Annotated in this window: 51 protein-coding genes and 1 riboswitch (2 of these 52 running past the window's edge); of the genes, 29 read left to right on the top strand and 22 right to left on the bottom strand. The window is 69.6% G+C overall.

The features are described 5' to 3' along the window. Nucleotides 1–764: the final stretch of a cation:proton antiporter domain-containing protein gene (locus tag ACG00Y_RS23115; RefSeq protein ID WP_394482992.1), read on the top strand. 898 nt of this gene lie to the left of the window's left edge; only the last 764 of its 1,662 coding nucleotides appear in the window; its start codon lies beyond the left edge, outside the window; its stop codon occupies nucleotides 762–764. 29 nt (nucleotides 765–793) lie between these two features. Here the strand turns inward: ACG00Y_RS23115 and ACG00Y_RS23110 are convergent, their stop codons facing one another. Next, on the bottom strand, nucleotides 794–1,750 hold the full coding sequence (locus tag ACG00Y_RS23110; protein ID WP_394482990.1) for a LysR substrate-binding domain-containing protein: 957 nt from the start codon (nucleotides 1,748–1,750) through the stop codon (nucleotides 794–796). A 102-nt stretch (nucleotides 1,751–1,852) separates the two neighbouring features. Between ACG00Y_RS23110 and ACG00Y_RS23105 the strand changes: the two genes are divergently transcribed. Further along, the gene (locus ACG00Y_RS23105; RefSeq protein ID WP_394482988.1) at nucleotides 1,853–2,149 is read left to right on the top strand and encodes a DUF2917 domain-containing protein; all 297 of its coding nucleotides are present in this window, start codon (nucleotides 1,853–1,855) and stop codon (nucleotides 2,147–2,149) included. On the opposite strand, the gene ACG00Y_RS23100 is transcribed toward ACG00Y_RS23105, so the two are convergent. After that, nucleotides 2,099–2,521 carry a TfoX/Sxy family protein gene (locus ACG00Y_RS23100; protein ID WP_394482986.1) on the bottom strand — a complete coding sequence of 141 codons (423 nt, stop codon included), beginning with the start codon at nucleotides 2,519–2,521 and terminating at the stop codon, nucleotides 2,099–2,101. The genes ACG00Y_RS23105 and ACG00Y_RS23100 overlap by 51 nt on opposite strands. A gap of 24 nt (nucleotides 2,522–2,545) precedes the next feature. On the opposite strand from ACG00Y_RS23100, the gene ACG00Y_RS23095 reads away from it, so the two are divergent. Continuing rightward, complete coding sequence (locus ACG00Y_RS23095) at nucleotides 2,546–3,115, top strand: 5-formyltetrahydrofolate cyclo-ligase (protein WP_394482984.1); 570 nt, start codon at nucleotides 2,546–2,548, stop codon at nucleotides 3,113–3,115. Nucleotides 3,116–3,445: 330 nt separating this feature from the next. Here ACG00Y_RS23095 and ACG00Y_RS23090 read toward each other — a convergent pair whose 3' ends face one another. Together ACG00Y_RS23090 and ACG00Y_RS23085 are read right to left on the bottom strand one after the other, a co-directional pair. Continuing rightward, complete coding sequence (locus tag ACG00Y_RS23090; RefSeq protein ID WP_394482982.1) at nucleotides 3,446–3,697, bottom strand: hypothetical protein; 252 nt, start codon at nucleotides 3,695–3,697, stop codon at nucleotides 3,446–3,448. Between the two features lie 85 nt (nucleotides 3,698–3,782). After that, nucleotides 3,783–4,844, bottom strand: a complete 1,062-nt coding sequence (locus ACG00Y_RS23085; protein ID WP_394482980.1) for a hypothetical protein — start codon at nucleotides 4,842–4,844, stop codon at nucleotides 3,783–3,785. A gap of 93 nt (nucleotides 4,845–4,937) precedes the next feature. On the opposite strand from ACG00Y_RS23085, the gene ACG00Y_RS23080 reads away from it, so the two are divergent. The 3 genes from ACG00Y_RS23080 to ACG00Y_RS23070 are packed head-to-tail and all read left to right on the top strand — an operon-like array spanning nucleotide 4,938 to nucleotide 7,561. Continuing rightward, complete coding sequence (locus ACG00Y_RS23080; protein WP_394482978.1) at nucleotides 4,938–5,186, top strand: DUF1161 domain-containing protein; 249 nt, start codon at nucleotides 4,938–4,940, stop codon at nucleotides 5,184–5,186. Between the two features lie 9 nt (nucleotides 5,187–5,195). Next, a complete protein-coding gene (gene pepQ, locus ACG00Y_RS23075; protein ID WP_394482977.1) occupies nucleotides 5,196–6,512 on the top strand; it encodes a Xaa-Pro dipeptidase in 1,317 nt (438 codons plus the stop codon). Next, complete coding sequence (locus ACG00Y_RS23070; protein ID WP_394482975.1) at nucleotides 6,512–7,561, top strand: hypothetical protein; 1,050 nt, start codon at nucleotides 6,512–6,514, stop codon at nucleotides 7,559–7,561. The genes pepQ and ACG00Y_RS23070 overlap by 1 nt, the downstream gene beginning before the upstream one ends. Here ACG00Y_RS23070 and ACG00Y_RS23065 read toward each other — a convergent pair. From ACG00Y_RS23065 to ACG00Y_RS23055, 3 genes are all read right to left on the bottom strand, one after another. After that, entirely contained in the window at nucleotides 7,558–9,804 is a 2,247-nt protein-coding gene (locus tag ACG00Y_RS23065; protein WP_394482974.1) for a WD40/YVTN/BNR-like repeat-containing protein, read from the bottom strand. The two genes, ACG00Y_RS23070 and ACG00Y_RS23065, sit on opposite strands and share 4 nt — an antisense overlap. A 109-nt stretch (nucleotides 9,805–9,913) precedes the next feature. Then, nucleotides 9,914–10,537 carry a general secretion pathway protein GspB gene (locus ACG00Y_RS23060; protein WP_394482973.1) on the bottom strand — a complete coding sequence of 208 codons (624 nt, stop codon included), beginning with the start codon at nucleotides 10,535–10,537 and terminating at the stop codon, nucleotides 9,914–9,916. A gap of 6 nt (nucleotides 10,538–10,543) precedes the next feature. Then, a complete protein-coding gene (locus ACG00Y_RS23055; protein ID WP_394482971.1) occupies nucleotides 10,544–12,193 on the bottom strand; it encodes an ExeA family protein in 1,650 nt (549 codons plus the stop codon). Nucleotides 12,194–12,340: 147 nt separating this feature from the next. On the opposite strand from ACG00Y_RS23055, the gene ACG00Y_RS23050 reads away from it, so the two are divergent. Further along, nucleotides 12,341–13,600, top strand: a complete 1,260-nt coding sequence (locus tag ACG00Y_RS23050; protein WP_394482969.1) for a putative Na+/H+ antiporter — start codon at nucleotides 12,341–12,343, stop codon at nucleotides 13,598–13,600. Here ACG00Y_RS23050 and ACG00Y_RS23045 read toward each other — a convergent pair. From ACG00Y_RS23045 to ACG00Y_RS23010, 8 genes are all read right to left on the bottom strand, one after another. Next, nucleotides 13,597–14,061 carry a low molecular weight protein-tyrosine-phosphatase gene (locus ACG00Y_RS23045; RefSeq protein WP_394482967.1) on the bottom strand — a complete coding sequence of 155 codons (465 nt, stop codon included), beginning with the start codon at nucleotides 14,059–14,061 and terminating at the stop codon, nucleotides 13,597–13,599. The two genes, ACG00Y_RS23050 and ACG00Y_RS23045, sit on opposite strands and share 4 nt — an antisense overlap. Before the next feature lie 20 nt (nucleotides 14,062–14,081). Continuing rightward, nucleotides 14,082–16,382, bottom strand: a complete 2,301-nt coding sequence (locus ACG00Y_RS23040) for a TonB-dependent receptor plug domain-containing protein (protein WP_394482965.1) — start codon at nucleotides 16,380–16,382, stop codon at nucleotides 14,082–14,084. A gap of 88 nt (nucleotides 16,383–16,470) precedes the next feature. After that, nucleotides 16,471–17,085, bottom strand: a complete 615-nt coding sequence (locus ACG00Y_RS23035) for an OmpW/AlkL family protein (RefSeq protein WP_394482963.1) — start codon at nucleotides 17,083–17,085, stop codon at nucleotides 16,471–16,473. A 128-nt stretch (nucleotides 17,086–17,213) separates the two neighbouring features. Beyond that, nucleotides 17,214–18,053: a methylenetetrahydrofolate reductase [NAD(P)H] gene (gene metF / locus ACG00Y_RS23030; protein WP_394482961.1), complete on the bottom strand. Its 840-nt coding sequence runs from the start codon at nucleotides 18,051–18,053 to the stop codon at nucleotides 17,214–17,216. Further along, nucleotides 18,050–18,796 carry a TlyA family RNA methyltransferase gene (locus tag ACG00Y_RS23025; RefSeq protein ID WP_394482959.1) on the bottom strand — a complete coding sequence of 249 codons (747 nt, stop codon included), beginning with the start codon at nucleotides 18,794–18,796 and terminating at the stop codon, nucleotides 18,050–18,052. Before ACG00Y_RS23025 ends, metF begins: the two co-directional genes overlap by 4 nt. A gap of 7 nt (nucleotides 18,797–18,803) precedes the next feature. Continuing rightward, nucleotides 18,804–20,216: an adenosylhomocysteinase gene (gene ahcY / locus ACG00Y_RS23020; protein WP_394482957.1), complete on the bottom strand. Its 1,413-nt coding sequence runs from the start codon at nucleotides 20,214–20,216 to the stop codon at nucleotides 18,804–18,806. Between the two features lie 73 nt (nucleotides 20,217–20,289). Next, nucleotides 20,290–20,369: riboswitch (S-adenosyl-L-homocysteine riboswitch) on the bottom strand. Nucleotides 20,370–20,460: 91 nt separating this feature from the next. Then, nucleotides 20,461–20,811 carry an RNA recognition motif domain-containing protein gene (locus tag ACG00Y_RS23015; RefSeq protein ID WP_394482955.1) on the bottom strand — a complete coding sequence of 117 codons (351 nt, stop codon included), beginning with the start codon at nucleotides 20,809–20,811 and terminating at the stop codon, nucleotides 20,461–20,463. Nucleotides 20,812–21,045: 234 nt separating this feature from the next. After that, nucleotides 21,046–22,146, bottom strand: coding sequence for a DNA glycosylase AlkZ-like family protein (locus ACG00Y_RS23010; protein ID WP_394482953.1), 1,101 nt, complete (start codon nucleotides 22,144–22,146; stop codon nucleotides 21,046–21,048). Nucleotides 22,147–22,272: 126 nt separating this feature from the next. Between ACG00Y_RS23010 and yajC the strand changes: the two genes are divergently transcribed. The 4 genes from yajC (at nucleotide 22,273) to ACG00Y_RS22990 (ending at nucleotide 28,138) form a co-directional block, all read left to right on the top strand. Further along, nucleotides 22,273–22,596, top strand: coding sequence for a preprotein translocase subunit YajC (gene yajC, locus ACG00Y_RS23005; protein WP_394483043.1), 324 nt, complete (start codon nucleotides 22,273–22,275; stop codon nucleotides 22,594–22,596). A gap of 82 nt (nucleotides 22,597–22,678) precedes the next feature. Beyond that, complete coding sequence (secD, locus tag ACG00Y_RS23000; protein WP_394482951.1) at nucleotides 22,679–24,580, top strand: protein translocase subunit SecD; 1,902 nt, start codon at nucleotides 22,679–22,681, stop codon at nucleotides 24,578–24,580. Between the two features lie 9 nt (nucleotides 24,581–24,589). Beyond that, the gene (gene secF, locus ACG00Y_RS22995; protein ID WP_394482949.1) at nucleotides 24,590–25,624 is read left to right on the top strand and encodes a protein translocase subunit SecF; all 1,035 of its coding nucleotides are present in this window, start codon (nucleotides 24,590–24,592) and stop codon (nucleotides 25,622–25,624) included. A gap of 48 nt (nucleotides 25,625–25,672) precedes the next feature. Next, entirely contained in the window at nucleotides 25,673–28,138 is a 2,466-nt protein-coding gene (locus ACG00Y_RS22990) for a DUF1631 family protein (protein WP_394482947.1), read from the top strand. A 42-nt stretch (nucleotides 28,139–28,180) separates the two neighbouring features. Here the strand turns inward: ACG00Y_RS22990 and ACG00Y_RS22985 are convergent, their stop codons facing one another. The 3 genes from ACG00Y_RS22985 to ACG00Y_RS22975 form a co-directional block, all read right to left on the bottom strand. Next, nucleotides 28,181–28,633: a Smg family protein gene (locus ACG00Y_RS22985; RefSeq protein WP_394482945.1), complete on the bottom strand. Its 453-nt coding sequence runs from the start codon at nucleotides 28,631–28,633 to the stop codon at nucleotides 28,181–28,183. Nucleotides 28,634–28,746: 113 nt separating this feature from the next. Continuing rightward, the gene (gene dprA / locus ACG00Y_RS22980; protein WP_394482944.1) at nucleotides 28,747–29,841 is read right to left on the bottom strand and encodes a DNA-processing protein DprA; all 1,095 of its coding nucleotides are present in this window, start codon (nucleotides 29,839–29,841) and stop codon (nucleotides 28,747–28,749) included. After that, nucleotides 29,841–30,998, bottom strand: a complete 1,158-nt coding sequence (locus ACG00Y_RS22975) for a LysM peptidoglycan-binding domain-containing protein (RefSeq protein ID WP_394482942.1) — start codon at nucleotides 30,996–30,998, stop codon at nucleotides 29,841–29,843. The genes dprA and ACG00Y_RS22975 overlap by 1 nt, the downstream gene beginning before the upstream one ends. Before the next feature lie 116 nt (nucleotides 30,999–31,114). On the opposite strand from ACG00Y_RS22975, the gene def reads away from it, so the two are divergent. From def to ACG00Y_RS22920, 11 genes are all read left to right on the top strand, one after another. Continuing rightward, complete coding sequence (gene def / locus ACG00Y_RS22970; protein WP_394482940.1) at nucleotides 31,115–31,651, top strand: peptide deformylase; 537 nt, start codon at nucleotides 31,115–31,117, stop codon at nucleotides 31,649–31,651. Continuing rightward, complete coding sequence (gene fmt / locus ACG00Y_RS22965; RefSeq protein ID WP_394482938.1) at nucleotides 31,651–32,583, top strand: methionyl-tRNA formyltransferase; 933 nt, start codon at nucleotides 31,651–31,653, stop codon at nucleotides 32,581–32,583. The genes def and fmt overlap by 1 nt, the downstream gene beginning before the upstream one ends. 57 nt (nucleotides 32,584–32,640) lie before the next feature. Continuing rightward, nucleotides 32,641–33,486 (top strand): zinc metalloprotease HtpX, encoded by an 846-nt coding sequence (gene htpX / locus ACG00Y_RS22960; RefSeq protein ID WP_394482936.1) that lies wholly within the window; start codon nucleotides 32,641–32,643, stop codon nucleotides 33,484–33,486. A gap of 36 nt (nucleotides 33,487–33,522) precedes the next feature. Continuing rightward, a complete protein-coding gene (locus tag ACG00Y_RS22955) occupies nucleotides 33,523–33,897 on the top strand; it encodes a hypothetical protein (protein WP_394482935.1) in 375 nt (124 codons plus the stop codon). A 116-nt stretch (nucleotides 33,898–34,013) separates the two neighbouring features. Further along, a complete protein-coding gene (locus tag ACG00Y_RS22950) occupies nucleotides 34,014–34,766 on the top strand; it encodes a head GIN domain-containing protein (protein ID WP_394482933.1) in 753 nt (250 codons plus the stop codon). A 25-nt stretch (nucleotides 34,767–34,791) separates the two neighbouring features. Further along, on the top strand, nucleotides 34,792–35,508 hold the full coding sequence (locus ACG00Y_RS22945; RefSeq protein ID WP_394482931.1) for an AzlC family ABC transporter permease: 717 nt from the start codon (nucleotides 34,792–34,794) through the stop codon (nucleotides 35,506–35,508). Beyond that, a complete protein-coding gene (locus ACG00Y_RS22940) occupies nucleotides 35,505–35,834 on the top strand; it encodes an AzlD domain-containing protein (protein WP_394482929.1) in 330 nt (109 codons plus the stop codon). Before ACG00Y_RS22945 ends, ACG00Y_RS22940 begins: the two co-directional genes overlap by 4 nt. A gap of 61 nt (nucleotides 35,835–35,895) precedes the next feature. Continuing rightward, nucleotides 35,896–37,089, top strand: coding sequence for a phosphoglycerate kinase (locus ACG00Y_RS22935; protein ID WP_394482927.1), 1,194 nt, complete (start codon nucleotides 35,896–35,898; stop codon nucleotides 37,087–37,089). 93 nt (nucleotides 37,090–37,182) lie between these two features. Continuing rightward, nucleotides 37,183–38,322 carry a Fic family protein gene (locus tag ACG00Y_RS22930; protein ID WP_394482925.1) on the top strand — a complete coding sequence of 380 codons (1,140 nt, stop codon included), beginning with the start codon at nucleotides 37,183–37,185 and terminating at the stop codon, nucleotides 38,320–38,322. 124 nt (nucleotides 38,323–38,446) lie between these two features. Continuing rightward, nucleotides 38,447–39,700: a GGDEF domain-containing protein gene (locus tag ACG00Y_RS22925; RefSeq protein WP_394482923.1), complete on the top strand. Its 1,254-nt coding sequence runs from the start codon at nucleotides 38,447–38,449 to the stop codon at nucleotides 39,698–39,700. 76 nt (nucleotides 39,701–39,776) lie between these two features. Further along, nucleotides 39,777–42,104, top strand: coding sequence for an NADP-dependent malic enzyme (locus ACG00Y_RS22920; protein WP_394482921.1), 2,328 nt, complete (start codon nucleotides 39,777–39,779; stop codon nucleotides 42,102–42,104). Here the strand turns inward: ACG00Y_RS22920 and ACG00Y_RS22915 are convergent. Then, nucleotides 42,046–42,978, bottom strand: coding sequence for a DMT family transporter (locus tag ACG00Y_RS22915; protein WP_394482920.1), 933 nt, complete (start codon nucleotides 42,976–42,978; stop codon nucleotides 42,046–42,048). The two genes, ACG00Y_RS22920 and ACG00Y_RS22915, sit on opposite strands and share 59 nt — an antisense overlap. Before the next feature lie 20 nt (nucleotides 42,979–42,998). Here ACG00Y_RS22915 and ACG00Y_RS22910 point away from each other — a divergent pair, with 20 nt between their 5' ends. From ACG00Y_RS22910 to pyk, 3 genes are all read left to right on the top strand, one after another. After that, nucleotides 42,999–43,592, top strand: coding sequence for a helix-turn-helix domain-containing protein (locus ACG00Y_RS22910; RefSeq protein WP_394482918.1), 594 nt, complete (start codon nucleotides 42,999–43,001; stop codon nucleotides 43,590–43,592). A 16-nt stretch (nucleotides 43,593–43,608) separates the two neighbouring features. Then, nucleotides 43,609–44,088 (top strand): GNAT family N-acetyltransferase, encoded by a 480-nt coding sequence (locus ACG00Y_RS22905; RefSeq protein ID WP_394482916.1) that lies wholly within the window; start codon nucleotides 43,609–43,611, stop codon nucleotides 44,086–44,088. Nucleotides 44,089–44,172: 84 nt separating this feature from the next. Continuing rightward, nucleotides 44,173–45,603: a pyruvate kinase gene (gene pyk / locus ACG00Y_RS22900; protein ID WP_394482914.1), complete on the top strand. Its 1,431-nt coding sequence runs from the start codon at nucleotides 44,173–44,175 to the stop codon at nucleotides 45,601–45,603. Nucleotides 45,604–45,738: 135 nt separating this feature from the next. Here the strand turns inward: pyk and ACG00Y_RS22895 are convergent, their stop codons facing one another. Further along, nucleotides 45,739–46,161, bottom strand: coding sequence for a Cd(II)/Pb(II)-responsive transcriptional regulator (locus ACG00Y_RS22895; RefSeq protein WP_394482913.1), 423 nt, complete (start codon nucleotides 46,159–46,161; stop codon nucleotides 45,739–45,741). A 74-nt stretch (nucleotides 46,162–46,235) separates the two neighbouring features. On the opposite strand from ACG00Y_RS22895, the gene ACG00Y_RS22890 reads away from it, so the two are divergent. Beyond that, a complete protein-coding gene (locus tag ACG00Y_RS22890; protein ID WP_394482911.1) occupies nucleotides 46,236–46,862 on the top strand; it encodes a cation efflux transmembrane domain-containing protein in 627 nt (208 codons plus the stop codon). A gap of 96 nt (nucleotides 46,863–46,958) precedes the next feature. Beyond that, nucleotides 46,959–47,717 carry a substrate-binding periplasmic protein gene (locus ACG00Y_RS22885; RefSeq protein ID WP_394482909.1) on the top strand — a complete coding sequence of 253 codons (759 nt, stop codon included), beginning with the start codon at nucleotides 46,959–46,961 and terminating at the stop codon, nucleotides 47,715–47,717. 4 nt (nucleotides 47,718–47,721) lie between these two features. Here ACG00Y_RS22885 and ACG00Y_RS22880 read toward each other — a convergent pair whose 3' ends face one another. After that, on the bottom strand, nucleotides 47,722–48,249 hold the full coding sequence (locus ACG00Y_RS22880) for an ECF-type sigma factor (RefSeq protein ID WP_394482908.1): 528 nt from the start codon (nucleotides 48,247–48,249) through the stop codon (nucleotides 47,722–47,724). 92 nt (nucleotides 48,250–48,341) lie between these two features. On the opposite strand from ACG00Y_RS22880, the gene ACG00Y_RS22875 reads away from it, so the two are divergent. Next, the gene (locus tag ACG00Y_RS22875; protein ID WP_394482907.1) at nucleotides 48,342–49,379 is read left to right on the top strand and encodes a hypothetical protein; all 1,038 of its coding nucleotides are present in this window, start codon (nucleotides 48,342–48,344) and stop codon (nucleotides 49,377–49,379) included. Nucleotides 49,380–49,398: 19 nt separating this feature from the next. Then, nucleotides 49,399–52,020: a serine/threonine-protein kinase gene (locus ACG00Y_RS22870; RefSeq protein ID WP_394482905.1), complete on the top strand. Its 2,622-nt coding sequence runs from the start codon at nucleotides 49,399–49,401 to the stop codon at nucleotides 52,018–52,020. A gap of 1 nt (nucleotide 52,021) precedes the next feature. Here the strand turns inward: ACG00Y_RS22870 and cphA are convergent, their stop codons facing one another. After that, nucleotides 52,022–54,488, bottom strand: partial view of a cyanophycin synthetase gene (cphA, locus tag ACG00Y_RS22865; RefSeq protein ID WP_394482903.1) — the 3' portion only. It continues 95 nt past the right edge of the window; 2,467 of the gene's 2,562 nt are visible here — the last part of the coding sequence; its start codon lies off the right edge, out of view; its stop codon occupies nucleotides 52,022–52,024.

Raw genomic sequence — 54,488 nt, 5'->3', positions numbered from 1 at the left:
AGCCGCTGGCCGTGCTGGCCACGGTGGCCGTCATCCTGGTCGGCAAGACGGTGGCGGCCGGCGCGCTGGTGCTGCTGCTGCGCTACCCGCTGTCCACGGCGCTGACGGTGGCCGTCAGCCTGGCGCAGATCGGCGAGTTCAGCTTCATCCTGCTCGGCCTGGGGGCCAGCCTCAAGCTCGTGCCACCTGAGGCGACCAGCCTGGTCGTGGCCGGCGCCATCGTCTCCATCGCGCTGAACCCTCTGCTGTTCGCGGGCGTGGAGCCGTTGCGGCGCTGGGTGCTGAACCGCTCCCGCTGGGCGCGCAAGCTGGAGGCGCGCGACGACCCACTGGCCGAACTGCCGGCCGACACGCCGCAGAGCGCGCTGGCGGGGCAGATCGTGCTGGTGGGCCACGGCTCGCTCGGCGCCGCGTTGCGTGCCGAACTGGGCGGCCGCCCCATCGTCGTCATCGACCGTGACCGCGACGTCGTCGAGAAGCTGCGCGCCTCCGGCCTGGCCGCCGTGCTGGGCGACGCGGCCGAGGCGATGACGCTGGTGCAGGCCCACATCGCCAACGCCGCCTGGCTGCTCATCGCGCTGCCCGACGTGCGCCAGGTGCCGGCCGTGCTGGCGCTGGCGCTGGAGCTCAACCCCAAGCTGCGCAGCGCGGTGCTGGCGCACACGGACGAAGAGGCGCAGTGGCTGCGCGACGTGGGTGTCAGCCATGTGTTGCGCTCGCAGCAGGCCCTGGCGGAGGCGTTTGCGCGGGTCGTGGCGGCTTAGGCGCTCCCGACCCAAAGCCCGACAGCCTCCTACACCCCCGCCAGCTGGTCCCGCGTGATCGCCGCCTGTTCGCGCACCCAGTCCGCAAAGGCCTGCACCTCCGGCCGCGTGGCGGCGGCGGGGGACGGCACCAGCCAGTAGGCATAGGGGCTGGTCAGCCGGCCGGCGGCGCCGAAGGGCTCCACCAGTTCAGCGCGCTGCAGGTGCTCGTGCACCAGCGGCAGCCGCGCCAGCGCCACGCCCTGGCCGGCCAGCGCGGCCTGGATCTGCTGGTAGGTGAAGTTGAAATACATCCAGCGCAGCGGCTGCAGGTCGTGCTCCTGCTGCCGGGTCAGCCAGTGCCGCCATGACAGGAACTCGGCGCTGGGCCGGGCGTCGTCCTCCTCGGTCAGCGCGTGGGCGGCCAGGTCGCCCGGGTGACGCAGCGCCGGCAGCCGGCCGCTGCGCGTGGACTCGGCATACCAGGGGCTGACCACGGGCGACACGGTCTCCTCGAACATCAGCTCGGCCGGCGCCGCGAGCGTGTCGCCGGCGATGTAGCGCAGCGCCAGGTCATGCTCGCCGTCCTCCATGTCGACCAGCCCGTCAGCGGCGGAGACGCGGATGTCGATGTCCGGGTGGTGCTTCTGGAACTCGCACAGCCGCGGGATCAGCCACAGCGACGCGAACGAGGCGAAGGTGGTCACGTTGACGACGCGCCGGCCGCGCGTGCGGCGGATCTGGCGCACGGTCTGGTCCAGGCGCGACAGCACGGCCACCGCCGTGGGCAGCAGCACGGCGCCCTCGCCGGACAGCTCGACCTTGCGCGTGCCGCGCAGGAATAGCACGCAGCCGATCTCCTCCTCCAGCGACTGGATCTGCCGGCTGATGGCCGACTGCGTCAGGCTTAGTTCCTCGGCGGCGGCGCGGAAGGAGAGCAGCCGCGCGACCGCCTCGAAGGCGCGCAGGGGGCCGATGGACAGCGGCCTCTGCCGCAGTGGCTGCATGGGCTGATTCATGCGCGGATGGTATCAATCCGCGCTGCGTAGTCATTGGACCGCCCTGGGGTGCCTAAGCAGAATCCCTGACATCAACCCAGGAGAGACATCATGAGTGATGCGCAATCTGTATGGCACCTGGCCGGCGGCCGGGCCCTGACGCTGGCTGGTGCGGCCGAGGCGCGCCGCCTGTCCGTGGCCCGTGGCCGCGTCTGGCTGACGCTGTCCGGCACCACCGACGCGCCGGCCGAGGACAAGTGGCTGGAGGCCGGCGAGGCGCTGGCCCTGGCGCCGGGCCAGACGGCCGTGCTGGAAGGCTGGCCGGCCGCCGAGTTCGAGCTGCTGGTGCCGCCGACCTCAGCCGCCGCGAGCCGCGGCTTTCTTGGCCGGCGCTTTCTTGGCCGCTGAGCGCTTTTTGGCGGCCGGCTGCTTTGCCTTGACGTTCGCCTTGGCGTTGGCGGCGCGCAAGGCCGCCTCCAAGGCGAGCCGTGCCCAGGGCAGCATCAACGGCGCTGATTCCAGCGCCTCTTCGGGCGGCTGGAAGTAGCTCATGACAACGCGCTCGCCGTCCTTGGTCTGGAAGGCGAAGGGCCGGCAGCCGGCGGCGATGAAACGCTCGCGCGTCGTGTCGTCCGCCTTCAGGAAGAACTGGCCATCGGCGATCAGCGCCATGAACAGGCCGTCGACGTAGAAGCCCCGGCCGCCGAACATCGCGCGCGTGCGCACCGGGCCGAGCGGCGACAGCAGTTCGACGCAGAGATCGGTGAATGGTTCGGACATGCGGGCAACTGTAAGCTCGCGCCCATGGATGCCAACGACCGCGCCGCCATCCGGCACAAGCTGATCGAACAACGCCTGGCCCTGCCGAACCGGCTGGACCTGGCAGCGGAACTGCAGGAGGTGTTGAGCGTCTGGCTGCTGCGCCGGCGCGAGACCACCATCGGCGCCTACTGGCCCATCAAGGGCAAGTTCGACCCGCTGCCCGCCCTCTACCGCTGGGGCGAGAGCCAGCCCCACCGCCGCATCGGCCTGCCGGTGGTGGACAAGGTCCACGGCACGCTGCGCTTTCACGTCTGGTACCCCGGCTGCCCGATGGAGGAAGACGCCTTCCACATCCCCAAGCCCAAGGGCACCGAGGAGTTCAAGCCGCAGCTGATGCTGGTGCCCTGCCTGGGCTTCGGCCCGGCGGGCCTGCGGCTGGGCTATGGCGGCGGCTTCATGGACAAGACGCTGGCCGAGATGGACCCGCGGCCGGCGGCGGTGGGCATCGGCTATGCGCATGGGTTCTTGCCGTTACTCAAGCCGAGTCAGTTGGACATGCCGCTGGATGCGATGTTGACGGAGGAGGGGGTGGTGTGGGATCGGGAAGGGTGATGGGCGCTGCCGTTGGTTTGGTTGCTCTTGCGGAGGGCTGTTGCGACTCGCTGCATTGCCGGGAGTCCGTCCCGGCGGCCGGGTAACTTTCTTCTGCGGGGCCAGAAGAAAGTCACCAAAGAAGAGGCCCTGAACCGCACACCAGCACCACTTGGATGAGCTGCGCCGTGCAACAGCCAAAGGGTGGGCGGGCAGACGCGAACCGCTGCGCTCTCGCTGCTGTCCCTGTCACCAGGACCATCCATCGTGCCTTCACGCCGCTTAACGCGCGGCTGCACGCCGTGCTCACGAGGAATGCGAACACAGCGTCGCTCGGGCGACGCACGCGGGCTATGCGGAAGGGGGTGCGCGTTCCCGAAGCAGCCGATCAAGCAGCCATACGCATCTGCCGCCCAGCGCCACGCCCAGCAGCGCCATGTAGAAGATCATGGTCAGCATGAACTCCTGGCCGGCTTGTGAGGCCCAGGCGGTGTAGCCGGTCAGGCGCATCAGCAACTGACCGCAGGTGATGAAGAGCGGTATGAACCACCATGCGGCGAAAAAACCGAGGTGGTGTGCAGGGGAGCGTGCTTTGTCTGTCATGCGGCGACGTCCGGTGAAGGCCCACCACTATGCCAACGACGGCGCATCGTCGGTCGGGTGAAGATGCATCGGGCCACCTCGCAGGCTAGAACGCGCCGCGTTCGGGGTCGCCGCGCCAAAGCAGCGGGTCCGGCGCCCAGCGCGCATCGCCCGGCTGCTCCAGCAGGGCGGCTGCAAGGTCGCCGAGCCGCACGCCAAGTTGCTCTTCGGCGGCTGCGCTGCCGCCGTCGGCCATGTCGGCCGCGAGCACGAAGGGGCGGAACCGCGCCCAGTCGGCGGCGAGTTGCGAGACCAGGATGCGCGCCAGGTCATAGGACAGCTCGTTGCCTTCGTCCGCCCGCAGGAAGGACTTGCCCGACCAGAACTCCTGGATCTCGGCCGCCCCCCAGAACTGCTGGTGGCGGGCGTGCATCTGCTGCGGGCTGGGCCGGCTGCCGAAGGTGTTGGGCGGCGGCGGGCACAGCCGCTGCTCGGTATTGACGGCCAGGCCCTCGTTCAGCCAGGCGGGAATGGGCAGATGGCTGAGGCAGCTGTGTGTCAGCTCGTGGGCGATGACGGGCTCGATGGCGCGCAGGTCGGCCTTGACGGTGGCGAAGTGCGCGCAGCCCGCGTTGATGAAGACGCCGCCGCTGCCGGCGAACTCGCCCGCGTCGGGGTAGTAGTGGGCCAGGTAGCGGTAGTAGGCCTCGTCGTCGTCGAAGACGATGAGGATCTCCTGCTCATGGGCCTGGACGGACCGGGCCATGCCGTCGAGCACGCGCACGATGCGCTGCAGGGTCTTGTCGACGAAGCCGATCGTGGCGTCGGCCACATGGTCGTCCAGGCTGGACAGCAGCACGATCTGGCCGCGTTGGGCCAGCCGGTAGCGCGGCCCGAGCGCTGCGCCAAGATGCTGCAGCCACGCGATCTCGCAGGACGCCCAGGCCTGCGCCTGTGCGTTCTCATCGACGATGCCCGAGACCCACGCATGGACGGCGTCCCAGTCGAGCACCGGCAGGCCGTTCGCGTCGATCAGGTTCGCGACGATGTCGAACTCGGGCGCGCCCGCTGCGGCCACCCGTGACGCCGGTGCGGGCCGGGGCGCCGTGTCGATGGGCGCGCCTGCATCAGGTTGCCGGGTCACGAGCGAGCGAAGGAGCTTCAGCATGGGCGTTGGGGCAGGTCCGCGTGAGAAGGCGTCGGCCGGACTATGGCAGCACGCTGCCGGACAATGCCGGCTTCACTGCCACAAGCAAATCTCATGTCCACCAAGCCCACCTTGCTGCTGCTCTCGGCCACCGCCATCCTGCTGACCCAGACCGCCCACGCCGCCCCCAAGCCCTGCGAGGAACTCAAGGCCGAGATCGCGGCCAAGCTCGACGAAAAGGGTGTCAAGGGCTACGAAATCACCGCCGTCGAGAACGACAAGGTCGCTGAAAAAGGCGATGGGGCCAAGATCATCGGCAGCTGCGACGGCGGCACGAAGAAGCTGACCTACCTGCGCAAGTGAGGTGACGGCATGAGCCTGTATCTGGACCACCTCGCCGCGCTGCAGCGCCAGGCCGAGTCCGCGCTGGAGCGCACCGGCTTCGACATGCTGCTGATCGCATCCGGCATCGAGAAGTTCGCCTTCCTCGACGACCGCCCCTATCTCTTCCAGCCCAACCCGCACTTCAAGCACTGGCTGCCGCTGACGAAGCACCCGCATTGCTGGCTGGCCGTGCGGCCGGGCAAGAAGCCGCGCGTCGTCTACTTCCAGCCCGACGACTACTGGCATGTGCCGCCCAGCGCGCCGAGCGGCGAGTGGGTGGACGCGGTCGAGCTGATCGTCATCCGCGAGCCCGAGACCGCAGCCCAGGCGCTGGCCGACCTTGTGACGTCGCGCACGGCCATCCTCGGCGAGGCGGACGCGGCACTGCCCGGGCTCACACCCAACAACCCCGAACTGCTGCTGAACCTGCTGCACTGGGCGCGCGGCGTGAAGACGCCCTATGAGCTGGAGCAGATGCGCGCCGCTCAGCGCCGCGCGGTGCCGGCGCATCGCGCGGCGCGCCAGGCCTTCATGGCCGGCGCCAGCGAGGCCGAGATCCACCGCGCCTACCTCGCCGCCAGCGGCCACACGGACCGCGACCTGCCCTACGGCAACATCGTCGGCCTCAACGAGCATGCGGCGGTGCTGCACTACCAGTACCAGGACGCCAGCCCGCCGGCTGAAGTGCGCAGCTTCCTCATCGATGCTGGCGCTGAAGTGAACGGTTATGCCAGCGACATCACACGCACCTGGGCCGCACGGGGCCATGACGAGTTCGCGGCGCTGATCGCGGCGATGGAGGTCGAGCAGCTGGGCCTGGTGGACGAGGTGCGCGAGGGCGTGGACTACCGCGACATCCACCTCAGCGCCCACCGCCGCATCGCCCGCGTGCTGCGCCGCGCCGGCATCGTCGCCATGGACGAGGAGGCCATGGTGGAAGAGGGCGTTACCAAGCCCTTCTTCCCGCATGGCATCGGTCATTTGCTGGGCCTGCAGGTGCACGACGTGGGCGGCTTCATGGCGGCCGAGGACGGCAGCGTTGCGGACAAGCCAGAGGGCCACCGCTACCTGCGCCTGACGCGCCCGCTGCAGGCCGGCATGGTGGTGACCATCGAGCCGGGCCTGTACTTCATCCCGATGCTGCTGCGCGAGCTGCGCGCGTCCAAGCATGCCGCGCAGGTGGACTGGGCGGTGGTCGAGCGACTGTCGCGTTATGGCGGCATCCGCATCGAGGACGACGTGGCCTGCCGGGCGGCGGGTGAGGCGCCGGAGAACCTGACGCGGGACGCCTTCGCGAGCGCGTGATGTCTGCTGCGGCGGCTCTGCTGGCCAGCGCACTCGCGCTGCCCGCCGCCAGCGCGCCGCCGCCCGACGCTCGCCTCGGCCGTGTCGAGGTCCAGGGCGAGGCCGCCACGGCGCGGGAGAAGAAGACGCTGGCCCAGCTGTTCAAGGCCGAGGCGCTGTTCCTGAAGCACCGCGCGCTGGCGCCGACTGCGCCGCTGACGTTCAAGGTCTACGCGCGCACGCAGGCCGAGTCGACCGAGCGCCTATCGCTTGGCCTCGCGACGCCGGCCGGCCGAGAGCCCGTGGCGCTGGATGAGCAGGACCGCTTCGTCATCGACCCGACCTGGCGGCGGCTGGACGCTTCAACCGAGCTGCGCAGCCGGCTAGCCGACGGCCGCGTCACCTGGCGGCCGGACATCCGCACGCCCGGCGTGCCCGACGGCGAACGCCGCCTGGGCGACCTGCGGCTGCAATGCCGCGTCGGCTTCGGCAGCGGCGTGGCACGCGGCGCCACCGGCTTCGGCTGGCTGCGGTCGTTCGTCATCGACGACTGCGAGGACCGCGACTGGAGCCCCAGCAACTTCGTCGACCGACCCGTCTTCGCCGTAACGCTGGTGCACGGCGAGCGGCGACTGACGCTGAGCGCGCGTCTGCTGCACGGCTTGCGCGACGACGGCGGCGCGGATTACGACTGGGGCTATTCGCTGCGCGAGCGCATGTTCCGCCTGCCCATCGGCGACACGAGCTGGCCCGACGACACGCGCGTCGTCTTCGAGAGCATGGACGATCCACCCGCGCCGCCAGCACCCGGCTTGCTGGCGCTGGACGACGACTGGGTGTGCGCCGCGCTGGCCCTCGCGCCGGGCGCGACGCCGGCCGAGCTGGCGCTGTGGCTGGGCGCGGCCAGCGACGACCTCCGCTTCGAGTCGGGCCGGCGGCTGCAGCGCCGTCTGCGCGAGGTCAAGGCGCCGGGCGGGCCGGTGCAGCTGGAGCTGGTCAGCGTGTTCGACGCGGCCGACCGGCTGCAGAAATCGTCGCTGCGGCGTCTGGAGCCGCCTCCGCGCCGTTAGGGTTTCGGGTCCCCGTACTGCACACCCCGCCCATGCGTGCCCACGTAGACGCGGCCGAACACTTTCGGGTCGCCGCTGACATGCAGGATCAGGCCCCACTGGTGGGCGTCGTCGTTGATGCGGCGCCAGCTTGCCGCGCCGTCGGTGGAGCGGTAGACGCCGTGCTTGCCGGCGACCGTGCCGACGAGGTACAGCGCCGGTTCCTTGGCCCCGGGCGCCGCACGGCCAAAGCCGAAGGCGTGGATCTCGGTGACGGCCGGCTGGCGCTTGAATGCCTGGCCATCACCGGCGCGGTACAGGCCGTGGAAGGCCGCCAGCCACAGGTCGCCGGTGCGCCCGGGGGTGGCGTAGAGGCGGTCCTGGCCGCCCCGGTCGTCGCCGCGGTTGCTGTGGTTGTGGCTGCCGGGCGCGACGCGCTTGACCGGGCCGTCGGGCAAAGTAATCGGGCGGGCACTGAAGGTCAGGCCGGCGTCGCTGCTCGCATACAGCTTGTCGTCGAACAGCGCCATCGCGTGGAAGCGCTTGGGGTTCACGCGGTCGGCGATGACGCGGGTGCCGGCTGGCAGGCCCTTCACGGGCGTCCAGGTGTCGCCGCGGTCATGGCTGACGTGGGGCTGCTGGCCTTTCGGCGTCCACACCCAGGCCTTGCCGTCGGCGGACACGGCGATGAAGCCGTCGCTGGATTTGGGATCGGGCGCGCTGCCCGCGTTGTGCCAGGTCTTGCCGCCGTCCAGCGAATAGCCCAGGTTGCTGCCGGTGCGTGCCTTGCCGATGCGCACGATGACCTCGGGCGCGAGTTCCGCGCCGGTCACGTCGTGCGTGTTGCCGAAGAAGGGCGGCTTGGGATTGCCGGGGGCGGGCGTGTCCAGGTCGGTGTGCACGAAGCCCGAGTAGTCGCCGATGGCCGTCACCAGCGGCACGCCCTTCGTCGGGCTGTGCAGCGCCAGTGCCACGGTCTCCTCGATGCCGCGGCTCATGACCTGCCAGCGGGTCGGCTCGCCCTTGTCGGCGGCCGTCAGGTTCAGCGTCTCCCAGCCGCCGTAGCCGGTGGTGAACAGTGCGTGGTCGGGGTTGGCCGGGTTGATCTTGACGTCGTAGAGCCAGTGCAGGTGCGTGTCGGCCACGTAGGGCGCGGCGCTGGCGTCGAACTTGGCGGCCTTGAACAGCGGCTGCCAGGTCGTGCCGCCATCGACGCTGCGGAACAGCTCGTCCCCGGCGCCTCGCCCGGCCGTGCTGGCGAGCAGGCGCTGCGGGTTCGCCGAGTCCACCGTGACGGTGGCATAACCGAACGCATCAGCGGCAGACGGGCGGGCCGGCGTGATGTCGGCCCAAGCCTGCGCGGCCACGTCGTAGCGCCAGACCGAGCCGTCCTTCATGCGGTGCGGGCCGGGGTCGCTGGCGAAGGCGACGTAGAGCTTGCCGTCGCTCGCCAGCGCGGCGCGCATGGGGCGATGCTGCGTCGGCGCGCCGGGCACGGGCGCCCAGGTTGCACCGGCATCGCGGCTGACCCACAGGCCGGGCCGGCCGACGACCGAGACGCCCGCGTAGATCGTGCGGCTGGGCTGGCCGCGCGTGCCGCTGCTCGGGTCGAACAGCACGAAGTTGATCGTCGCCTTGCCGTCACTGCCGCCCCAGCTGGGCGGCGGGCCGTCGGAGGCGTCGCGCTGCCAGGCCGAGTCGGGGAAGGCGTCGACGCGCTGGAAGCTGGCGGCGGCATCGCCGCTGCGCCACAGGCCGGCGAGCCGGCTGCCGAGGTAGAGCACGCGGCCGTCGTTCGGGTCCACCGCCAGGCGCTCGCCATTGCCGCGCCCGCCCTCGTTGCCGCCCAGCCTGAAGGGCAGTTCGGTGCGCTGGAACGTCTTGCCGCGATCCTTGGAGCGCAGCAGCGCACCGTTGGGCACGGCCGGGTTGGTGTAGGTGCCGCAGGCCAGATACAGCGCGTCCGGGTTGTTCGGGTCGACGGCCAGGCTCTCGACGCCCATCAGGTTCACGTCGGCGAGCGGTAGCCAGTCCAGCAGCGGCTGCCAGGGGCCGGTGGCGGTGTCGCGGCGGTAGGCGCCGCCCATGTCGGTGCGGGCATAGGTGAGGCCCGGCACGGCGGGCTGGAAGGCAAAGCCGTCGACGAAGCCGCCGCCGACGATGGCGACCTCGCGCCAGCGGTAGGGCGCGTCCTTGGGTGGAGCGGCCTGAGCCGTGGCGCCAGCAAGCAGCAGCGCGCCCAGCAGGGGTTTGATGGCGTTCATGTCTCCGGCACTGTCTCGTTTTTGGTGCCGGAATCGTAATTTGTTCGGCGAGCGAACAAATACGGTTTACCCCTGGAAACCAGCTGTGACTGCCGCGCGCGAGCGGGCGCTATACGGGGAGCCGGTAGCGCTGGCCCTTGAAGCGCAGCACCAGCTCGCGCGCGCCGATCTGCTCCAGCACGAGGTCGGCACCCAGCTTGGCGCCTTCGCGCAGCACCTCGCCGTTGACGATGACGAAGCGGCTGGCCGGGTCGTCCGAATAGACCGAGCCGCTGATGGCCAGCTTGGGCAGCTCGCGGCGCGTGCTCTCGGGCAGGTCGGCCAGCCGGGGGATGGGGGCTTCGGCCACCGCTGCTGGTGGAGCGACCACCGCAGCCGGTGGCGGTGCGGGCGGCAGGTAGGGCGAGGCTTCTGACGCGGCAGGTTGCGGCAGCGGCGTGCTGACTGGCGTTGGCGTGCTGGGTGGCGCGGGCGCGGGTTGCGGCGTTGGCAGTGCGGCGGGCAGCGGAGCAGGCGCAACGGCTTCGGGCGAGCCGCTGGTCATCCAGATGCCGGTACCGATGCCGGCCAGCAGCAGCAAGCCGCCGCCGGCCCAGGGCAGCCAGCGGCGCGGGCCGGCGGCCGGTGCAGCATCGCTGCCGGACAGCGGCTGGGTGTGCAGGCCCGGCACCTGGCCGCGCTCGCGTTCGCGGTCGGCTTCGGCACGGCGCAGGGCGTCGAGGATGTAGGACATGGTGGGTCAGTCGGTCGACGCGGGTGTGTTCAGGCGTGGCTCGGCCACGCCCGTGGCCCGGTTGATCTGCATCAGCGTGATGGGCCCGATGCGGCCATCCGGCTGCAGGCCCTGGCTGGCCTGGAAGGCCTGGACTTGCCGGCTCAGCTCGGCCCAGCCCGGCGGCGGTGTCGAGGCGGCGGCGGACGCCGGCATGCCGGGCAGGCCGGCCAACTGCGTGGCCAGCCAGTCGCGCAGCGGACCGCTGTCGTCGGCGCGGTTGGCATAGCCGGGCGGCGGGCGCCAGAAGGTGGCGAACTCACCGCGCCAAGCGCCGGCCAGTTCGGTCAGCGCGATGCGGCGCGGCTCGCCGTCTACCCGCAGCGTGGCCTGCTGCGCGTCCAGCCCCACTAGCGCGGCCAGGGCTGGCGGCTGGCCGGGGCGGCGCAGCGTCAACAGCACCGGGCGGTCGATCAGGCGGATCAGCGACAGGCTGCCGCTGGCGCTGCGGTAGCACTGCAGGCCGCGCTGCGCGGCGGTGCTGCAGGGGTCGGCCGCGTCGGGCAGTGGCAGGCCCCAGGTGGTGGCCAGTGCGCCCCAGGCGTCGGCGTCCTGCGGTGACCAGTCGGCCAGTTGCAGTGGCTCCGGGCTGCTGGCGGCCGGGGCAGGTTGGGACGCGGCACCCACGGCCGGCGCCGCACTCGCTGGAGAAGACGCGGCACTCGCCGCCGTCGCCACCGCCGCCGCGCTGTCGCCACGCGACGGCTGCTGCAGCGCCCAGGTCAAGCCCCCGCCAGCCACGGCGGCGGCCAGTACGGCCAGGCCGATGCCCACCGGCGTCGGCCCGCGCCGGGATGGCGCCGGGGTCGCGTCGAACACCTCGGCTGCCGCCTGGCGAACGATCTTTTGCGTCACCAGCGCCTGTCCGCTGGCGTAGCCGCCCAGCAGCGCGCGGTCGCACAGCAGGTTGATGCGGCGCGGCACGCCGCGCGTGAGCTGGTGGATCAGCCGCAGCGCCTTGGCGTCGAAGGGCAGGGCGCCCGTGAGGCCAGCCACGTTCAGGCGGTGGCGGATGTATTGCGCCGTCTCGGCCTCGGACAGCGCGCCCAGGTGAAAGCGGGCGATGACGCGCTGCGCCAGTTGCTCCAGCTCCGGCCGGGCCAGCATGCCGCGCAGCTCGGGCTGGCCGATCAGCACCACTTGCAGCAGCTTGCGCTCGGCCGTCTCCAGGTTGGTCAGCAGGCGCAGCTGCTCCAGCACGTCGGCCGAGAGGTTCTGCGCCTCGTCGATGATCAGCACGTTGTTGCGCCCGGCCGCGTGCTGCGCCAGCAGGAAGGCGTTCAGCGGGTCGACGTAGTCCTTCACCGTCTGCGCGCCCGCCGGCACCGGCAGGTGGAACTCGTCGCAGATGGACTGCAGCAACTCGGTGACGGTGACCTTGGGGTTGAAGATGTAGGCGACGTTGCAGTTGGCCGGGATCTGCTCCAGGAAGCAGCGGCAGACGGTGGTCTTGCCGGCGCCGATCTCGCCGGTCAGCAGCACGAAGCCGCCGCCGCCGTCCAGCCCGTACAGCAGGTGGGCCAGCGCCTCGCGGTGGCGCTCGCTCATGAACAGGTAGTGCGGGTCCGGCGCGATCGAGAACGGCGGCTGTTTCAGGCCGAAGAAGGGCGCGTACATGGGGCGGCAGGATAACCAGTGCGCCAGCCGCTGCCGCAGAGCCGTCGCAAACCCCGCCTACACTGCGCGCCGGGTGCTCCGGCAAGCGGCTGGCAGCAGGTTCAAGCGCAGGTCGGGCCGCCGCGCGGCCTTGTCATATCCAGAGCGATGAACTCACCCACCACCCTGCAAATTGTTGCCGCCGTCCTGTTCGGCGTGGCGCTGCTGCACACCTTCTCGACCAAGTACTTCGAGAACCTGGCCCACAAGCACCCCAGCCATGCCGGCGTTTTGCACCTGCTTGGCGAGATCGAGGTCGTCTTCGGCTTCTGGGCGCTGGTGCTGATGCTGTGCATGTTCGCGCTGGTCGGCAAGACGGAGGCCACCGCCTACCTGGACTCGCGCAACTTCACCGAGCCGCTGTTCGTGTTCGCCATCATGGTGATCGCCGGCACCCGGCCCATCCTGCAACTCGCCGGTGACCTGGTGCAAGGCCTGGCCCGCCTGGTGCCGCTGCCGCGCGGCATGGCGATGTACTTCCTGCTGCTGGCCTTCGTGCCGCTGCTGGGCAGCTTCATCACCGAGCCGGCGGCCATGACGTTGGCCGCGCTGATGCTGCGCGACACGCTGCTGTCGCGCGAGGTGTCGTCCCGCCTCAAGTACGCCACGCTGGGCGTGCTGTTCGTCAACATCTCCATTGGCGGCACGCTGACGCCCTTTGCCGCGCCGCCGGTGCTGATGGTGGCGGCCAAGTGGAACTGGGACACCTGGTACATGGTGAGTACCTTCGGCTGGAAGGCGGCCGTGGCGGTTGCCGTCAATGCCGCCTGCGTGATGCTGCTGTTCCGCAAGGAGCTGGGCCACATGGCGCAGCGCCCGCCGCGTGCCCATGCGCCCGTGCCGCTGGCGGTGATCGGCGTGCACCTGATGTTCCTCGCGCTGGTCGTCGTGTTTGCCCACCATCCGGCGGTGTTCCTGGGCCTGTTCCTGTTCTTCCTCGGCTTCGCCACCGCCTACGAGCGCCACCAGAACCCGTTGATCCTGCGCGAGGCGCTGCTGGTGGCCTTCTTCCTGGGTGGCCTGGTGGTGCTGGGCGGGCTGCAGCAGTGGTGGCTGCAACCCGTGCTGATGCGCATGGACGCCGATGCGGTGTTCTTCGGCGCCACCGCGCTGACCGCCATCACCGACAACGCGGCGCTCACCTACCTGGGCTCGCTGGTGGAAGGGCTGAGCGAGGAGTTCAAGGTGGCGCTGGTGGCCGGCGCGGTTACCGGCGGCGGCCTGACGGTGATCGCCAACGCGCCCAACCCGGCCGGCGTTTCCATCCTGCGCAGCAAGTTCGACGACGGCGCCATCTCGCCGCTGGGGCTGCTGCTGGGTGCGCTGCCGCCCACGCTGGTGGCGGTGCTGGCGTTCCGCCTGCTCTAGGGCTTGGTCAGAGATGCGATGAGGCCGTCGCACGCGGCCTCCACCAGGTCCAGCACCTCCTCGAAGCCCGCGTCGCCGCCGTAGTAGGGGTCGGGCACGTGGCGCTGGCCGGCGTGGCGCGCGTGGTCCATCAGCAGCTGGAGGCGGTGGCGCTGGCTGGGCGGGCACAGCGCTTCAGCGTTGGCGATGTTGTCGGCGTCCATCGCCAGCACGAGGTCGAAGCGCTCGAAGTCAGCCGCCACCAGCTTGCGGGCGCGCAGCGGGCTGAGGTCGTAGCCGCGCTTGAGGGCGTGCGCCTGGCTGCGCTCGTCGGGCGGCGCGCCGATGTGATAACCGTGAGTGCCGGCGGAGTCGACCTCGACGTCCAGCCCGGCGGCCGCCAGCTTGGCGCGCATGACGCCCTCGGCCGTGGGGCTGCGGCAGATGTTGCCCATGCAGAAGAACAGGATGCGGCGGGTCATGGCCGCATTCCCGTCAACCCTTAGAAGCGCATGTCCGCGCGCAGGGACATGACGCGGAAGGTCTTGTTGCGCGACCAGCTCTCGGTCAGGGACTCGCGCTGCGTTTCGCTTTTTGGGCTGATGCCTACCGAGCTGGATTCGGCGTCGCGCGGCAACAGGTTGGCCATGGTCAGGCGCCAGTTGATGCCGTCGCGCACGGCGCCGCTGCTCCAGGACAGGTAGGCGTCGAACTGTCGGCGCGCCGTGATGTCGCGGCGCAGCGTCGCGGTCACCTGCTCGCGGGTGGCGGGCACGTAGTTGGCGTTGAAGCCGCTGCCGAAGTTCAGGCCCCAGGCCTTCCAGCGATGGTCGATGCCGAAGTTGAAGCTGCCGCGCGGCTGCTGGTCGATGCGGTTGCTGTTGCCGGGGATGCCCTTCACCTGGTTCTTGTAGACGGCGGCGTTGAAGCGCAGCAGCATCATCTGCAGTTCGGCCGGCGCGTCTTCCCACAGCTCGTCCATGCGGGCCTTGAACTCGAACTCCAGCCCCATGCGGCGGGCGGTGCCCATGTTGCGCGGGCGGCTGACCCAGCGCTGCACGCTGTCCCAGCTCACCGTTTCCAACTGCACCTCGCCGCGCATCAGGTTCTTGATGTCGCGCAGGAAGGCGCTGCCCGAGATGATGCCGCCGGTGGGCAGCCAGTGCTCCACGCTCAGGTCGACGCCGGTGGCGAGTTCGGGCTTGAGGTCGGGGTTGCCGGCGCGGTCGGCGTGGGTCTGCTCGTTGGGAGTGCCGCTGGGGTAGGTGTTGTTGATGGTGGGGCGGGCGATCAGGTCGTTGAGGTTGGGCGAGCGGTAGCTGCGCGTCAGGCTCAGGCGCACCTGGTCCTTGGGGAAGGCTTCGGGCTTCCACAGCAGGTGGAGCAGCGGCGAGGTGACCTGCGAAACATTGCGCGCCTCGGGCAATTCACCGGCCGCGTCCACCGTGGTCTCGATGCGCTCGTAGCGCAGGCCCGCGTAGAGCGACCACTGCTTGCTCGGGCTCCACTCGTCCTGCGTGTAGGCGGCGAAGCGCTGGTTGCGCGAGACCAGCGTGTTGCCGAAGCGCACCAGGCCTGGCAGCGGGATGCCGTCGACCCGCGTGTCGACCATTTGCGTGCGCTCGCTGCGCTCGGCCTCGGCGCCGGTGACCCACTGGTGCTCCTGCGCGGTCTTCAGGCTCCAGCGGCCGCTGAGGCTGGTCTGGTCTTCCTCGACCGAGTTGCGGTCTACCTGCGTGCGATCGGGGCGGGTGTTCGTCTTGTCGAGACGATCGCTGTTCCGGGTGTTCTTGGACGTGCCGCTGCCCAGGCGGACCGTGAAGCTCTCGCCCACCTTGGGGCGGTAGTCGGCCGACAGGTTCAGGCGCAGGTTGTGGTTCTTGGCCTCGTTTTCAGTGTGGACGTCGCGAAAGAGTGTGCCCTCGGAGTTGTACTGACTGCTGCCCTCGTTCTGCGACAGGAAGAACGACGGCGAGAGGTTGAAGGTCAATGTGTCGCTGTACTTCCAGCGCAGCCGGGCATTGCCGTTGAGGCTCTTGTTCTGGCTTTCGCTGGTGCCGATCTGCGAGTTCTGCGCGATGACCTGGCCGGTCTCGGTGTCGGTCGTGCGGTTGCCCGAATCGACGTTGTTGTAGAAGCGGCGGATGGCGCCATTGGTGGAGACGGCGCCGACGAACTCGTCGCCGTTGGGCCCGCCCCACTTCAGGTTGCGCGTCCAGCTGGCGTCGGCCTGGGGCTCGTTGCGGTCCCAGCCCACGCCCATGCGCACTTCGTGGTTGGACTTCTGCAGCGGCTCGCGCAGGATGATGTTGATGGTGCCCGCAATGGCGCGCGCGCCGGTGGCGGCGGTGGGCGCGCGGTAGATCTCGATGCGCTCGATCTGGTCGGGCGGCAGGTCTTCCACGGCGAAACCGGGCGGCGGGCGCTCGTCGTCGACGAGGATCTGCGTGGCGCCGCCGCCCATGCCGCGCATGCGGATGTCGCCGCCGCGGCCCGGGCGGCCGCCCAGCGTCACGCCCGGCAGGCGGCGCAGCACGTCGCCCAGCGCGACATCGCCGTACTTCTCCAGGTCCTCGCGCTCGATGACGATCTTGCTGGCCGTGCTGTTGCGCCGCCGGCTGTTGGCCGTGGGGCCACTGCTGACCTCGACACGCTCCAGGCGGTTGCCGGCACCGCTCGCGGCGGCCGCCGGGATGTTGGCGACCGGGGCGGCGGGCTTGGGATCGGGGGTGGCAGGCGGGGTCTGCGCCGTGCACAAGGCACTAGCGCAGAGCGCGGCCAGCGCTGGGAGGTGACGGCTCATGGCCGCGATTCTGCTGACGCCTGGTTACGTTGAATCACGTAAAGCGCTCATTTACATGAGCGGAGGTCGAGAAAGCGCGACGGCTGTCTCAGAAGCGCCAACCGAGGCCCACGCTGGCCAGCAAGGGGTCGACCTTGAACTCGCCCGCCGACGCACCGTTGGAATAGACCGTGGTCTTGAGATTGACCTTCTTCAGGTCGAAGTTCAGATAGGTGCCCTTGCTGAGTTCGATGTCCGCGCCGACCTGCAAGGCGGCGCCCCAGCTGTTGTGCTTGATGCCGGGCTTGAGCGCGGCCTGCACGGCGGGTGCGAACTTGACGCTGGAGAAGTTGGTGTAGTTCAGGCCCGCGCCGACATAGGGGCGGAACGTGCCGGTCGGGTTGAAGTGGTACTGCAGCGTCAGCGTCGGCGGCAGGTGCTTGAGCGAGCCGATCTCGCTGCCGTTGGAATACAGGCGATGCTTCTGCGGATAGGTCAGGACCAGTTCGGCCGCCATGTTGGGCGCGAAGAAGTAGCTGATGTCCAGCTCCGGGAAGGTCTTGTTGTTGACCGACAGGCCCAGGCCGGTGCTGTCCTTGTTGGCCGAATCCAGGTGCAGGGCACGCACGCGCACAAGCCAGGGGCCTTCATCGGCAAAGGCCGGTTGCAGGCTGAGGGCGGCGGCGGCGAGGGCGGCCAGGCGCAGGGTGCGGGAGAACTTCATCAATGACTCCAGTGAATGGGACGGCGTCCCGATGGAGGCATTGCACGCGCCGGTGCCGTGGCGCACTTTGAGGCAACACAAACAGGCCGTTGCCGGCACCCCGCGCAGCGCGGAGGTCTTGCGCTGGATCAGCCTTTGTTGCCTAGGCCGAGGCGCTCGCACAACGCCAGCGTCAGCGCGCTCTGGTTCAAGGTGTAGAAGTGCACGCCCGGCGCGCCACCGGCAATCAGCCGTTCGCACAGGCGCGTCACCACGTCCAGCCCGAAGGCGCGGATGCTGGCGGCGTCGTCCATGAAGCCTTCCATCTTCATCTGCACCCAGCGCGGGATCTCGATGCCGTCGCGCTGCGCGAACTGGGCGATGCGGCCGTAGTTGTGGAAGGGCATGATGCCCGGCACGATGGGCTGGGTGACGCCCAGGCGCCGCGCCTCGTCGACGAAGTGGAAGTAGGCGTCGGGGTTGAAGAAGAACTGCGTGATCGCGCCGTCGGCGCCCGCCTTCATCTTGTCAGCAAAGTGCTGCAGGTCGCGCGCGGCATAACGCTGCTGTGGGTGCACCTCGGGGTAGGCGGCCACCTCGATGTGCCAGTCCTTACCTTGCGTTTCCCGGATGAAGCTGACCAGCTCCGACGCATAGCGGAACTCGCCCGCGGTGGCTGTGCCGCTGGGCAGGTCGCCGCGCAGCGCCACGACACGGCTGATGCCGCGCTCGCGGTAGGTGGCCAGGATCTCGGCGATGTTCTCGCGCGTGGAACCCACGCAGCTGAGATGAGGCGCAGCGTTGAAGCCGGCGCTCGCAATGTCCATCACGGCGCTCAGCGTCTTGTCGCGCGTGGAGCCGCCGGCGCCGTAGGTGACGCTGAAGTACTGCGGCTTGAGCGCGCCCAGCTCCTGCACGACGGTCTTGAGTTTCTCGACGCCTACCGGCGTGTTGGGCGGGAAGAATTCGAAAGAGACGGGTGTGCTCATCGAGAGGCCCATAAAAAGAATTCGCGATTGCCATCACCGCCGGTGATGGGGCTGTCGAAATAGTCCAGCACCTTGAGGCCGAGCGCCGTGCAGGCCAGACGCACGCGGCCTTCCAGGCGCGGGTAGTCGGCCTCATCCTTGACGAGGCCGCGCTTGTCCAGCGCCTTCGGGCCCAGCTCGAACTGCGGCTTCACCAGCACCAGCAGGTGGCCGTGCGACTCCAGCCAGGGCAGCAACTCGGGCAGGCTGCCCACCATGGAGATGAAGCTCAGGTCGCCGACGATGAGCGTGAAGCCGCCCGTCGGCGCATGCTGGCGCAGCACGCCCAGTTCGCGCACATGCACGCCTTCGAGCGCCGTCACGCGCTCGTCGGCCTGCAGCCGCGCATGCAGCTGGCCGTGGCCCACGTCGATGCCGACGACACGCCGCGCACCGCGCGCCAGCAGGCAGTCGGTGAAGCCGCCGGTGCTCTGGCCGACGTCCAGCACCGTGTGTGTGCCGACGTCGAAGCCGATGCGGTCCAGCGCGCCTTCCAGCTTGAGCCCGCCGCGCGACACATAGCGCAGCTCCGCGTCGTCGGTGACGCGCAGCTGCGCCGTCTCGGGCAGGTCCTCGCCGGCCTTCTTCAGCACGGCCCAGCCGGTGGGCGAGGCCCATTCGGCGGCGCCGTTGCTGATGAGGCGCTGGGCCACCGAGCGCGTGGGCGCCAGGCCAAGGCCGACGAGGAGCTGGTCTGCGCGCATCAACCGATCAGTAGCGATAAGTGTTGGCCTTGTAGGGGCCGTTCTTGTCCACGCCGATGTAGGCCGCCTGCTCGTCGGTCAGCTGCGACAGCTGCGCGTTGAGCGTGGTCAGCTGCAGCAGCGCGACCTTCTCGTCCAGGTGCTTGGGCAGCACATAGACCTTGCCGGCTTCGTAGCGTTCCTTGTGGGCGAACAGCTCGATCTGGGCGATGGTCTGGTTGGCGAACGAGCTGGACATCACATAGCTCGGGTGGCCCGTGCCGCAACCCAGGTTCACCAGGCGGCCCTTGGCCAGCAGGATGATCTTCTTTCCGTCGGGGAAGGTGACATGGTCCACCTGCGGCTTGATCTCGTCCCAGCCGCAGTCCTCGATGGACGCGACGTCGATCTCGTTGTCGAAGTGGCCGATGTTGCAGACGATGGCGTTGTTCTTCATCGCCGCCATGTGCTCGCGGCGGATGACGTTCTTGTTGCCGGTGGCGGTGACGAAGATGTCGGCCTTGTCGGCGGCGTATTCCATCGTCACGACGCGGTAGCCCTCCATCGCGGCCTGCAGTGCGCAGATGGGGTCGATCTCGGTCACCCAGACCTGGGCCGACAGGGCGCGCAGCGCCTGGGCCGAGCCCTTGCCCACGTCGCCGTAGCCGGCCACGACGGCGATCTTGCCGGCCACCATCACGTCGGTGGCGCGCTTGATGGCGTCCACCAGGCTCTCGCGGCAGCCGTAGAGGTTGTCGAACTTGCTCTTGGTGACGGAGTCGTTGACGTTGATCGCGCGGAACTGCAGCGAGCCCTTGGCGGCCATCTCGTTCAGGCGCAGCACGCCGGTGGTGGTTTCCTCGGTCACGCCGATGATCTCGGCGGCCTTGCGGGTGTACCAGGTCGCATCAGAAGCGATCTTGGCCTTGATGGCCGCGAACAGGATGCGCTCTTCCTCGCTGCCCGGGTTGGCCAGCACCGACAGGTCCTTCTCGGCCTTCTGGCCCAGGTGCATCAGCAGCGTCGCGTCACCGCCGTCGTCCAGGATCATGTTCGGGCCTTCGCCCGGCTCGTTCTTGCCGCCGAACTCGAAGATGCGGTGGGTGTAGTCCCAGTAGTCCTCCAGCGTCTCGCCCTTGTAGGCGAACACCGGCGTGCCGACGGCGGCCAGTGCGGCGGCTGCGTGGTCCTGCGTCGAGAAGATGTTGCAGCTGGCCCAGCGCACTTGCGCGCCCAGCGCCTGCAGCGTCTCGACGAGCACAGCGGTCTGGATGGTCATGTGCAGAGAGCCGGTGACGCGCGCGCCCTTGAGCGGCTGCGTGGCGGCGTACTCCTTGCGGATGGCCATCAGCGCCGGCATTTCATGCTCGGCGATCTTGATTTCCTTGCGGCCCCAGGCGGCGAGGGACAGGTCTTTGACGAGGTGGTCGGTATGGCTCATGCAGGGCTCCTTCAAGCGAATGAAGCCGCTGGTGCCGTGTCGGGGGTTGAACCTCACCCAGGCACGGTTGGCCAGCGGGTGAGCGCAGTTGCAAGGGTGAAATCTTCGAGCCTGGCCTCAATGGGTGCTGAGGTTGCAACGCTCCTCGAAGAGCTGCGCATTCTAGGTGTCGCGCGCTGCGGCCTGGGCGGGACGAAAAAAAACCGGCTCAACAGAGCCGGTCATTTGCACGGAGTCGCTGGGTTCAGTAGCGACCGCCGCCGAAGCCGCCCGTGCCGTAGCCGACATCCGCACGCTTGGTTGCGGTGTAGCCACCGGCGCTGTAGCCGCCCGAATCTTTGCTGGCTTCGCGCGGGCGGGCCAGGCTGACGACGATGGAGCGTCCATCGACGGACATGCCGTGCAGGGCGGAGATGGCGGCCTGGGCGACTTCGGCAGACGCCATTTCCACGAACCCGAAGCCCTTGGACATGCCGGTCTCGCGGTCCATCATGACCTTGGCCGAGGAGACGCTGCCGAACTCGGCAAAGTTGCTCTTCAGGCTGGCATCGGTGACGGAGTAGGGCAGGTTGCCCACATAAATCTTGCTGCTCATGATCGAGCCTTTCTGGGTGGTGCACCCTCAAGGTGCGCAGGCTTGAATCGCCCGACGGGGGCACTTTGGGGCTCGGTGGGCGACTGCTCTGCCGGCCAAAAACGTGCGGAAGGGCGCAAAGCGCGCCCGGATGGGTCGTGAACAGCCAGCCAGAAGGTGCTGCCACAGCGACGCTGGATTATATCTGTTCTCGCATGTTTCGGTGGTTTCATATTTCTTCCGGTGTTGAGCGCGTCAGCGCTCAGCCATCCCCAAGAACTCCGCCAGCCGCTCCCGCTCCGCCTCCAGCGCCGCCTTGAACGCCGTCTCGCGTGGCGGTCGTCCGGCGACGTATCCGCAGTCCACCTGCAGCCGCCCGCCCTTGACGCTGGCATTGGCCCAGCCGATGACCTGGTCCCGCCACAGCAGCGGCAGCGCGTAATGCCCGCGCACGCGCTTAGGCGCAGGCGTGTAGGCCTCGAAACGGTAGGCCCAGCCCCACAGCAGCTCGAAGCGGCGGCGGTCCCACACCACGGGGTCGAAGGGCGCCAGCAGCCGCACCTGCGCCGGGATGCGCCAGCCGCCTCTCCCGCCGCTGAAGGGGTCTTCCTCGGCCGGCCAGTACCAGTCCACACCGTCGACCTGCGTATGCGCCAACCGCGCCTTGGCGCGGGCGAGGGTCGGTTTGCGCAGCTCCTGCCACTGCCGTGCGGCGCCAGCCAGCATGTTGATCAGCTGCGACAGGCTGCCGGCCGGCAGCGGCGCGTACTTCTGCACCAGCACGTCGGTCATCGCGTCCATGGCGGCCTGCGGGTCCGGGTGCGCTTCCCATTGCGGCGCCAGCCGGTAGACGCGCGTACCGCTGTCGCGCCGCACGACGTCCAGCCGGCCCCGGTAGTGCAGGCCGTCGAGCAGCGCGGTGGACAGCCGGCTGTTGCCGCCGAACCAGTTCTTCACCGGCCCGTGGCCCAGCGCCGCATCGACATCCGCCGGGTGGGCTTCGCCCAGGCGTTCGACCTCGGCCAGCACCGCCTCGGCCAGCTTCCAGCGCGGCTTGTCCCAGGCGGTGCGGGCCGTGCGCGGGTGCATCAGCGCGCGCAGCTCGGGCGTGACGAAGCCGTAGTTGATGAAGAAGTCTTCCTGTAGCGGCAGGCGCGGGTAGCGGCGCTCCAGATCGCCGGCAAGGTAGCCCTTGACGCGGTGGCGCAGCGTCAGGTCCTGGGCCCGCGCCGGGGCGCGCAGCGGGTCGGCCTGCACGAAGCCGCCGAGCCGCTCGACCGCCTTCACCAGCGTGGTCGGCGTGAACAGGCTGCGTGCCACGGCATGGCGGCGCAGGGCGGCGAGGTCGGGCTGCATCCTCTGGGCAAGGTCGTTGGAAAGGCGGCTCAGGTTAGCAGCCGGCCGGCCTCGCGGCGGGGCGGCACTAGAATTCAAGGTTGCTTTGCGGCGGCCGTGGCCGCCCGTCTTCCCAAGGAAACCAACGTGTTCATCTCCAACGCCTACGCCCAGGCCGCTCCGGCGGCCGCCAGTACCGAGTCCGGCCTTCTCGGCATGCTGCCGCTGGTGCTGATGTTCGTCGTGCTCTATTTCGTCATGATCCGGCCGCAGATGAAGCGCCAGAAAGAGCACAAGGCCATGATCGAGGCCATTGCCAAGGGCGACGAGGTCGTCACCGCCGGCGGCCTTGTCGGCAAGGTGAGCAAGCTCGGCGACAGCTTCGTGCACCTCGAGGTGGCCAACGGCGTCGAGTTGCAACTGCAGCGCAGCGCCATCTCCCAGGTTCTGCCCAAGGGCACCTTGAAGTAAGCCGGCCTGGCGCCATCTTCGCCACCCGTCGTCGGCGCTGGGCGCTGACCACGCCGTTCAGGCGCGTACTAGGAAGTCTCGAATGAACCGCTATCCGCTCTGGAAGTACGCGATCCTGCTCGTCGCGCTACTGATCGGCACTCTCTATACGCTGCCCAACCTGTTCGGCGAGGCGCCCGCGGTGCAGGTGTCGTCGTCCAAGGTCACCGTCAAGGTCGATCCGGCGCTGCAGTCCCGCATCGAGGCAGCGCTGCAGCAGGCCGGCGTCAAGCCGGATTACGTCCAGTTCGACGGCACCTCCATCAAGGCCCGTTTCGGCGACACGGACACCCAGCTCAAGGCCAAGGACGTCATCGGCAAGGCGCTGAACCCCGACCCGGCCGACCCAACCTACATCGTCGCGCTGAACCTGCTGTCACGCTCGCCGGCCTGGCTGACCGCGCTGCACGCCAACCCGATGTACCTGGGCCTGGACCTGCGCGGCGGCGTGCACTTCCTGATGCAGGTCGACATGAAGGCGGCGCTGACCAAGAAGGCCGAGGGGCTGACCAGCGACGTGCGGCTGATGCTGCGCGAGAAGAACATCCGCCATGCCGGCATCAGCCGCGACGGCAACACCGTGCTGGTGGCCTTCCGTGACGCCGAGCAGCGCACCGCGGCCACCGAGCTGCTGAAGACCCAGTTGCCCGACGTCACCTGGGCGCCCCAGGGCGAGGGCGCCGAGTTGCGCCTGGCCGGCAGCCTGTCGCCGCAGGCCCAGGTAGCCGTGCAGGACGCGGCACTCAAGCAGAACATCACGACGCTGCACAACCGCGTCAACGAGCTGGGCGTGGCCGAGCCGGTCATCCAGCAGCAGGGCCTGGACCGCGTCGTCGTGCAGCTGCCCGGCGTGCAGGACACCGCCAAGGCCAAGGACATCATCGGCCGCACTGCCACGCTGGAACTGCGCATGGTGGACGACGGCGTCGAGGCGCAGGCCGCGCTGGCCGGCACCGGCCCCGTGCCCTTCGGCACCGAGCGCTTCATCGACCGCGGCTTCGGCCCCATCATCGTCAAGCGCCAGGTCATCTTGACCGGCGACAGCCTGAACGACGCCCAGCCCGGCTTCGACGAGAACCAGCAGCCCGCCGTGCACCTGACCGTGGACGCCAAGGGCGCGCGGATCATGAAGGAGACCTCGCGCGAGAACGTCGGCAAGCGCATGGCCATCCTGATCTTCGAGAAGGGCAAGGGCGAGGTCGTCACGGCCCCCAAGATCAACAGCGAGCTGGGCAACCGCTTCCAGATCTCCGGCGCCATGACCACGCAGGAAGCCGCCGACACGGCGCTGCTGCTGCGCGCCGGCTCGCTGGCCGCGCCGATGGAGATCATCGAGGAGCGCACCATCGGCCCCAGCCTGGGCAAGGAGAACATCGAGAAGGGCATCGCCAGCGTCACCTGGGGCTTCGTCGCCGTGGCCGTGTTCATGTGCGCCTACTACCTGCTGTTCGGCGTGTTCTCGTCGCTGGCACTGGGCTTCAACCTGCTGCTGCTGGTCGCTGCGCTGTCGCTGATGCAGGCCACGCTGAGCCTGCCGGGCATTGCGGCCATCGCGCTGGTGCTGGGCATGGCCATCGACTCCAACGTGCTGATCAACGAGCGCGTGCGCGAGGAGTTGCGCGCCGGCGTGTCGCCGCAGCAGGCCATCCACCTCGGCTACGAACGCGCCTGGGCCACCATCTTCGACTCCAACGTGACGACGCTGATCGCCGGTGTTGCGCTGCTGGTGTTCGGCTCCGGTCCCATCAAGGGCTTTGCCGTTGTGCACTGCCTGGGCATCCTGACCTCGATGTTCTCGTCCGTCGTGTTCTCACGCGGCTTGGTGAACCTCTGGTACGGCCGCAAGAAGAAGCTCAAGAGCGTGTCCATCGGCCAGATCTGGAAGCCGGATGCGGCCCCCGCCGCAGGGACGACCGAAGCGACCGACGTGGCCGCCAAGGCTTAAGGATTCAACATGGAACTCTTCCGCATCAAGCGCGACCTGCCGTTGATGAAGCATGCGTTGATCTTCAACGTCATCTCCTTCCTCACCTTCGCCGCCGCCGTGTTCTTCCTGGTCACGCGCGGCCTGCATTTCTCCATCGAATTCACCGGCGGCACCGTCATGGAGGTCGCCTATCCGCAGGCGGCCGAGATCGAGAAAACCCGCCTCGTCATCGAGAAGATGGGCTACGGCGAAGTCCAGGTGCAGAACTTCGGCTCCTCGCGCGACGTGATGATCCGCCTGCCGGTGCGCGAGGGCGAGAAGCAGACCGAGGTCGTCGACAAGGTCTTCGGCGAGCTGTGCAAAGCCGAGACCGGCACCATCACGCACCACAACCAGATCACGCCGCAGGGCGAGCAGGTCGACAAGCAGGTCTGCGCTAAAGCCGATGGCGCGGAGCCCATCAAACTGTCGCGCTCCGAGGTCGTCGGCCCGGCTGTTGGTGACGAGCTGGCGAAGGACGCCGCCGCAGCGCTGGGCGTGACGATCATCGGCATCATGATCTACCTGGCCATTCGCTTCGAGTGGAAGTTCGCGGTCGCCGGCATCATCGCCAACCTGCACGACGTGGTCATCATCCTGGGCTTCTTCGCCTACTTCCAGTGGGAGTTCTCGCTGGCGGTGCTGGCGGCCATCCTGGCGGTGCTGGGCTACTCGGTGAACGAGTCGGTCGTCATCTTCGACCGGGTGCGCGAGGCCTTCCGCAAGTTCCGCAAGATGAACACGCACGAGGTCATCGACCACGCGATCACGTCGACGATGAGCCGCACCATCATCACCCACGGCTCCACGCAGCTGATGGTGGTGTCCATGCTGCTGTTCGGCGGCCCGACGCTGCATTACTTCGCGGTTGCGCTGACCATCGGCATCCTGTTCGGCATCTACTCCTCGGTGTTTGTCGCGGCGGCCATCGCGATGTGGCTGGGCGTGAAACGCGAAGATCTCGTCAAGACAACCGTCAACCGCGACGACCCTAACGACCCGAATGCCGGAGCCGTCGTGTAGAGTGACTGCGACCCCCCACTCTCGACGCGCAGCCGCCCTTTCTTGCCCATGACCGCCGCTCGAAACCAGGCCCTGGCGACCCAGGCGCGGCGCGTCTATCTCGAGGCTCTGGTACGCGGCATGACGCCGCTGGTCGCGGCCATCGGCCAGGGCGCCGGCCAGCTGCTGTCGCAGGGTGCGGCGCACGCCGTCATGATGGCGCGGCGCGACGCGGTGCAGGCCTGGCAGAAGTTCGGCCCCAGCTGGCAGCTGGCCGTCGTCGGCGCGCTGCGCCACGCGGCCGTGCACGGCGTCTCCGACGGCGGCCGCGAGCATGAGACGACCGCGTCGACCGGCTCGCAGAAGATGAGCCTGGTCGACGACTCGACCATCGAGCGCGAGATCACCAGCTCGCGCCTGGCGCTGGTCATGATGGACCGCGCCACGTGGGAGTTCACCGACCTGCGCACGCGCATGCAGGCGCTCGAATCCCACGACGACCTGGAGCCGCTGGACCTGCTGCGTGCCCACGTCGTCGCCCGCCTCGCGCTGGACGCCTGGACCCGTGTGGGCCTCAGCACCGAGGTCTGGCTGCTGCTGCACCACGAGCTGCACGAGGAGTTCGCGCAGCTCATCAGCGAGGCCTACCACGAGACCAACCGCTGGCTGATCGCGCAGAAGGTGCTGCCCGAGGTTGACCTGCGGCCCTTCATCCGTCGCACGGCCCAGGCCGCCAAGGAGGCCGCCGCTGCGGCCGGCGGCCCGCCCGCAACGCCCGCGCCGCCCGCGCCGCCGCCGGTTGCGCCCACCTCCGGGCTGGCACCGCTGACCGTGCCTTCCGGCAGTGGCGAGTTGCCGCGCAGCCGGGCCAGTTCGCAGGCCGACGAGGTCATGGCCCAGCTGCAGCGCGTGCTGGCCCGCCATGTGCCCGGCTTCCCGGTCACCAAGAGCCAGATCCCGGCCCGGCCCGGCGCCGGCAAGCCCAGCCTCGCGGGCTTCGGCGCGAGCCCGGCCGGCGGCGCTGCGGCGAGCCCCGTGGCCGATGGCGGCGGCGGCAGTGCGCGGCCCGCGCTGGCCGATGCACCGCCGGTGTCGACGGCCGCATCGCCGCGCCTGGCCGGCGCCATCAAGCATGCGCAGGAGTCATTCCAGCGCCGCCCGGCGGCTCCCGGCGGTGCCGCCGCCGAGAGCTCCGGCCAGAGCGCGCCGCGCCAGCTCGAGGAGATCGGCGCCCGCAACCAGGCCTTCAAACAGGTCCTGAAGCAGGCCGCCAGCACGCCGGCCGAACGCGCCACCATCGAGATCGTCGCGATGATGTTCCAGAGCATCCTGACCGAGGAGCGCATCCCGGCCACGGTGCGGGTCTGGTTCGCGCGGCTGCAGATGCCGGTGCTGCGGGTGGCCGTCAGCGAGCCCGACTTCTTCGCCGCCGCCGACCACCCGGCGCGCCGCCTCATCGACCGCATGGGCGCCTGCGTGATGGGCTTCAACGCCGCCCAGGCCACCGGCCCGGGCGCCGAGCGCGCCAGCAACGATGCGCTGGAACGCGAGATCAAGCGCGTCGTGCAGGTCGTCGAGGCCTACCCGGACACGGGCCGGCGCGTGTTCTCCACCGTGCTGACCGAGTTCGAGAAGTTCCTCGACCACTATTTCGAGAACGAGAACCAGGCCTCCAGGCGCGGCGTCTCGCTGGCCCAGCAGGTCGAGCAGCGCGAGACGCTGGCCATCCAGTACACCATCGAGCTGCGCAAGATGCTGTCCGAGGTGCCGGTGCAGGACGGCGTGCGCGACTTCCTGTTCCACGTCTGGGCCGATGTGCTGGCCGTCACCGCCGTGCGCGCCGGCGCCCAGGCCGATGTCACCAAGGCCATGAAGCGCGCCGCCGCCGACCTGATCTGGTCGGCCAGCGCCAAGTCCTCCCGCGAGGACCGTGCCGACGTCATCCGCCGCCTGCCGCCGCTGCTGAAGATGCTGCGCGACGGCATGAGCCATGCCGGCCTGCCGCTGGACAAGCAGGATGACCATGTGCGCCAGCTCAACAACGCGCTGGCCGCTGCCTTCACGGCCAAGACGGCCGCCATCCCGCGCGAGCGCCTGGACGAGCTGATGGACCAGCTCGAAACGCTGGAGGCCATGCTGCCCGAGGACGTCGACGGCGACACCCACGTCGACGAGATGCTGGTGCGCGACCTGTCCGGCCACGAGTCCGACGGCATGGAGGTCGTGGCCGAAGGCGGCTCGGCGCCGACGCCGGCCATGGTCGCCTGGGCTCGCGAGCTGCAGGTGGGCGGCTGGTTCATGCTCGACTACCGCGGCCGCAACGAGCAGGTGCAGCTGGCCTGGCGCGGCCTGCGCAAGCAGCTGGCGCTGTTCGTTACGCCCAAAGGCCGTGGCGTGCTGTTCTCGCTGAACCGCATGGCCGCCTTCCTGCAGGCTGGCCTGCTGCTGCCGGCCCAGGACGAGGCGCTGACCGTGCAGGCCACGCGCAAGGCGCTGGCCAAGCTGGATGCGGACCCCGATCAACTGCTGAAATGACAAACGGCGCCCCTGGCGCCGTTTTGCTGTCGGGAAGACCGATCAGTGAATCAGCCGGTCTTCTGGCGCGACGAACAGTTCATCCAGGATGAGCGCATCCGGCTCCTCGCCGAGGCTCCAGAACACCATCAGCACGATGATCTTCAGGTCTTCCAGGTCCATCGGGCTGCCGGGGATGGCCATGGCGCGGTCGATGACCATCTCGCGCATCGGCCCGGGCAGTACGCCGGCAGATTCCAGGAAGCTGATGAAGCCGACGGAGGTCTCGCCCAGGTGATCGGTCTCACCCGGGGAGTAAACGCGCATGGCGCTCACGCTCTGCTGGCCGTGGAAGGCCTCGCCGGCAGCGGACAGACCTTCCAGCCAGTTCAGCGCTTCCTGGATTTCGTCGTCCTCGAAGCCCACCGCCGTAAGCTTGCGCGTCAGCTGCGCATGGTCGGGGCAGGCGTCCGGGCGCCAATACGTCTCGTAGAGATAGACCAGGACATCGAACATTGTGAGGGGATGATAGCCCAGCGTTTTGGCCGGCCCGGCCGCGAATAACCCCCCGGATGGGCCGTTGATGCGGGCAGTGCCGGCAGCGGAAACTGCTGGCCCGCAGCCGCCGCTCAGCCCTGCCGGCGGCGCTGGAAGAGCTGGCCCGCCAGGCGCGCGATGCGGCCGTCCAGCTCCAGCTCCAGCAGCGCCACGCTCAGCTCGGCCGCCGGCCAGCCGCAGCGGGCCATCAGCGCGTCCAGGCTGACCGGGTCGAAGCCCATTGCTTCCAGCAGCGCCTGCTGTTCGTGCGGCGTTTCGGTAGCCTCAGGCACCGCAGCGAAGAAACCGCCCAGCGGCGGGAGTTCTTCCAGCACGTCCTCGGCGGACTCGACCAGCTTGGCCCCCTGGCGTATCAGCGCATGGCAGCCGCGCGCCTGCGGCGAGTGGATGGAGCCGGGGATGGCGAACACTTCGCGGCCGGTCTCCACGGCCAGCCGGGCGGTGATCAGCGAACCCGACTGCACCGCCGCCTCGACCACCAGGCAGCCCTGGCTGAGGCCGGCGATGACGCGGTTGCGGCGCGGGAAGTTGGCCTGCGTGATCGGCGTGCCCAGCGAGAACTCGCTGACGATGAGTCCACCGGCGGCCAGCAGCCGGGCGGCGAGCTTTTCGTTCCTGCGCGGGTAGACCTGGTCCAGCCCGGTGCCGACGACGGCGATGGTCGCGCCCTCGGCGTCCAGCGCGCCTTCGTGGGCGGCGGCGTCCACGCCCAGCGCCAGGCCCGAGATGATGGTGTAGCCGGCCCGGGCCAGTGCGCGGGCGAAGGCGCGGGCGTTGTCGCCGCCCTGGGCGGTTGGGTTGCGGCTGCCGACGATGGCCAGCGACGGCGTGCCCAGCAGGTCGCGCCGGCCTTGCAGCCACAGCAGCAGCGGCGGGTCAGCGGTCGCGAGCAGGCGGGGCGGGTAGTCGGCGTCGCCCAGCACCATCAGGTCATGGCCCGGCTCGGCCCGCCAGGCCTCGGCCTTGGCGATCAGGTCGGCAAGGTGCTCCGGCGGCTGGTTGAAGGCCTCGCGCTGCTTGGGCGGCAAGGCCTGGTCCAGCGCGGCGGCGGGCAGCTCGAACACCGCCCGCGGGCTGCCCGCCATCGCCAGCAGCCGTCGCGCGGCGCCCGGGCCGACGCTTTCGGTCAGCCGCAGCCAAGCGGCCAGCTCGGCCGGCGAAAGCATCAGGGTTGCGTAAAGCGGTCGCCGCGCTTGACCGGCTCGTTCACCGAGATGATCAGCGCGTACGACACGCGCTCGTAGACCTCGAAGACGAACAGGATGCCGTGGCGCTCGTCCGGCAGCTTGATCGCCTGGGGCCGGTCTTGCGTCTTGTCGATGACGGCCTCGCCGTCGCGCCACAGTGCGAAGACATGACCGCGTTCGATGCCGTCGCGCTTGCCGCGGTTCAGCGCCACGATCTGGTTCTGGCCGGCGTTCAGCGCCTCGCCGTAGATGGCTGCGATCTGACCCGCGACGGGTCGGTCGGGCGCATGCGGCACGTAGCGCTCCAGGTTGCGCTGCGGTGCCGGCGCGAGGCGGTCGCCGATGCCGACTTCCTGCCTGACGTGGCCGATCCGCAGCGTCGCCGGGACGATTTCTGTCTTGCCGTCGGCGCCGCGGCGGTCCTCGGCCGGGCGGATCAGGTCGGCCGTGCCGACGTAGGGCGCCTCGTAGCCGAGGATCTCGTTGGTGGTCGGGTCACGCAGCACGCGGGTCGTGCGGAATATGCGGAAATCCGTCGCGCCGCCAAAATCGCCGCGGGCGTAGGCTAGGTCGCCCTTGCCGACCAGCACATGGCCTTCCTGCGTCGCCACGACACGTGGCGCGGTGGCCAGCACGTCGGTGTCGAAGACGACGGCGTCGGTCAGGAAGGGCTGGATCAGATGCAGCGGGATGGACGGAATGGGGCTGCCGTCCATGCCCGAGATGCGCATCTGCGGGCGCAGCTTGAGCGTGTCGCCGTCGCCGCCGACGCGCTGGCCGAACTGCAGCCGCGCGCGGCCGTCCACCTTGACGAGATGCAGGATCTGGCCCGGGTAGATCAGGTGCGGGTTGCGGACCTGGTCGCGGTTCATGCCCCACAGCTCGGGCCAGCGCCACGGGGTCTTCAGGAACAGCTTGGAGATGTCCCACAGCGTATCGCCCGGCACCACGGTGTGGCTGTCGGGCGCGTTGGGCGCCAGCTCGGACAGTGGCACGCCGGCGCTGGCGACCTGCTCGGCCACGCGGCGCTGTTCGGGGGTGATGGGCAGCGTGCTGGCTTGGGCCCATGCCGAGGTCGTCACGAGGGTCAGGCAGGCCGCAAGGACGGAAATATGGGCGGGGCGAGCAGCGAGCATCAGGCGCGGTCTCCGAAGGGATTGCCGGATCGGCGAAAATCCCGGCGATTCTGCCCGCATTCCCCGGGCCCAACCAACAACCGCTAGCGCTCGTTTGCGAGTGCTTACAAGGCGCCATGGCCCAGCTAGACATCCTCCGCTATCCCGACCCGCGTCTGCACACCGTCGCCAAGCCGGTGGCTGCCGTGGACGAGCGCATCCGCCGGCTCGTCGACGACATGCTCGAAACCATGTACGCAGCCGACGGCGTGGGCCTGGCCGCGACGCAGGTGGACGTGCACGAGCGCGTCATCGTCATCGACACCTCGCAGGACCGCGACACGCCGCGCGTGCTGATCAACCCCGAGCTGATCAAGCTCAGCGAGCGCATGGTCGACGGCGAAGAGGGCTGCCTGTCGGTGCCGCAGGTCTACGACAAGGTGCCGCGCCATGCCGAGGTCACTGTGCGGGCGACCAACCGCGACGGCGAGGTCTACGAGTTCGATGCCGACGGGCTGCTGGCCGTCTGCGTGCAGCACGAGATGGACCACCTGCAGGGCAAGGTCTTCGTCGAATACCTGAGCCCGCTCAAGCGCGACCGCATCAAGACCAAGATGATCAAGAAGACGCGCGAGGACGAGGCGGAAGCCAAGAAGCGCAACCAGAGGTTCTGATGCGCGTTGTTTTTGCAGGGACGCCGGAGTTCGCCGCCGTCGCGCTGGACGCGCTGCTGGCCGCCGGCCTCACCGTGCCGCTGGTGCTGACCCAGCCCGACCGCCCCGCCGGGCGCGGCATGAAGTTGCAGGCGTCTGCGGTGAAGCAGCGCGCCGTCGCGGCCGGCGTGCCCGTAGCGCAGCCGCAGGGGCTGAGGCTGGACGGCAAGTACGCGGTCGACGCCTGCGCAGCGCGCGAGATGCTGCTGGCGGCGGATGCCGACGTCATGGTCGTCGCTGCCTACGGCCTGATCCTGCCGCAGTGGGTGCTGGACCTGCCGCGCCGTGGCTGCCTGAACATCCATGCGTCGCTGCTGCCGCGCTGGCGCGGCGCGGCACCCATCCACCGCGCCATCGAGGCCGGTGACGCGGAGACCGGCATCACCATCATGCAGATGGACGCCGGCCTGGACACGGGCGACATGTTGCTGGTTGGCCGCGAGGCCATCCGCGCCTGCGACACGACGGCGACGTTGCACGACCGACTGGCCGAGGTGGGTGGTGCGCTCATCGTCGAGGCGCTGCAGGCGGCCAGCCTCGTGCGCACGCCGCAGCCGGCCGAGGGCGTTACCTACGCCCACAAGATCGACAAGGCCGAGAGCAGCATCGACTGGAAGCAACCCGCTGCCGTCATCGAGCGCCGTTTGCGCGCCTTCGACCCCTTCCCGGGCGGCGTCGCGATGCTGGCGGGCGAGGTGGTCAAGGTCTGGCGGGCAGAACTGGCCGAAGGCAGCGGCGCGCCGGGCGAAGTCATCGCCCCCGGGCCGGTCGTCGCCTGCGGCGAGGGCGCCTTGCGGCTCACCGAGCTGCAGCGTGCCGGCGGCAAGCGCGGCCCGGCGGCGGCCTTCTTGCAAGGCCGGCCCATCGCCGTCGGCGAGCGCTTCGACGCTTGAAAAGCCCGCGCGTGGCACCATCTGCCGCGTCATCCGTCACTGCAGGAGCAGCCTGAAATGTTCAACCTCGTGAAGACCGCCGTGCTGATGGCCGCCATCACGGCGCTGTTCATGGCCGTGGGCGCCATGATCGGCGGCCAGACCGGCATGCTGATCGCGCTGGTGGTCGCCGTCGGCATGAACTTCTACAGCTACTGGTTCTCCGACAAGCTGGTGCTGAAGATGTACAACGCCCGCGAGGTCGATGCCAGCTCGGCGCCGCAGTTCTACGGCATGGTGCGCGAGCTGGCCCAGCGGGCCAACCTGCCGATGCCCAAGGTCTACCTGATCGACGAGGCCGCGCCCAACGCCTTCGCGACCGGCCGTAATCCCGAGAACGCCGCCGTCGCCGCGACGACCGGCATCCTGCGCGTGCTGTCCGAGCGCGAGCTGCGTGGCGTGATGGCGCATGAGCTGGCGCATGTGGCGCACCGCGACATCCTGATCAGCACGGTCAGCGCGACGATGGCCGGTGCCATCTCCATGCTGGCCAACTTCGCCGCGTTCTTCGGCGGCCGCGACGAGAACGGCCGGCCGATGAACCCGATTGCCGGCATCGCCATTGCCATCCTGGCGCCGCTGGCGGCCAGCCTGATCCAGATGGCCATCAGCCGCGCGCGCGAGTTCGAGGCCGACCGCGCCGGTGCTGAGATCTCCGGCGACCCGGCGGCGCTGGCCTCGGCGCTGGACAAGATCCACCGCTACGCCCAGGGCACGCCGCTGCCGACGACGGAGGCGCACCCCGAGACGGCGCAGATGATGATCATGAACCCGCTGTCCGGCGGCGGCCTGCGCGGCCTGTTCTCCACGCATCCGGCGACCGAGGAGCGTGTGGCGCGGCTGCTCGCGATGGTCAGGCGCTGATTCAAGTTCGCCGTGGCGAGGCCGATACCTGAGCAGATGAAGCGTCTCCTTTTTGCCCTGCCCTTGCTCGCAGCCCTGTCGGCCTGCGAGCAGTTGGGCATCGAGGACCCGGTCAAGACGGCCGCCAACAAGGAGGCCGAGGGCAAGGCCATCGGCAGCGCCTGCCGGCACGCGATGCGCGCCATCGAGGACTGCTATGTGCTGAACCCGAAGGCGCAGAAGGCGGCCGTCTACACCGGTTGGCGCGAGATGGACGAGTACATGCGCGAGAACAAGCTCGAAGGCGTCACGCCCGTCGTGCCGCGACCGGGCGCCAAGCCTGCGCAGCCGGTCGAAGAGACCGAGGCCGCGCCGGCTGAGAAGCCTGCGGGGAAGGCGTCCGAGAAGACTTCCGACGCCAAGGCGCGCTGACCAGCGCACGCCAGGCGCATTTCAGGCCCGTGATCCTGCGGGCCGTCGCGCGGCGCTCGGTCAGCGCCCGCTTGCTCGGCAACATGCCGTCCATCGCAACATTGATGGAGCCCGACATGAACACCACCCGCCGCATCTTTGCCCTTGGTCTCGTCGCCGCCAGCCTGTGCGGCACCGCCCAGGCCTGGAGCTGGAACAAGGGCGAACGCGTCTCCGGCAATGGCGACATCGCCACCGAGGCCCGCGACACCGGCGCCTTCGACGGCGTCTCGCTGACGGGCGGCTTCAACGTCGTCATCCGCCAGGGGACGGGCAACAAGGTCGAGGTCAAGGCCGACCGCAACCTTCTGCCCTACATCGAGACCCGCGTCATCGACGGCAGCAAGGGCCGCACGCTGGAGATCGCGCCGAAGAAGAATACTCACCTCGCCACGTCGACCAACCCGAGCTTCGTCATCGAGATGCCGGCGCTGCGCGCGGTTTCGGTGGCCGGCTCTGGCACGGTCAAGGTCGAGGCGATGAAGACCGGCGGTGTTGACGCGGCCATCGCCGGCTCCGGCGACATCCGCTTCGCCGGCCTGGATGCCGAGCGCCTGGCAATGAAGGTCAGCGGCAGCGGTGACATCGTCGCCGCCGGCCGCGCCGGCAATGCCAGCGTGTCGATCGCCGGCAGCGGTGACGTGAAGGCTGCGGAGCTGGTTGCCGACGAGGTCAAGGTCAGCATCGCCGGCAGCGGCGACGCGCAGGTCAACGCGAGCAAGAAGTTGCATGTCTCCATCGCCGGCTCGGGCGATGTGAGGTACGCCGGCGCGCCGGAGATCACCACCTCCATCGCCGGCAGCGGCAAAGTCCGTCGTATCGAGAAGTAAATCGACTCCCGCCGACAATGGCGGCATGAGTTTTCTGAACCGGCTGCGCGCGCTTGCGGCCGACCCCGATTTCCGCAGCGGCGCGCGCGACATGGCCTCGCCCTCGCTGGGCCTGGCCGCCTGGGGCCTGGTGACCGGCGTGACGATGGTGAAGAGCGGGCTCAGCATCCCGTTGGCCATGGGTATGTCGCTGCTGGTGTTTGCCGGCAGCGCGCAGCTGACGGCGCTGCCGCTGATCGCGTCCGGCGCGCCGCTGTGGGTGCTGCTGGCCACGGCCTTCTGCGTCAACCTGCGCTTCGTCATCTTCAGTGCGCAATGGCGCAGCTACTGGGCCCACCTGCCGCGCTGGCGCCGCCTGCTGAGCGGCTATGTCTCGGCGGACCTGAACTTCGTCTACTTCGTGAAGCGCTACCCCGACGCCGTGCCGCAGCCCGGCCAGCAGCGCTACTTCTGGGGCGGTGTGGCCGTGAACTGGCCGACCTGGCAGGTCTGCTCCTTCACCGGCATCCTGCTGGCCGACCGCATCCCGACGCACTGGGGCATCGGCTTTGCCGGCGTGCTGGCGCTGCTGGGTCTGTCCTACTCGCTGCTGACCGAGAGGGTGCTGTGGTGGGTGGCCGTGACGGCGGGCGCCGTGTCCATCGCGACCTACGCGTTGCCGCTCAAGCTCAACATCTTGTGCGCCATCTTTGCTGCGGGTGCAGTGGGCTGGTGGCTGGACACGCGAAAGGCCAAGGCATGAGCGACGCGATGACCTGGGTGGCGCTGTTCGGCCTGGCCGGCATTTCCGTGCTGACGCGCAGCTTCTTCATGATCGGCGAGAAGCCCCTGCCCATCCCCGACTGGCTGCGCGAGCTGCTCAAGGTGGCGCCGCTGGCGGCACTTGTCGCCGTCGTCGCGCCCGAGATCTTCATGACGCAGGGCCAGGTCATCACGACCTGGCAGGACGCGCGCTGGCCGGCGGCCGTGGCCGCGACGCTCTACTTCTTCTGGCGCAAGGACATCCTCGGCACCATCCTCGTCGGCATGGCGGTGATGCTGCCGCTGAAATTGGGCCTCGGCTGGTAACCGCGCCGGAACGCGGGGCGGAGAGAATGCCGGCAGTTCTTCTACCCACTGCCCGCCCACCATGAACGTCATCCGCTTCTCCGACCTGATCGCCGCCGGCAAGGTGTCCGGCCAGCGCGTCTTCATCCGCGCCGACCTCAACGTGCCGCAGGACGACGCCGGCAACATCACCGAGGACACCCGCATCCGCGCGTCCATCCCGGCCATCGAAGCCGCGCTGAAGGCCGGTGCCGCCGTCATGGTCACCTCCCACTTGGGCCGTCCGACCGAGGGCGAGTTCAAGCCCGAGGATTCGCTGGCGCCGGTGGCCGCGCGCATGGGCGAGCTGATGGGCCGCGAGATCCCGGTCGTCGCGAACTGGGTCGATGGCGTCACTGTCGCGCCCGGCCAGCTCGTCATGCTGGAGAACTGCCGCCTCAACAAGGGCGAGAAGAAGAACAACGAGGAACTGGCCCGCAAGATGGCCGCCCTGTGCGACATCTTCGTCAATGACGCCTTCGGCACCGCCCACCGCGCCGAGGGCACGACCTACGGCATCGCCCAGTTCGCGCCCATCGCCTGCGCCGGCCCGCTGCTGGCGGCCGAGATTGACGCCATCACCAAGGCGCTGGCCGCGCCCAAGCGCCCGCTGGTAGCCATCGTCGCCGGCTCCAAGGTGTCAACCAAGCTGACCATCCTGAAGTCGCTGTCGGCCAATGTCGACGGCCTCATCGTCGGCGGCGGCATCGCCAACACCTTCATGCTGGCGGCAGGCCTGAAGATCGGCAAGTCGCTGGCCGAGCCCGACCTCGTCGCCGAGGCAGCCGCGGTCATCGAGTCCATGAAGGCGCGTGGCGCGGCCGTGCCCATTCCCGTGGACGTGGTCTGCGCCAAGAGCTTCTCGGCCGACGCCGTCGCCACCGTGAAGGCGGCCGATGAGGTGGCCGACGACGACCTGATCCTGGACATCGGCCCCAAGACCTCGGCCATCCTGGCCGAGCAGCTCAAGGCCGCCGGCACCATCGTCTGGAACGGCCCGGTGGGCGTGTTCGAGTTTGACGCCTTCTCGCACGGCACGGAGGCGATTGCCCGCGCCATCGCCGACAGCAGCGCCTTCAGCATCGCCGGTGGCGGCGACACGTTGGCGGCGATTGCCAAGTACGGCATCGAAAAGGATGTCGGCTACATCTCCACCGGCGGCGGCGCCTTCCTGGAAGTGCTGGAGGGCAAGACGCTGCCGGCGTTCGAGATCCTCAGCAGGCGCGCGGCCGGCTGACAAGCAAATCGCGTTGGTGATGAAATCTGACAAGAAAATAGAAAATCATTAGTATTCAAACACTTATGAATTATTTTTTCTTGTCATCTGACCGTGGATGCTGAACTTGCGGCCTTGATTTCGGCAGCTGGCGCTGCAGGTGTGGCGCCCGAAGCGCTAGCCACGCAGTTGCCGGGCATCAGCCGCTCGACGCTGAACCGGCGCCTGGCTGCGCTGCTGAAAGCAGGCGTGATCCGCAGCCAGGGCGCCGGCCGGGCGCGGCGCTACCTGTCGGCCGAGCCGTTCGGTCGGGACGACATCGACGCCTACTTCGCCACGCCGTCCCAGCAGCGCCCGCTGGTGCGCTTCAGCCCTGAATTGCTGGGGGCCGAGCCGGGCCTGCCGCTGGACAAGGCCCAGCGCTGCACGCAGGTCCAGGCGCTGGCACAGCCCATAGACGCGCGCTTCCTGGCGAGCTTCCTGATCGACCTGTCATGGGGGTCGTCGCTGCTGGAAGGCAGCACCTACTCGGCGCTCGATACGGCGGCGCTGATCCAGTACGGCCAGCGCAATGCGGCCAAGCCAACGGCGGACGCCATCCTCGTGTTGAATCACAAGCGGGCCGCCGAGCACCTCTGGCTGCACCGTGAGCTGAGCGTCGCCCAGGTCCATGCGATGCACGCGCTGCTGACCGACGACCACGGCCTGCCGGAGGTGGCCGAGTCCGACCACTTCCTGCCCGAGCCGCAGCGTGGTCGGCCGCGCGAGTTCGAAGATGTGCGCCCCGCCAACTCGGCCTACCTGCCGCCGTTCCGGCCAGGGACGGGTTTCGTCGCCGAGGCTCTGGGGCAGCTCGTCGAGCAGGCCAAGGCGCTGCACCCGGTGCAGGCCGCGCTGTACCTGATGACGCGCATTCCCTATCTGCAGGCCTACGCCAACGGCAACAAGCGCGCGTCGCGGCTGGCGGCCAATGCGCCGCTGCTGGCGGGCGGCCTGCTGCCGCTGTCGTTCGCCGATGTCGACAAGGCCGACTACATCCGCGGCATGGCCGCCTTCTACGAGCTGGGCAGCCTGCACGTCATCGAGCAGACCTTCGTGCGCGGCTATGTGCGCTCCATCATGCGCAGCAGCGAGCTGCCGGCCAGCGTGCGGGCCCGCGGGCTGGATGTCGACGCGACAGCGCAGGCGCTGGTCGACTTCATCAACACCGGGCGGCGCCCGACGCACAAGGTCGCGATGCTCTTCATCGGTTGAGCCACGCCCGCTGTCGCCCGCGCGACAGCGGCCAGGTCGTACCGGGCCGGCCATCGGCCGACTTGTTCACGGCGGCGGACCGGGGACCTGAGAGGCTGCGCTGGCTGGCCGGGACAATTCCGCCATGGTTTTGCGCTGGCTGCTTGCTCTGCTCGTCGTTCTCACCGGGCTCGGCCTCTACGCCAACGAGCACTGGATGACGCGCCGTCTAGCGCTTGACGGTCGTGGCCCGGGCCAGAACCTCCACGTGGTGGACGACAGCGGCAGCGGCGGCGCCAGCAAGGCCGAACTGCTGCAGGACGGCAGCGGCGTGGCCGCCATGCGCTGCGACATGCGCCAGGGCTACGCGTGGCCGTTCTGCGAGATGCAGATCGAGATGCGCGAGGGCGACCTCGACCTGACCCGTTTCACCCACATCCGCCTGTGGCTGCACGCCGAGGGGCCCACGGCCGACGGCAGCCCGGCGCAGGTGCGCGTCTTCCTGCGCAACTTCAATCCCGGCTATGCGCCCACCGGCGGCGTCGTGAATCTCAAGCCACATGAGATCAACTTTGCGCCGAGTGCCCAGTCCGCGCCGGTGGAGTTCCGGCTGTCGCAGTTCATGGTCAGCTCCTGGTGGGCGCAGGCGCACCCGCTGCCCGTGCCGCTGATGGGGCCGCAGCTGGACCGCATGCGGATCTTCAGCGTCATCACCGGCGGCCATGTGCCGGGGCAGCACCTGATCCGGCTGGAGCGCGTCGAGCTGATCGGCAACTGGGTCGCGCCGGAGACCTTCCGACTGGCGCTGCTGGGGCTGTGGATGGTCAGCCTGCTGGGCTATCTGAGCTGGGAGGGCTGGACGGTGCGCGGCCGGCTGCGGCGCTCGGTGACGCGCACGCTGGCGCTGGAGAAGCTGGCGCTGCGCGACCCGCTGACACAGGTGGCCAACCGCGAGGGCCTGAGCCGAGCGATGGACTTGCTGCTGCGCGCGCAGGACGAGTTGAGTTTTCCGCTGTCGGTCGTGTTCGTCGATGTCGACCACTTCAAGCGCATCAACGACGAGTACGGCCACGAGATCGGCGACCAGGTGCTGACGCTGCTGGCCCGTACCCTGCGCGCCAACCTGCCGCGCGACGACCTGTTGGCGCGCTGGGGTGGCGAGGAGTTCGTCATCGTCATGCCGCAGACGCCGGCCGAGGAGGCGGTGGCCGTGGCCGAGCGGCTGCGCAGCGTGTTTGCCCGCACCGAATGGCCCGTCAGGCTGGTGGTGACGGCGAGCTGGGGCGTGGCCGAGGCGCGCAGCCAGGCCGACCTGGACACCGCCATGCGCGAGGCCGACCAGGCCATGTATCGCGCCAAACACGCGGGCCGCGATCAGGTGATATCGGCTTCGGCATAGATCGCCAAGAAACCTGCATCGAGCGGGTCTGAAACGCGGCGTAATCTTGCGGGTTCCTCTCTGGAGACCCGCTGCCATGGAAAAGAACAACGCACCCTTGTCGCCAGCCGAAGCCGCGCTGCGCGAAGCCGCTCTTGACTACCACCGCAGCCCCATGCGCGGCAAGATCTCGGTCACGCCGACCAAGGCGCTGAGCAACCAGCGCGACCTGTCGCTGGCCTATTCGCCGGGCGTGGCCTATCCCTGCCTGGACATCGAGCGCGACCCGTCGCTGGCGGCGGAGTACACGTCGCGCGGCAACCTGGTGGGCGTCATCACCAACGGCACGGCGGTGCTGGGCCTGGGCGACATCGGCCCGCTGGCCGCCAAGCCGGTCATGGAAGGCAAGGGCTGTTTGTTCAAGAAGTTCGCCGGCATCGACGTGTTCGACATCGAACTGGCTGAGCGCGACCCGGACAAGCTGATCGCCATCATTGCCGCGATGGAGCCGACGCTGGGCGGCATCAACCTCGAGGACATCAAGGCGCCGGAGTGCTTCTACATCGAGCGCGAGCTGTCCAAGCGCATGAACATCCCCGTCTTCCACGACGACCAGCACGGCACGGCCATCATCTCGTCGGCCGCGCTGCTGAACGGGTTGGAGCTGGTGGGCAAGGACATCGGCAAGGTCAAGGTGGCGGTGTCGGGCGCGGGGGCTGCGGCCATTGCCTGCCTGGACGTGATGGTGGGCCTGGGCGTCAAGCGCGAGAACGTGTTCGTCTGCGACTCGCGCGGCGTCATCCAGAGCGAGCGCGAGGACGCCAAGGCCGGCAAGCTGGACGAGTCCAAGCAGCGCTACTGCCAGCTGACTCCGGCGCGCACGCTGGCCGACGTGTGCGTGGGCGCGGACGTGTTCCTCGGCTGTTCCGCCGCCGGCGTGCTGACGGCCGACATGGTCAAGACCATGGGCACGCAGCCCATCATCCTGGCGCTGGCCAACCCCGAGCCTGAGATCCGCCCCGAGCTGGCCAAGGCCGTGCGGCCGGACTGCATCGTCGCCACCGGCCGTTCGGACTATCCCAACCAGGTCAACAACGTCCTGTGCTTCCCCTACATCTTCCGCGGCGCGCTGGACTGCGGCGCAAGCAAGATCACCGAGGGCATGAAGCTGGCCTGCGTGCGTGAAATCGCGGCGTTAGCGAAAGCGGAGACCAGTGACGAAGTGGCTGCCGCCTACGCAGGCCAGGAGCTGGCGTTCGGGCCGGAGTACCTGATCCCCAAGCCCTTCGACGCGCGCCTGATCCTGCGCATCGCGCCCGCCGTCGCGGCGGCTGCGGCGGCCGATGGTGTCGCCACGCGGCCCATCGCCGACCTCGTGCACTACCGCCAGTCGCTGGAGCGCTTCGTCTACCAGACCGGCATGTTCATGCGCCCGGTGTTCTCGGCCGCCAAGGCGGCGCCTGCGCGTGTCATCTACGCCGAGGGCGAGGACGAACGCGTGCTGCGCGCCGTGCAGGTGGCGCTGGACGAAGGCATCGCCAAGCCGACGCTGATCGGTCGCCCCGCCGTGCTCGAAGCGCGCATCCAGCGCGCCGGCCTGCGCCTGAAGCTCGGTGCCGACGTGGCCGTCATCGACCCCGAGGACGACCCGCGCTTCCGCCAGTACTGGGAGGCGTATCACCAGCGCATGAAGCGCGACGGCGTGACGCCCGAAATGGCCAAGTCCGCCGTGCGCCGCTCCAACACGGCCATCGGCGCGCTGGCCATTGAACTTGGCGACGCCGACGCGATGATCTGCGGCATGGTGGGCAAGTTCGACCGTCACCTGGAGCAGGTGCGCGACCTCGTCGGGCTGCGCCCCGGCGTGCGCCAGTTCGCCGCGATGAACGCGCTGATGCTGGACAAGATGACGCTGTTCATCACCGACACCTTCGTCAACGACAACCCGAGCGCCGAGGAGCTGGCCGACATCGCCGCGATGGCCGCCGACGAACTGCGCCGCTTCGGCCTGCCGCCCAAGCTGGCCTTCGTCAGCCACTCGATGTTCGGCTCCAGCACGCGCCCGTCGGCCGTGAAGATGCGTCGCGCCTACCAACTGTTCTCGGTCGCCCACCCCGAGGTGGAGTGCGACGGCGAGATGCATGGCGACGCAGCCTTGTCGGAGAGCGTGCGCCAGGCCTTCCTGCCCGACAGCAAGCTCACGGGCGCCGCCAACCTGCTGGTGCTGCCGACGCTGGACGCGGCCAACATCCTCTTCAATGTGCTGAAGATCAGCGCCAGCCAGGGCGTGACCATCGGCCCCATCCTGCTGGGCGCGGCCGCGCCCGTGCACATCCTGACGCCGTCGGCCACGGTGCGCCGCATCGTCAACATGACGGCTCTGGCGGTGGCCGATGTGCTGGAGGCGAAGCAGAACCGGGGCTGAACTGGGCGAGCGCCACACCGGCGAGGATCACGCCGGCGCCCAGCAGCTTGTGGGCCGTGAACTGCTCGCCACCCCAGGCCCAGGCGGTGAAGCCGGCGATCAGCGGCATCAGGTAGATCAGCGGCGCGGTGCGCGCCACGCCGCGCCGCTCGTTGGCCCAGCCCCAGGCCAGCCAGCCAATGAAACCGCCGCCGGCGACCTGCCAGGCGGTGCCGCTCCAGACCCACAGCGGCTGCGCCGACCAATCCAGCGCCACCAGCGACGGCGCGCACCACAGCAGCATCGGCAGCGTGCAGATCAGGCTGCCATAGCCCAGCACCGTGACGCCGCCGTGGAGCTGGATCAGCGGCTTGCTGGCGACGGTGTAATAACTGAACAACGCAGCGGCGGCCAGCAGCGTCAGGTCGCCCAGGCCGGCATGCCAGTCGGCGGCCAGCAGCTTGTCGGACGTGAACAGCAGTGCGCCCGTGGCTGCGGTGGCAACACCGGCCACCTGCCCGCGCGACAGCCGCTCCATGCCCGTGGCACGCAGGATCAGCAGCGTGAACACCGGCCCGCAGGCCAGCAGCACGCTGGCGCTGAAGGCGGTCGAGCCCTGCATGCCCAGCGCCGACAGCAGCAGGTGCAGGCCCTGGCCCACCAGCGTCAGCCGCACCAGCGGCCCCACCTCGCCGCGGTCCAGCCGTGGCCAGCGCAGGCCGAAGCGCCAACACAGCAGCGCCACCGCGCAGAACGGCACGAGCAGATAGCGCAGGCCGAGAAAGCCCACCGGCCCGACCTCGCCGAACAGCGCCTTCTGCAGCGGGAAGTTCAGCCCCCAGACCAGCACAACGGCCAGTGCGGCGAGCAACGGAGCGGTGTGATGGGCTTTCATTTCCGCTAGCATCTTCCCATATGAGAGAAGAATTCTCTGAATTGAGCGAGGAGGGCCGCTTCGAGCAACAGCTGGCCGAGCGCCTGGCCGCGCTGCGGCTGGCGGCGGGCTGGTCGCTGGACGAGCTGGCCACGCGCAGCGGCGTCAGCCGCGCGACGCTCTCCCGGCTGGAGCGGGCCGAGACCAGCCCGACCGCCACGCTGCTGTCCCGCCTGGCCCGCGCCCACGGGCTGCCGCTGAGCCGCCTGCTGGCCGACGCCGAGGCGCTGCCCGTGCGCCTGCTGCGCGCCGCCGACCAGCCCCGCTGGCACGACCAGCAGAGCGGCTTCGAGCGGCTGATGCGCTGCCCGCCGCTGGCCGGCTTCGCCACCGAGGTCATTGAGGCCCGCCTGGCGCCGCGCGCCGAGTTGGCCTACGACGAGCCCACCGTCGCGCGGCTGGAGCATCACCTGTGCCTGCTGGAAGGCCAGCTGAGCCTGACGCTGCAGAGCCAGGTCTTCACGCTGGAGGCCGGCGACTCGATCAGCTTCCGCTGTCTCGGTCGCAGCGTCTTCGCCAATCCGGGCGCGGGTGCCGCGCGCTATCTGCTGGCGATGACCGTGCCTTCCCTGTAACTGGACTCTCACCACCATGACCGCCGACCTGCCCGCCCGCCTCGCCCCGCTGGACCCCGGCCACCCCGATGCGCAGGCCTTGATGGCGCGATCCGAAGCGCTGATGAGCGCCCTCTACCCGAGCGAAAGCAACCACTTCGAGCCCGCCGACGGGCTGCGTCCGCCTAACGGCGCGTTCTGGGGGCTGTGGCTGGGCGAGACGCTGGTGGGCTGTGGCGGTGTGAAGCACCACGCGCCCGAGGGCGAGCCCGCCTACGGGGAGATCAAGCGCGTCTTCGTGCTCGACAGCGCGCGCGGCCGAGGCGCCGCCAAGCAGCTCATGAACCAGCTCGAAGCCGAGCTGATGGCGCGCGGCGTGAACCTCGCGCGGCTGGAGACCGGCATCCACCAGCCCGAGGCCCTGGGCCTGTACAAGCACCTCGGCTACGTTGAGCGCGGCCCCTTCGGCGGCTATGCACTCGACCCGCTGAGTGTTTTCTTCGAGAAGGCGCTGTAGCCCCGCGCGCACCGAAACGCGGCGAAACTTCGGCGGGCTTCAGCGGACCATAATTCCGCGCCCCCAAGAAAGTTGAGACAAGCCATGACTCGCGCTACCAAGATCGTCGCCACCCTCGGCCCTGCTTCGAACACGCCGGAGATCCTGGAGAAGATGATCCGTGCCGGCGTCGACGTCGTGCGGCTGAACTTCTCGCACGGCAAGGCCCAGGATCACATTGATCGCGCCACCATGGTCCGTGCCGCCGCTGAGCGTGTCGGCAAGTCCGTGGCCATCATGGCCGACCTGCAAGGCCCCAAGATCCGCGTCGGCAAGTTCGACGGCGGCAAGATCGAGCTGATCCCCGGCAACAAGTTCATCCTCGATGCCGACCGCACCGAACTCGGCAACCAGGACATCGCCAGCCTCGACTACAAGGAACTGCCGCGCGACGTGAAGCCCGGTGACACGCTGCTGCTGAACGACGGCCTGCTGGTGCTGACCGTCGACCACGTGCGTGGTGCCCAGGTGCACACCACCGTCAAGCTCGGCGGCGAGCTGTCCAACAACAAGGGCATCAACAAGCAGGGCGGCGGCCTCACGGCGCCGGCGCTGACCGGCAAGGACATGGAGGACATCAAGACCGCGATGTCCTTCCAGTGCGAATACCTGGCCGTCAGCTTCCCGAAGAACGCCACCGACATGGAGATGGCGCGCCAGCTGGCCAACGTGGCCGGCGAGCCCTATCGCCACAAGCCGGCCATGATCGCCAAGATCGAGCGCTACGAGGCCATCCCCCACCTCGAAGCCATCCTCAAGGCCAGCGACGGCATCATGGTCGCGCGCGGCGACCTGGCCGTTGAAGTGGGCAACGCGGCGGTGCCGGCGCTGCAGAAGCGCATGATCAAGATGGCCCGGGCGCTAGACAAGGTGTCCATCACCGCCACGCAGATGATGGAGTCCATGATCGTCAACCCGGTGCCCACGCGCGCCGAGGTCAGCGACGTGGCCAACGCCGTGCTGGACGGCACCGACGCCGTCATGCTGTCCGCTGAGACGGCCGCCGGCAAGTTCCCCATCGAGACCGTCGAGCAGATGGCCGCCATCGCGCTGGAAGCCGAGCGCGCCGAGGACGTGACGCTGGACACCGACTTCGCCGGCCGCCAGTTCGGCCGCATCGACCAGTCCATCGCCATGGGCGCGCTGTTCACGGCTTACCACCTGGGCTGCAAGGCCATCCTGGCGCTGACCGAGTCGGGCTCGACGGCGCTGTGGATGAGCCGCCATCGCATCGACGTGCCCATCTTCGGCCTGACGAGCCAGGTCATCAGCCAGCGCCGCATGGCGCTGTACCGCAACGTCACGCCGCTGCTGATGCCCCAGTTCGAGGACCGCGACCAGGCCCTGGCCGCTGCCGAGAAGATCCTCGTCGAGCGCGGCGTTCTGCGCCCCGGTGACACCTATGCCATCACCTGCGGCGAGCCGATGGGCTATCCCGGTGGCACCAACATGCTGAAGGTTTGCCGGGTGGGTTGACCACCCCCGAGGCGCTCACGCGCCTCCCTCTCAAGGGGGCTGAGCCCGGACACAAACAGTCCTGAGGACTGTTTGTGCCTGGCAAAGCCAGTTCCACGGCAGCCGCTGGAGGAGACGCCGGCCGCAAGCGTCGGCTCAATGGCTGTGGCCGACGTGGCTCTTCAAAGGCAGCTCGGCGCCGGGCTCGGCCAGGCTTTCCAGGATCGCGCAGGCCGGCTCGTCGCCCTTGCAGCGCGCCCGTAGCGCCAGCAGCTCCGTCTGCAATTCCTGCAGCGCGGCGATGCGTGCGGCGACGTGGCCGATGTGCTCGTCCAGCAGCGCAGCCGCCTCACCGCATCCGCTTTCGGCGTCCAGCGCCAGCAGAGCCCGCACCTCGGCGAGGTTCATGTCCAGCGAGCGGCAGCGACGGATGAAGTGCAGGCGTTCGGCGTCGGCCGGGCCGTAGACGCGGTAGCCGGCCTCCGTGCGCGGCGGCGGCGCAAGCAGACCCTCGCGCTCGTAGTGGCGGATGGTGTCGACCGGCGTGGCGGTCAGGCGGCTCAACTCTCCGATGCGCATGCAACGATTGTGAGCTTGACTCTGGTGTGGCTCCAGGGTTTGAAATGGCGGCCTGTCTGCCAACAAGCCCTGTCATGAGCCACGCCTGCTGCCACCACGACCCCGAACCCGAACGCGGCACCTCGCCCGCCTACCGCCGCGTGCTGTGGATCGCGCTGCTCGTCAATGCGGCCATGGCCGTCATCGAGATCGCCTACGGCTGGCGTGCCGGCTCGCTGTCGCTGTGGGCCGACGCGGTCGACTTCGTCGGCGATGCGGCCAACTACGCGGCCTCGCTGGCGGTGCTGTCGGCCGGCCTGCTGTGGCGGGCGCGCGTGGCCTGGGCAAAGGGCTGGCTGATGCTGGTCTTCGGCATCGTCGTGCTGGCCCGCGCTGCCTGGGCCGCGCTGCATGGCGAGCCGCCGCAGCCGTTCACGATGGGCGCCGTCGGCGTGCTGGCGCTGGCGGCCAATGTCGGCGTGGCGCTGATGCTCTACGCCTGGCGCGAGGGCGATGCCAACATGCGCGCCGTCTGGCTGTGCAGCCGCAATGACGCAATCGGCAATGTGGCAGTCGTGGCGGCCGCGGGCGCGGTCGCGCTGACCGGCCAGGCCTGGCCCGACCTGGTGGTCGCCGTCATCATGGCCGGGCTGGCGCTGCATTCGTCGCGCGCCGTGTTGCGCCAGGCCGGCCAGGAGATGAAGACCGCGCCGGCGCATTGACCGTCGAGCGAGGTTTTCGTGCGCTGCGCACGCTGGCACTGCGGCTGAGCAACCCCGCGCTGTCGACGGCCATTGCGGCGCGGCATCATGCCGCCCATGCAAAGGGCACGGCGTCGTTGGACAAGGCAGGCATTCGCCGGCCTGGCCGCGTTGCTGCTGCTGTGCCCGCCTGGCCGCGCCGCGCCACCGCAGCAGCGCCCGCTGGTGCTGCTGGTCGAGACCAGCGCCCTGATGCCGCATGCCCGCATCGAAGGCAACCGCGTCATCGAGGGCCTGAACCTGGACATCGGCCGCGCGCTGGCCCGCCGCCTGGGCCGCGAGCTGGTGGCCGAGCCGACGCCGCGCAAGCGCCTGGCCGAGGCGCTGCAGCGCGGCGAGGGCGACATGCTGTGCGACTACCAGAGCGACTGGCTGCCCGGCGCCTTCGCCTGGAGCCGGCCCTTCATCCCCGACCAGGCCTTGCTCATCACTGCCGCCTCGGTCCCGGCTCCTGCCAACCTGGCGGCCCTGAGCGGCCAGCCGGTGGGCACGGTGCGCGGCTACGTGTACCCCGAGATGGCCGAAACGCTGCGCGGCGGCTTCCGGCGTGACGACGCGCCGGACGCGGTGACCAACCTGCGCAAGCTGGCGCGAGGCCGAGTGAGCCATGCGCTGACCGGCCGGCGCGTGCTGGAGTACGAGCAGCGCATTGGTCAGTTCAAGCTGGCCCTGCACCCGCCGCTGGTCGTCTCGCAGGTGCTGGCGCAATGCGCGCTGTCGCCGGGCAGCCCGGTGGGCCTGGCGGCGTTGAACAAGGCCATCCAGGGCCTGGTCAGCGAAGGCGAGCTGGCGCGGCTGATGGCGCGCTATCGCTGAGCCGTTAGGCGGACAGCTCCCGGTGCAGCCAGGCCCGGGCCAGCGCCCAGTCGCGCTTTACTGTCGCGCGGCTGAGGCTCAGCAGCTCGGCAATCTCCTCCAGCTCCAGCCCGCCGAAGAACTTCAGCTCGACGACCTTGGCCGCGCGCGCGTCCTGTTGCGCAAAGGCCAGCAGCGCTTCGTGCACGCGCAGCACGTCGGCGTCCACGCCGCCTGCCACCTGCTGGGCCTCGGTCAGCGTCAGCGGCACCAGCAGGGCGTCGCGCTTGGCGGCCTGCTTGGCCAGCGCGTGGTTGACGAGGATGCGCCGCATCATCAGCGAGGCCACGCCGAGGAAATGGCTGCGGCCCTGCCACTGCGTGCGCGTCTGCTCCGACAGCCGCAGCCAGGCCTCGTGGGTGAGGGCGGTGGCGCTCAGCGTGTGGCCGGCGTGCTCCTTGCGCATCTGCGCGCTCGCGTTGCGCTTGAGCTCGTCGTAGAGGCTGGCGAAGAGGGCGTCGGCCGTTGCTGGATCAAGGTCAGGTTCAGGCATGTGCGGGTTTGTACATGAGCCTTTTCGGTGCGCGGGCCTGCGTGAGTGGATAGGGCCCGCATGTCGCCGGGCTGCCACCAGGATTGCCCGCCATGCGAATGCTCACCACCGCTCTGCTTGCCGCCGCCGGCCTCAGCCTGCTGCCCGCCGCCCGCGCGGCAGACCCGACGCCTATCGAGATCGACGCTCAGTTCAACCCCGCCGCTGCGGCCAACAGCGCCGTGAAGGCGAGCGACCCGCAGGCGCTGAAGGGACTGAAGCGCGCGGCGGTCACGCAGTTCAATGTGGAGTTCGTCACCAGCGACAACGTCAGCAGCGAAACCTCCGGCTTTGCGATGGCCGGCCGCGCCAGCGTGACCGGCTACTACAAGCTCATCGGCGTGGCCGAGCCGGACTTCCAGGCGATTGCGGACCAGCTCTACGCCGGCTTCCAGCAGCAACTGCAGGCGCAAGGCGTGGAGCTGGTGCCAGCGGCCGAACTGGCCGGCGCGCCCACCTACAAAAAACTGCAGGCTGGTGGCACCGCGCTGCCAGACCGCAGCAGCAACGGCGTCACGGTCGGCCCGCCGGGCATGGCCATCTACGGCCTCAACAAGGCCCAGGCGGCGGACGGCAAGAAGGGCGTGTTCGCCGCGCTCTCGGGCCTCAGCGCCGGCATGGGCGCAGTGGGCGGCGCGATGGACAACATGACGCTCAGCAAGGAGCTGGGCGACGCCGCGCTGCTGGAGGTGTCGATGCGGGTTCACTTCGCCCAGCTCACCAACGAGGCGAAGGGCTTCTTCGGCCGCCTGGGCAGCACCGCCAAGGTCAGCGCCAAGTTGCATCCGATGGTGCCCAAGGCGGCGATGACGGTGCAGTCGGGCGCCTATGTGTCGGTGCTGACGCTGCAGGGGCCGGCGCTGCTGGACCCGACCGCCTTTGTCGAGCTGCGCGAGGAGGCCACCACGGCCGGCGACGTGGTGGGCGCGGTGGCCGTGGGCCTGCTGCAGCTGGCCTCGGGGAGCAAGAACAGCCACTCGTCCACCAAGTACGAGGCCGTGGCCGACGGCAGTCGCTACCGCGAGCGCGTGGGCGCCGGCCTGGGCCAGGTCAACGCCCTGCTGATTGCCCGCATGGTGGCTGGCCGTTGAGGGTCAATACTCCGCGCCCATGACAGCCACCGACTCTGAGAACCGCTGGGCGCGCCTGAAGGCGGTGTTTGACGCCGCGCTGGACGCCCCGCGCGGCGAGCGCGAGGCGCTGGTGGCCGCTGCCGGCCTTGGCGACGGAGACCTGGCCGAGCTGCGCAGCCTGCTGGCCCACCACGACGAGGCGACCGGCGAGCAGGGCTTTCTGGCGCGGCCGGTGGTGTCGCTCGCACCGGCCGAGCCAGCCGCGCAAATCGGCCAGCGCCTGGGCAACTGGACGCTGGTGCGGCCCTTGGGCGCGGGCGGCATGGGCGAGGTGTTCGAGGCCCGCCGCGCCGACGGCCAGTACGAGGGCCGCGCTGCCGTCAAGCTGCTCAAGCGCGGCATGGACAGCGCCGCCGTTCTGCAACGCTTCGCGCTGGAGCGCCAGGCGCTGGCCCGCCTGAGCCACCCCGGCATCGCCCGGCTGCTGGACGCCGGCGCCAGCGACGAGGGCCTGCCCTACTTCGTCATGGAGTACGTGGCCGGCCGGCCCATCGACCAGGCGGCGCAAGACCTGGCACTCGAAGCCCGCCTGGGCCTGTTCCTGCAGCTGGCCGAGGCCGTCGCCCACGCCCACCGCAACCTGCTCGTGCACCGCGACCTCAAGCCCGGCAACGTGCTGGTTGACGAGACGGGCCAGGTCAAGCTGCTGGACTTCGGCATCGCCAAGGCGCTCGCGCCCGAGGGTGGCGAGCTGGACACCACGCAGGCAGGCGCGATGACGCCCAACTACGCCAGCCCCGAGCAGGTGCGCGGCGAGCCCGTCAGCACCGCCACCGACGTCTACAGCCTGGGCGTGCTGCTCTACCTGCTGCTGACGGGCCTGCGCCCCACCGGCCGCGAGGCCACCACGCCGCAGGAGGCCGCGCGCAGCGTGCTGGAGGACGAACCCACGCGCCCCAGCCGCCTCAGCCCCGACGACGTGGGCGACCCGCAGTGGCTGGCGCAGGCGCGCACGCTGCAGGGCGACCTCGACAACATCGTGCTGAAGGCGCTGGAGAAGGAGCCCGAGCGTCGCTACGCCAGCGTCGACGCGCTGGCGGCCGACCTGCGCGCCTATCGGAGTGGCTATCCCGTCAGCGCGCGCGCGCCGACCTGGGGCTACCGCACGGCCAAGCTGCTGGCCCGCAACCGGCTGGCCAGCGCCCTGGGCGCGCTGGGCCTGGTGGCGCTGTTGGGCGGCCTGGCGGCCACGACCTGGCAGGCTCGCGAGGCGCGGCTTGCGCAAGGGCTGGCCGAGCAGCGGCTGGCCGAGGTGAGGCGCGTCACGCACGACCTGGTGTTCGGCTTCGGCGACAGCGTGGAGTACCTGCCCGGCGGGCAGAAGATCAAGCTCGACCTGCTGCGCGACACGCACGCCGCGCTGGAGCGCCTGCTGCCCACGCTGGGTGGCGACACCGCCGTCGTGGCCGACATGGCCCAGGTTCAGGTGCGCATGGCCGAGGCGCTGATGCCCGGCTACCCCGGCTCGCTGGAAAAGCCGGACGACGCCCGCCGCCATGCCCAGGCCGCCATGGCGCTGGTGGCCAAAGCATGGCCCACGCAGAAGGGCAATGCGCTGTTCGCGACCTATGCCTCGCGGGCCTACAACGTGATGGCCTCGGCCGAGCAGGAGGCGGGCCGCCTGGAGGAGGCCGTCAAGCTCACGCGCCAGGGCCTGAAGCTGGCCGAGGAGGGCTATTCGCTGGCGCCGCCCGGCGTGGACCGGCTGCGGCTGCTGGGCGCCATCACCGCGTCGCAGTTCAACCTGGGCCTGCTGCTGGACGACAACGGCCAGGGCGTGAACCGCCCGGCCGAGGCCATGACGGCCTACGAGGCGGCGCGGGCGGGCGCGCTGGCGCAGTTGGGCATGAAGGCGGAGATTGCTGCCGTCAACGCCGGCCTGCGGCCCGAGGAGACGCGCCTGGAGGCCGAGCTGGGGCAGACACAGGCCGTCATCGCGGGTTCCATCGCGTCCTCCCGGCTGCGCCGGGGTGACTACGCAGGCTCCGCCGAGGCGCGTCGCGAGAACGTCGAGCACCTCAGGCGTGTGCAGCCCATGCACCCCGAGCAGCAGCAGTTCTGGGCGAGCCTCGCGTCGACGCTGTTCCTGCAGGCGGGCCTGGAGCTGCAGCTGAACCGCCCGGCCGAGGCGCTCGCATCGATGCGCGAGAGCATGGACTGGACGCTGCGCCTGCTGCAGAAGGACGCCGACAACCCGCGCTGGCCCGGCGACCGGGACGCGCGCGCCTTGACGCTGGGCACGGCGCTGGCCTTGACCGGCGCCTCCGTCGAAGCCAGGCCCTGGCTGGAGCGCACGCGCGCCTACTGGGCGGCCGAGACGGCCAAGGCCGGCAATGCGCGCAACCGGCGCTCGCTGGGCTTGAGCGAGCTGCGCCTGGCCGGCCTGCGCGGCGATGCGAAGGCGATGAAGGCCGCCGCCGTGGCGCTGCAGGCGCTGTCGGATGCCGAGCCCAAGAGCGCCGATAACGCGCTGGCCGCCGCCGAAGCCGCCTTCATGCTGGCCGACAAGCCCGCCGCCTGTGCGGCCTGGGACCGCGCCGCCCCGCTGCGGCCGCTGCCGCCGCAGGCGCTGGCCTGGCGCGCTGAACTGGGCTGTTAGGTCAGCCTTCCGTGATGCGCTTGGCCAGATGCGCCAGCGCCTCTTCCACCTGGTCCACCAGCACCAGGCACAGGTCGCCCGGTTGCAGGCGGGCCAGCGCGCGGTCGATGGCCGTGAACTCGCCGATGATTTCCTCGATGTGCTTCGTGCGCGACGCGCCTTCCAGCCCGGCGCGCAGCAGCGCCACGACCTCGCCGGCCGCGCGGCCGCGCTGGCAGGCGTCTTCGTACAGGATGACCTCGTCGAAGGCGGCGCCGAGGATCTCGGTCTGCACGCGGATGTCCTCGTCGCGCCGGTCGCCCGCGCCGCTGATGACGACGCTGCGCGTCTTGGCCGGCAGGGCGGCGACCGCGCCGACCAGGGCCTTCATCGCGTCGCCGTTGTGGCCGTAGTCGGCGATGACGGTGGCGCCGCGATAGTCCATCACGTTGAAGCGGCCGGGCGCGTTGTCGGCGTCGTTGGAGAAGCTGCCGACGCCGCGGCGGATGGTGTCCCAGTCCAGCCCGACGGCCCAGCCGGCCGCGACGGATGCCATCGCGTTCTCGACCTGGAAGCCGATCAGGCCGCCGCGCGTGATGGGGATGTCGCGCAGCGGGATGCTCTCGCGCCACACGCCTTGCGCGGCGACGAGCTGGTCGCCATCCACGTAGACGCAGCGCTTGCCCTGGGCGCGGTGCGTGGCCATGACCGGGTGGTGGCGGTCGGCGGCGAAGTAGATGACCTGGCCGGGGCAGACGGCGGACATGCCTGCCGTCAGCGGGTCGGCCGCATTCAGTACCGCGTAGCCGGTGGGCGCCACGTTCTGCACGATGACGCGCTTGACCAGCACCAGGTCTTCGGCCGTGTGCAGGAAGTTCATGCCCAGGTGGTCGCCCTCGCCGACATTGGTGACGACGGCGACCTGGCAGCGGTCGAAGCCCAGGCCTTCGCGCAGGATGCCGCCGCGCGCGGTCTCCAGCACGGCGGCTTCCACGTCCGGGTGCATCAGCACGTTGCGGGCGCTCTTGGGGCCGGAGCAGTCGCCGCTGTCGATCTGGCGGCCGTCGACGTAGACGCCGTCGGTGTTGGTCATGCCGACCTTGAGGCCGCAGCTGGCGAACAGGTGGGCGATCAGGCGCGTCACCGTCGTCTTGCCGTTGGTACCGGTGACGGCGACGACCGGGATGCGGCCGTCCTCGGCCTTGTTGCCGGCGCCGAACAGGTGGCTGACGATGGCCTCGCCGACGTTGCGGCCCTTGCCGTAGCTGGGGCTCAGGTGCATGCGCAGGCCGGGCGCGGCGTTCACCTCGACGATGCCGCCGCTGATCTCCTCCAGCGGCCGCAGCACGCTCTCGGCCACCACGTCCACGCCGCAGACATGCAGGCCCACGACCTGCGCCGCCGCGATGGCGCGGGCGGCCACCTCGGGATGCACGTCGTCGGTCACGTCGGTGGCCGTGCCGCCGGTGGACAGGTTGGCGTTGTTGCGCAGGATGACGCGCTGGCCCTTGTCGGGCACGGACTCCGGCGTCAGGTCTTGCTGCACCAGGCGGGCGACGGCGATATCGTCGAAGCGGATCTTGGTCAGCGACGTGGCATGGCCGTCGCCGCGGCGCGGGTCGGCGTTGACCTTGTCGACCAGCTGCTTGACCGTCAGCTGGCCGTCACCGATGACATGCGGCGGGTCGCGGCGGGCGGCGGCGATGAGCTTGTCGCCGATGACCAGCAGGCGATAGTCCGAGCCCGGCAGGAACTTCTCGACCATCACGTAGCCGATCTCGTCGGCCGCCTTGTAGGCCGCTTCCATGCCTTCGCGCGTCGTCACGTTGACGGTCACGCCCTTGCCCTGGTTGCCGTCCTGCGGCTTGACGACGACGGGCAGGCCGATGTCTTGCGCCACTTCCCAGGCGTCGTCCACCGACTCGACCGGCCGGCCCGTGGGCACCGGCACGCCGGCGGCCTGCAGCAGGCGCTTGCAGAGGTCCTTGTCCTGGGCGATGGATTCGCTCACCGCACTCGTTGCATCGACTTCAGCGGCCCAGATGCGGCGCTGCTTGGCGCCCCAGCCGAACTGCACCAGGCTGCCCTGCGTCAGGCGGCGGTAGGGGATGCCGCGCGCCAGCGCGGCGTTGACGATGGAGCCGGTCGACGGGCCGAGGCGGATGTCCTCGTCCAGCTCGCGCAGTTGTGCCAGCACCGCGTCGGCATCGAACTCGCCGCCGTCCTGCGCGGCCTTGATGAGCTTGACCGCGTGCTCGAAGGCCAGGCGGCCGACGTCTTCCTCGCTGTACTCGATGACGATCTGGTAGGTGCCGGCCTCGGGCGTCACATGCGTCTGGCTGAAGGTGACGGGGCAACCCGCCTGGGCCTGCAGCGCCAGCGTGGCCTGCTCCAGCACCTGGGCCAGCGAGGCGTCGCTGCGCAGCTCGCCGATGGTGGGGAAGAGCTTGCGCAGGCGGGGCTCGAAGCCGGGCAGCCGTTCGAGCGAG

The organism is Pelomonas parva, from assembly GCF_043555835.1.
Taxonomy (GTDB): Bacteria; Pseudomonadota; Gammaproteobacteria; order Burkholderiales; family Burkholderiaceae_C; genus Pelomonas; species Pelomonas parva.
Note: the sequence above shows the minus strand (reverse complement) of the source record. Positions and strands in the feature narration are given on the sequence as shown.

Bases quoted from the DNA above. Each gene is read 5' to 3' on its own strand.
- ACG00Y_RS23110 (WP_394482990.1), bottom strand. From the start codon at position 1,750: ATGCAGCCACTGCGGCAGAGGCCGCTGTCCATCGGCCCCCTGCGCGCC.
- ACG00Y_RS23105 (WP_394482988.1), top strand. From the start codon at position 1,853: ATGAGTGATGCGCAATCTGTATGGCACCTGGCCGGCGGCCGGGCCCTG.
- ACG00Y_RS23100 (WP_394482986.1), bottom strand. From the start codon at position 2,521: ATGTCCGAACCATTCACCGATCTCTGCGTCGAACTGCTGTCGCCGCTC.
- ACG00Y_RS23095 (WP_394482984.1), top strand. From the start codon at position 2,546: ATGGATGCCAACGACCGCGCCGCCATCCGGCACAAGCTGATCGAACAA.
- ACG00Y_RS23090 (WP_394482982.1), bottom strand. From the start codon at position 3,697: ATGACAGACAAAGCACGCTCCCCTGCACACCACCTCGGTTTTTTCGCC.
- ACG00Y_RS23085 (WP_394482980.1), bottom strand. From the start codon at position 4,844: ATGCTGAAGCTCCTTCGCTCGCTCGTGACCCGGCAACCTGATGCAGGC.
- ACG00Y_RS23080 (WP_394482978.1), top strand. From the start codon at position 4,938: ATGTCCACCAAGCCCACCTTGCTGCTGCTCTCGGCCACCGCCATCCTG.
- pepQ (WP_394482977.1), top strand. From the start codon at position 5,196: ATGAGCCTGTATCTGGACCACCTCGCCGCGCTGCAGCGCCAGGCCGAG.
- ACG00Y_RS23070 (WP_394482975.1), top strand. From the start codon at position 6,512: ATGTCTGCTGCGGCGGCTCTGCTGGCCAGCGCACTCGCGCTGCCCGCC.
- ACG00Y_RS23065 (WP_394482974.1), bottom strand. From the start codon at position 9,804: ATGAACGCCATCAAACCCCTGCTGGGCGCGCTGCTGCTTGCTGGCGCC.
- ACG00Y_RS23060 (WP_394482973.1), bottom strand. From the start codon at position 10,537: ATGTCCTACATCCTCGACGCCCTGCGCCGTGCCGAAGCCGACCGCGAA.
- ACG00Y_RS23055 (WP_394482971.1), bottom strand. From the start codon at position 12,193: ATGTACGCGCCCTTCTTCGGCCTGAAACAGCCGCCGTTCTCGATCGCG.
- ACG00Y_RS23050 (WP_394482969.1), top strand. From the start codon at position 12,341: ATGAACTCACCCACCACCCTGCAAATTGTTGCCGCCGTCCTGTTCGGC.
- ACG00Y_RS23045 (WP_394482967.1), bottom strand. From the start codon at position 14,061: ATGACCCGCCGCATCCTGTTCTTCTGCATGGGCAACATCTGCCGCAGC.
- ACG00Y_RS23040 (WP_394482965.1), bottom strand. From the start codon at position 16,382: ATGAGCCGTCACCTCCCAGCGCTGGCCGCGCTCTGCGCTAGTGCCTTG.
- ACG00Y_RS23035 (WP_394482963.1), bottom strand. From the start codon at position 17,085: ATGAAGTTCTCCCGCACCCTGCGCCTGGCCGCCCTCGCCGCCGCCGCC.
- metF (WP_394482961.1), bottom strand. From the start codon at position 18,053: ATGAGCACACCCGTCTCTTTCGAATTCTTCCCGCCCAACACGCCGGTA.
- ACG00Y_RS23025 (WP_394482959.1), bottom strand. From the start codon at position 18,796: ATGCGCGCAGACCAGCTCCTCGTCGGCCTTGGCCTGGCGCCCACGCGC.
- ahcY (WP_394482957.1), bottom strand. From the start codon at position 20,216: ATGAGCCATACCGACCACCTCGTCAAAGACCTGTCCCTCGCCGCCTGG.
- ACG00Y_RS23015 (WP_394482955.1), bottom strand. From the start codon at position 20,811: ATGAGCAGCAAGATTTATGTGGGCAACCTGCCCTACTCCGTCACCGAT.
- ACG00Y_RS23010 (WP_394482953.1), bottom strand. From the start codon at position 22,146: ATGCAGCCCGACCTCGCCGCCCTGCGCCGCCATGCCGTGGCACGCAGC.
- secD (WP_394482951.1), top strand. From the start codon at position 22,679: ATGAACCGCTATCCGCTCTGGAAGTACGCGATCCTGCTCGTCGCGCTA.
- secF (WP_394482949.1), top strand. From the start codon at position 24,590: ATGGAACTCTTCCGCATCAAGCGCGACCTGCCGTTGATGAAGCATGCG.
- ACG00Y_RS22990 (WP_394482947.1), top strand. From the start codon at position 25,673: ATGACCGCCGCTCGAAACCAGGCCCTGGCGACCCAGGCGCGGCGCGTC.
- ACG00Y_RS22985 (WP_394482945.1), bottom strand. From the start codon at position 28,633: ATGTTCGATGTCCTGGTCTATCTCTACGAGACGTATTGGCGCCCGGAC.
- dprA (WP_394482944.1), bottom strand. From the start codon at position 29,841: ATGCTTTCGCCGGCCGAGCTGGCCGCTTGGCTGCGGCTGACCGAAAGC.
- ACG00Y_RS22975 (WP_394482942.1), bottom strand. From the start codon at position 30,998: ATGCTCGCTGCTCGCCCCGCCCATATTTCCGTCCTTGCGGCCTGCCTG.
- def (WP_394482940.1), top strand. From the start codon at position 31,115: ATGGCCCAGCTAGACATCCTCCGCTATCCCGACCCGCGTCTGCACACC.
- fmt (WP_394482938.1), top strand. From the start codon at position 31,651: ATGCGCGTTGTTTTTGCAGGGACGCCGGAGTTCGCCGCCGTCGCGCTG.
- htpX (WP_394482936.1), top strand. From the start codon at position 32,641: ATGTTCAACCTCGTGAAGACCGCCGTGCTGATGGCCGCCATCACGGCG.
- ACG00Y_RS22955 (WP_394482935.1), top strand. From the start codon at position 33,523: ATGAAGCGTCTCCTTTTTGCCCTGCCCTTGCTCGCAGCCCTGTCGGCC.
- ACG00Y_RS22950 (WP_394482933.1), top strand. From the start codon at position 34,014: ATGAACACCACCCGCCGCATCTTTGCCCTTGGTCTCGTCGCCGCCAGC.
- ACG00Y_RS22945 (WP_394482931.1), top strand. From the start codon at position 34,792: ATGAGTTTTCTGAACCGGCTGCGCGCGCTTGCGGCCGACCCCGATTTC.
- ACG00Y_RS22940 (WP_394482929.1), top strand. From the start codon at position 35,505: ATGAGCGACGCGATGACCTGGGTGGCGCTGTTCGGCCTGGCCGGCATT.
- ACG00Y_RS22935 (WP_394482927.1), top strand. From the start codon at position 35,896: ATGAACGTCATCCGCTTCTCCGACCTGATCGCCGCCGGCAAGGTGTCC.
- ACG00Y_RS22925 (WP_394482923.1), top strand. From the start codon at position 38,447: ATGGTTTTGCGCTGGCTGCTTGCTCTGCTCGTCGTTCTCACCGGGCTC.
- ACG00Y_RS22920 (WP_394482921.1), top strand. From the start codon at position 39,777: ATGGAAAAGAACAACGCACCCTTGTCGCCAGCCGAAGCCGCGCTGCGC.
- ACG00Y_RS22915 (WP_394482920.1), bottom strand. From the start codon at position 42,978: ATGAAAGCCCATCACACCGCTCCGTTGCTCGCCGCACTGGCCGTTGTG.
- ACG00Y_RS22910 (WP_394482918.1), top strand. From the start codon at position 42,999: ATGAGAGAAGAATTCTCTGAATTGAGCGAGGAGGGCCGCTTCGAGCAA.
- ACG00Y_RS22905 (WP_394482916.1), top strand. From the start codon at position 43,609: ATGACCGCCGACCTGCCCGCCCGCCTCGCCCCGCTGGACCCCGGCCAC.
- pyk (WP_394482914.1), top strand. From the start codon at position 44,173: ATGACTCGCGCTACCAAGATCGTCGCCACCCTCGGCCCTGCTTCGAAC.
- ACG00Y_RS22895 (WP_394482913.1), bottom strand. From the start codon at position 46,161: ATGCGCATCGGAGAGTTGAGCCGCCTGACCGCCACGCCGGTCGACACC.
- ACG00Y_RS22890 (WP_394482911.1), top strand. From the start codon at position 46,236: ATGAGCCACGCCTGCTGCCACCACGACCCCGAACCCGAACGCGGCACC.
- ACG00Y_RS22885 (WP_394482909.1), top strand. From the start codon at position 46,959: ATGCAAAGGGCACGGCGTCGTTGGACAAGGCAGGCATTCGCCGGCCTG.
- ACG00Y_RS22880 (WP_394482908.1), bottom strand. From the start codon at position 48,249: ATGCCTGAACCTGACCTTGATCCAGCAACGGCCGACGCCCTCTTCGCC.
- ACG00Y_RS22875 (WP_394482907.1), top strand. From the start codon at position 48,342: ATGCGAATGCTCACCACCGCTCTGCTTGCCGCCGCCGGCCTCAGCCTG.
- ACG00Y_RS22870 (WP_394482905.1), top strand. From the start codon at position 49,399: ATGACAGCCACCGACTCTGAGAACCGCTGGGCGCGCCTGAAGGCGGTG.